Annotated in this window: 52 protein-coding genes, 1 tRNA gene and 1 pseudogene (2 of these 54 running past the window's edge); 28 read left to right on the top strand and 26 right to left on the bottom strand. The window is 40.3% G+C overall.

Annotation, left to right across the window (positions count from 1 at the left end; translation table 11 throughout):
* The 5 genes from FVA72_RS11740 to cmoB all read left to right on the top strand — a co-directional run.
* Positions 1–36, top strand: partial view of a DUF4377 domain-containing protein gene (locus FVA72_RS11740; RefSeq protein WP_110591669.1) — the end only. 288 nt of this gene lie to the left of the window's left edge; the window shows 36 of its 324 coding nt (coding positions 289–324); the start codon falls outside the window, past its left edge; its stop codon occupies positions 34–36.
* Positions 37–143: 107 nt separating this feature from the next.
* On the top strand, positions 144–548 hold the full coding sequence (locus FVA72_RS11745) for an NUDIX hydrolase (protein ID WP_004255045.1): 405 nt from the start codon (positions 144–146) through the stop codon (positions 546–548).
* A 150-nt stretch (positions 549–698) separates the two neighbouring features.
* Entirely contained in the window at positions 699–1,097 is a 399-nt protein-coding gene (locus FVA72_RS11750; RefSeq protein ID WP_004255048.1) for an MAPEG family protein, read from the top strand.
* A gap of 131 nt (positions 1,098–1,228) precedes the next feature.
* Positions 1,229–1,978, top strand: coding sequence for a carboxy-S-adenosyl-L-methionine synthase CmoA (cmoA, locus tag FVA72_RS11755; protein WP_004255051.1), 750 nt, complete (start codon positions 1,229–1,231; stop codon positions 1,976–1,978).
* 2 nt (positions 1,979–1,980) lie between these two features.
* Complete coding sequence (gene cmoB, locus FVA72_RS11760; protein WP_094962962.1) at positions 1,981–2,952, top strand: tRNA 5-methoxyuridine(34)/uridine 5-oxyacetic acid(34) synthase CmoB; 972 nt, start codon at positions 1,981–1,983, stop codon at positions 2,950–2,952.
* Between the two features lie 56 nt (positions 2,953–3,008).
* Here the strand turns inward: cmoB and FVA72_RS11765 are convergent, their stop codons facing one another.
* The 5 genes from FVA72_RS11765 to FVA72_RS11785 all read right to left on the bottom strand — a co-directional run bounded on the left by FVA72_RS11765 (position 3,009) and on the right by FVA72_RS11785 (position 8,648).
* Positions 3,009–3,785, bottom strand: coding sequence for a dimethyl sulfoxide reductase anchor subunit family protein (locus tag FVA72_RS11765; RefSeq protein WP_110591668.1), 777 nt, complete (start codon positions 3,783–3,785; stop codon positions 3,009–3,011).
* Between the two features lies 1 nt (position 3,786).
* Positions 3,787–4,404 carry a DMSO/selenate family reductase complex B subunit gene (locus FVA72_RS11770; RefSeq protein ID WP_110591667.1) on the bottom strand — a complete coding sequence of 206 codons (618 nt, stop codon included), beginning with the start codon at positions 4,402–4,404 and terminating at the stop codon, positions 3,787–3,789.
* Positions 4,405–4,414: 10 nt separating this feature from the next.
* Positions 4,415–6,838 (bottom strand): DMSO/selenate family reductase complex A subunit, encoded by a 2,424-nt coding sequence (locus FVA72_RS11775; protein WP_110591666.1) that lies wholly within the window; start codon positions 6,836–6,838, stop codon positions 4,415–4,417.
* Positions 6,839–7,150: 312 nt separating this feature from the next.
* A complete protein-coding gene (gene cutC, locus FVA72_RS11780) occupies positions 7,151–7,912 on the bottom strand; it encodes a copper homeostasis protein CutC (protein WP_004255070.1) in 762 nt (253 codons plus the stop codon).
* Between the two features lie 181 nt (positions 7,913–8,093).
* A complete protein-coding gene (locus FVA72_RS11785; protein ID WP_110591665.1) occupies positions 8,094–8,648 on the bottom strand; it encodes a VOC family protein in 555 nt (184 codons plus the stop codon).
* Between the two features lie 165 nt (positions 8,649–8,813).
* Here FVA72_RS11785 and argS point away from each other — a divergent pair, with 165 nt between their 5' ends.
* The gene (gene argS / locus FVA72_RS11790) at positions 8,814–10,544 is read left to right on the top strand and encodes an arginine--tRNA ligase (protein ID WP_004255076.1); all 1,731 of its coding nucleotides are present in this window, start codon (positions 8,814–8,816) and stop codon (positions 10,542–10,544) included.
* 21 nt (positions 10,545–10,565) lie between these two features.
* Here argS and FVA72_RS11795 read toward each other — a convergent pair whose 3' ends face one another.
* The 4 genes from FVA72_RS11795 to rimJ form a co-directional block, all read right to left on the bottom strand.
* Positions 10,566–11,138, bottom strand: coding sequence for a helix-turn-helix transcriptional regulator (locus FVA72_RS11795; RefSeq protein WP_094962956.1), 573 nt, complete (start codon positions 11,136–11,138; stop codon positions 10,566–10,568).
* A 43-nt stretch (positions 11,139–11,181) separates the two neighbouring features.
* The gene (locus FVA72_RS11800; protein ID WP_110591664.1) at positions 11,182–11,418 is read right to left on the bottom strand and encodes a hypothetical protein; all 237 of its coding nucleotides are present in this window, start codon (positions 11,416–11,418) and stop codon (positions 11,182–11,184) included.
* Between the two features lie 360 nt (positions 11,419–11,778).
* Positions 11,779–13,317: a murein biosynthesis integral membrane protein MurJ gene (murJ, locus tag FVA72_RS11805; RefSeq protein WP_110591663.1), complete on the bottom strand. Its 1,539-nt coding sequence runs from the start codon at positions 13,315–13,317 to the stop codon at positions 11,779–11,781.
* 83 nt (positions 13,318–13,400) lie between these two features.
* Positions 13,401–13,988 (bottom strand): ribosomal protein S5-alanine N-acetyltransferase, encoded by a 588-nt coding sequence (gene rimJ / locus FVA72_RS11810; protein ID WP_094962953.1) that lies wholly within the window; start codon positions 13,986–13,988, stop codon positions 13,401–13,403.
* 707 nt (positions 13,989–14,695) lie between these two features.
* On the opposite strand from rimJ, the gene mdtH reads away from it, so the two are divergent.
* On the top strand, positions 14,696–15,901 hold the full coding sequence (gene mdtH / locus FVA72_RS11815; protein ID WP_004255096.1) for a multidrug efflux MFS transporter MdtH: 1,206 nt from the start codon (positions 14,696–14,698) through the stop codon (positions 15,899–15,901).
* Positions 15,902–15,939: 38 nt separating this feature from the next.
* Complete coding sequence (locus FVA72_RS11820; RefSeq protein ID WP_110591662.1) at positions 15,940–16,500, top strand: lipoprotein; 561 nt, start codon at positions 15,940–15,942, stop codon at positions 16,498–16,500.
* Positions 16,501–16,654: 154 nt separating this feature from the next.
* Here the strand turns inward: FVA72_RS11820 and FVA72_RS11825 are convergent, their stop codons facing one another.
* Both FVA72_RS11825 and ghrA read right to left on the bottom strand, forming a co-directional pair.
* Positions 16,655–17,206 carry a TorD/DmsD family molecular chaperone gene (locus FVA72_RS11825; protein WP_096864844.1) on the bottom strand — a complete coding sequence of 184 codons (552 nt, stop codon included), beginning with the start codon at positions 17,204–17,206 and terminating at the stop codon, positions 16,655–16,657.
* Between the two features lie 137 nt (positions 17,207–17,343).
* Positions 17,344–18,285 carry a glyoxylate/hydroxypyruvate reductase GhrA gene (gene ghrA / locus FVA72_RS11830; RefSeq protein WP_110591661.1) on the bottom strand — a complete coding sequence of 314 codons (942 nt, stop codon included), beginning with the start codon at positions 18,283–18,285 and terminating at the stop codon, positions 17,344–17,346.
* Positions 18,286–18,622: 337 nt separating this feature from the next.
* Here ghrA and FVA72_RS11835 point away from each other — a divergent pair.
* Positions 18,623–18,710, top strand: a tRNA-Ser gene (locus tag FVA72_RS11835).
* A gap of 8 nt (positions 18,711–18,718) precedes the next feature.
* Here the strand turns inward: FVA72_RS11835 and FVA72_RS11840 are convergent.
* From FVA72_RS11840 to FVA72_RS11860, 5 genes are all read right to left on the bottom strand, one after another.
* Positions 18,719–20,239, bottom strand: a complete 1,521-nt coding sequence (locus FVA72_RS11840) for an alanine/glycine:cation symporter family protein (protein ID WP_110591660.1) — start codon at positions 20,237–20,239, stop codon at positions 18,719–18,721.
* 87 nt (positions 20,240–20,326) lie between these two features.
* Positions 20,327–21,811 carry an aldehyde dehydrogenase gene (locus tag FVA72_RS11845; protein WP_110591659.1) on the bottom strand — a complete coding sequence of 495 codons (1,485 nt, stop codon included), beginning with the start codon at positions 21,809–21,811 and terminating at the stop codon, positions 20,327–20,329.
* A gap of 8 nt (positions 21,812–21,819) precedes the next feature.
* A complete protein-coding gene (gene dapA / locus FVA72_RS11850; RefSeq protein WP_110591658.1) occupies positions 21,820–22,686 on the bottom strand; it encodes a 4-hydroxy-tetrahydrodipicolinate synthase in 867 nt (288 codons plus the stop codon).
* A 17-nt stretch (positions 22,687–22,703) separates the two neighbouring features.
* On the bottom strand, positions 22,704–23,951 hold the full coding sequence (locus FVA72_RS11855) for an NAD(P)/FAD-dependent oxidoreductase (protein ID WP_110591657.1): 1,248 nt from the start codon (positions 23,949–23,951) through the stop codon (positions 22,704–22,706).
* Between the two features lie 9 nt (positions 23,952–23,960).
* Positions 23,961–24,911, bottom strand: coding sequence for a 4-hydroxyproline epimerase (locus FVA72_RS11860; protein ID WP_110591656.1), 951 nt, complete (start codon positions 24,909–24,911; stop codon positions 23,961–23,963).
* A 153-nt stretch (positions 24,912–25,064) separates the two neighbouring features.
* Here FVA72_RS11860 and FVA72_RS11865 point away from each other — a divergent pair, with 153 nt between their 5' ends.
* The 5 genes from FVA72_RS11865 (at position 25,065) to dauA (ending at position 32,452) form a co-directional block, all read left to right on the top strand.
* Positions 25,065–25,868 carry a helix-turn-helix domain-containing protein gene (locus FVA72_RS11865; RefSeq protein ID WP_096864840.1) on the top strand — a complete coding sequence of 268 codons (804 nt, stop codon included), beginning with the start codon at positions 25,065–25,067 and terminating at the stop codon, positions 25,866–25,868.
* Positions 25,869–26,106: 238 nt separating this feature from the next.
* Positions 26,107–26,730 carry a CDP-alcohol phosphatidyltransferase family protein gene (locus tag FVA72_RS11870; protein ID WP_110591655.1) on the top strand — a complete coding sequence of 208 codons (624 nt, stop codon included), beginning with the start codon at positions 26,107–26,109 and terminating at the stop codon, positions 26,728–26,730.
* A gap of 9 nt (positions 26,731–26,739) precedes the next feature.
* Positions 26,740–28,506 (top strand): bifunctional alpha/beta hydrolase/class I SAM-dependent methyltransferase, encoded by a 1,767-nt coding sequence (locus FVA72_RS11875; protein ID WP_110591654.1) that lies wholly within the window; start codon positions 26,740–26,742, stop codon positions 28,504–28,506.
* Between the two features lie 180 nt (positions 28,507–28,686).
* Positions 28,687–30,030 (top strand): phosphatase PAP2/dual specificity phosphatase family protein, encoded by a 1,344-nt coding sequence (locus FVA72_RS11880; RefSeq protein ID WP_110591653.1) that lies wholly within the window; start codon positions 28,687–28,689, stop codon positions 30,028–30,030.
* Positions 30,031–30,718: 688 nt separating this feature from the next.
* Entirely contained in the window at positions 30,719–32,452 is a 1,734-nt protein-coding gene (gene dauA, locus FVA72_RS11885) for a C4-dicarboxylic acid transporter DauA (RefSeq protein WP_110591652.1), read from the top strand.
* Positions 32,453–32,502: 50 nt separating this feature from the next.
* Here dauA and FVA72_RS11890 read toward each other — a convergent pair whose 3' ends face one another.
* Genes FVA72_RS11890 through hemA form a run of 7 tightly spaced genes read right to left on the bottom strand, consistent with a single transcriptional unit; the run spans position 32,503 to position 39,114 of the window.
* The gene (locus FVA72_RS11890; protein WP_110591651.1) at positions 32,503–33,237 is read right to left on the bottom strand and encodes a tetratricopeptide repeat protein; all 735 of its coding nucleotides are present in this window, start codon (positions 33,235–33,237) and stop codon (positions 32,503–32,505) included.
* Between the two features lie 20 nt (positions 33,238–33,257).
* On the bottom strand, positions 33,258–34,160 hold the full coding sequence (locus FVA72_RS11895; protein WP_094962515.1) for a TIGR01212 family radical SAM protein: 903 nt from the start codon (positions 34,158–34,160) through the stop codon (positions 33,258–33,260).
* Between the two features lie 12 nt (positions 34,161–34,172).
* Positions 34,173–35,027 (bottom strand): 3-deoxy-8-phosphooctulonate synthase, encoded by an 855-nt coding sequence (kdsA, locus tag FVA72_RS11900; protein ID WP_004255137.1) that lies wholly within the window; start codon positions 35,025–35,027, stop codon positions 34,173–34,175.
* A gap of 45 nt (positions 35,028–35,072) precedes the next feature.
* Complete coding sequence (gene sirB1 / locus FVA72_RS11905) at positions 35,073–35,882, bottom strand: invasion regulator SirB1 (protein WP_036958727.1); 810 nt, start codon at positions 35,880–35,882, stop codon at positions 35,073–35,075.
* A 22-nt stretch (positions 35,883–35,904) separates the two neighbouring features.
* Positions 35,905–36,738, bottom strand: a complete 834-nt coding sequence (gene prmC, locus FVA72_RS11910; RefSeq protein WP_094962514.1) for a peptide chain release factor N(5)-glutamine methyltransferase — start codon at positions 36,736–36,738, stop codon at positions 35,905–35,907.
* Positions 36,738–37,820 (bottom strand): peptide chain release factor 1, encoded by a 1,083-nt coding sequence (gene prfA, locus FVA72_RS11915; RefSeq protein ID WP_004264135.1) that lies wholly within the window; start codon positions 37,818–37,820, stop codon positions 36,738–36,740. Before prfA ends, prmC begins: the two co-directional genes overlap by 1 nt.
* A gap of 31 nt (positions 37,821–37,851) precedes the next feature.
* A complete protein-coding gene (gene hemA / locus FVA72_RS11920) occupies positions 37,852–39,114 on the bottom strand; it encodes a glutamyl-tRNA reductase (RefSeq protein ID WP_110591650.1) in 1,263 nt (420 codons plus the stop codon).
* 623 nt (positions 39,115–39,737) lie between these two features.
* On the opposite strand from hemA, the gene lolB reads away from it, so the two are divergent.
* From lolB to prs, 3 genes are read left to right on the top strand one after another with little or no spacing between them, the layout of a single operon-like run.
* Entirely contained in the window at positions 39,738–40,394 is a 657-nt protein-coding gene (gene lolB / locus FVA72_RS11925; RefSeq protein ID WP_405029984.1) for a lipoprotein insertase outer membrane protein LolB, read from the top strand.
* The gene (gene ispE / locus FVA72_RS11930; protein ID WP_110591648.1) at positions 40,391–41,266 is read left to right on the top strand and encodes a 4-(cytidine 5'-diphospho)-2-C-methyl-D-erythritol kinase; all 876 of its coding nucleotides are present in this window, start codon (positions 40,391–40,393) and stop codon (positions 41,264–41,266) included. Before lolB ends, ispE begins: the two co-directional genes overlap by 4 nt.
* 56 nt (positions 41,267–41,322) lie before the next feature.
* Positions 41,323–42,270, top strand: a complete 948-nt coding sequence (gene prs, locus FVA72_RS11935; RefSeq protein WP_004910604.1) for a ribose-phosphate diphosphokinase — start codon at positions 41,323–41,325, stop codon at positions 42,268–42,270.
* A 303-nt stretch (positions 42,271–42,573) separates the two neighbouring features.
* On the opposite strand, the gene ychH is transcribed toward prs, so the two are convergent.
* Positions 42,574–42,846: a stress-induced protein YchH gene (gene ychH, locus FVA72_RS11940; protein ID WP_004910602.1), complete on the bottom strand. Its 273-nt coding sequence runs from the start codon at positions 42,844–42,846 to the stop codon at positions 42,574–42,576.
* A gap of 300 nt (positions 42,847–43,146) precedes the next feature.
* On the opposite strand from ychH, the gene pth reads away from it, so the two are divergent.
* The 10 genes from pth (at position 43,147) to FVA72_RS11990 (ending at position 53,000) form a co-directional block, all read left to right on the top strand.
* Positions 43,147–43,737, top strand: a complete 591-nt coding sequence (gene pth, locus FVA72_RS11945) for an aminoacyl-tRNA hydrolase (RefSeq protein WP_110591647.1) — start codon at positions 43,147–43,149, stop codon at positions 43,735–43,737.
* 102 nt (positions 43,738–43,839) lie between these two features.
* Positions 43,840–44,931 carry a redox-regulated ATPase YchF gene (gene ychF / locus FVA72_RS11950; RefSeq protein WP_094962511.1) on the top strand — a complete coding sequence of 364 codons (1,092 nt, stop codon included), beginning with the start codon at positions 43,840–43,842 and terminating at the stop codon, positions 44,929–44,931.
* 947 nt (positions 44,932–45,878) lie between these two features.
* Positions 45,879–46,217 (top strand): helix-turn-helix domain-containing protein, encoded by a 339-nt coding sequence (locus FVA72_RS11955; protein ID WP_094962510.1) that lies wholly within the window; start codon positions 45,879–45,881, stop codon positions 46,215–46,217.
* Between the two features lie 92 nt (positions 46,218–46,309).
* Positions 46,310–46,843: a fimbrial protein gene (locus FVA72_RS11960; RefSeq protein ID WP_094962509.1), complete on the top strand. Its 534-nt coding sequence runs from the start codon at positions 46,310–46,312 to the stop codon at positions 46,841–46,843.
* A 72-nt stretch (positions 46,844–46,915) separates the two neighbouring features.
* Positions 46,916–47,446 (top strand): fimbrial protein, encoded by a 531-nt coding sequence (locus tag FVA72_RS11965; protein WP_232806350.1) that lies wholly within the window; start codon positions 46,916–46,918, stop codon positions 47,444–47,446.
* 38 nt (positions 47,447–47,484) lie between these two features.
* Entirely contained in the window at positions 47,485–50,010 is a 2,526-nt protein-coding gene (locus FVA72_RS11970; protein ID WP_110591646.1) for an outer membrane usher protein, read from the top strand.
* A 28-nt stretch (positions 50,011–50,038) separates the two neighbouring features.
* Complete coding sequence (locus tag FVA72_RS11975) at positions 50,039–50,800, top strand: fimbria/pilus periplasmic chaperone (protein WP_110591645.1); 762 nt, start codon at positions 50,039–50,041, stop codon at positions 50,798–50,800.
* A gap of 33 nt (positions 50,801–50,833) precedes the next feature.
* Positions 50,834–51,457 (top strand): fimbrial protein, encoded by a 624-nt coding sequence (locus FVA72_RS11980; RefSeq protein ID WP_110591644.1) that lies wholly within the window; start codon positions 50,834–50,836, stop codon positions 51,455–51,457.
* 49 nt (positions 51,458–51,506) lie between these two features.
* The gene (locus FVA72_RS11985) at positions 51,507–52,406 is read left to right on the top strand and encodes a hypothetical protein (RefSeq protein WP_004264095.1); all 900 of its coding nucleotides are present in this window, start codon (positions 51,507–51,509) and stop codon (positions 52,404–52,406) included.
* Between the two features lie 63 nt (positions 52,407–52,469).
* Positions 52,470–53,000, top strand: coding sequence for a fimbrial protein (locus FVA72_RS11990; protein ID WP_110591643.1), 531 nt, complete (start codon positions 52,470–52,472; stop codon positions 52,998–53,000).
* A gap of 439 nt (positions 53,001–53,439) precedes the next feature.
* Here FVA72_RS11990 and FVA72_RS11995 read toward each other — a convergent pair whose 3' ends face one another.
* Both FVA72_RS11995 and FVA72_RS12000 read right to left on the bottom strand, forming a co-directional pair.
* The gene (locus FVA72_RS11995) at positions 53,440–55,053 is read right to left on the bottom strand and encodes a GMC family oxidoreductase (protein WP_110591642.1); all 1,614 of its coding nucleotides are present in this window, start codon (positions 55,051–55,053) and stop codon (positions 53,440–53,442) included.
* Positions 55,054–55,319: 266 nt separating this feature from the next.
* A pseudogene (locus FVA72_RS12000) lies at positions 55,320–56,210 on the bottom strand (LysR family transcriptional regulator).
* 124 nt (positions 56,211–56,334) lie between these two features.
* On the opposite strand from FVA72_RS12000, the gene FVA72_RS12005 reads away from it, so the two are divergent.
* Positions 56,335–57,671 carry the 5' portion of an alpha-keto acid decarboxylase family protein gene (locus tag FVA72_RS12005; protein ID WP_110592584.1) on the top strand. The gene runs 313 nt beyond the window's last position, so only the first 1,337 of its 1,650 coding nucleotides appear in the window; the start codon lies at positions 56,335–56,337; the stop codon falls past the right edge of the window.

Consider the following 57,671-nt stretch of genomic DNA (forward strand, 5'->3'; position numbering starts at 1 on the left):
CGTTATGAATTGATAAAAATCGTTGAAAAGAAATAGCATTTAAAAATTTAATTTAAGTCATTAAGTAATTTTATCAGTTTACTTAATGACTCACTTATAACCATAATTATTTTATCATCAGTAAATAATAGAGTGACCCTATTATGAGTGTTAAAATCATCGATAAGCTTGGGTTAATCACCCTATCAGATCACAAAATTGCGATGGTGCGTTCCCATAATAAAAGTTTGTTTTATATACCCGGTGGAAAACGCGAGCAAGGTGAGACGGATGTACAAGCACTCTGCCGTGAGATTGCCGAAGAATTAAAACTCGACTTAGTTATCAGTTCTATCCGGTTTTATGGCGAGTTTATTGGCCCTGCTGATGGAAAATCAGATGGAACGCAAGTCCGTATTCGTTGCTACTTTGCGGACTATAGAGGCGAACCCCATCCTGCTGCTGAGATTGCCGAATTGGATTGGTTTAGCATTAACGATTTACCTCGCTGCTCAAGCACGGCAGTGACCATTCTGTCACAATTAAAAAAAGACGGATTAATTCAATAAAGCATATATGATTACTTAAAAAAGTTGTGATTTCATTTGTCGAACGGCTTTTTAGGATTTACAATTCACCAAATATTGTTAATACCCATTACTATAACTTATATTTTTAGGTGTTTTCATAGTTTGATTCGTTTTATGGTGGAGTAAAAAATGGTCAGCTCTTTGTACGCTGTACTGGGTGCCTTACTGCTGCTTAGATTATCCTTAAATGTTGTGAAGCTGCGTAATCAATACCGTATAGCTTATGGTGATGGCGGTTTTTATGAGTTGCAAACCGCAATCCGCGTTCATGGTAATGCCATCGAATACATTCCCATCTCTTTAATTTTATTGCTTTTAATGGAAATGAATGGCGCACAAGTGTGGATGATTCATATTTGTGGCTTGATCTTAATTGCAGGGCGAATACTGCACTCTTATGGTTTAAAAAATCACGATTACTCATATCGCCGTTCAGGCATGGTAGCAACTTACCTTGCTATGGCGCTGATGGTTATCGCCAATACTTATTACCTACCTTGGCTACAAATCGTTTCATTTAATCTTTAGTTTTTATTCTCTGTAACGGCACGAATTATTAATGTGCCGCTCATTATTTCATTGCTTATGGATTGATTTTCAGTAGACTGCCTTTCTGATACAATCCTTCCCTACTTTTGTTTTTGATTAATACAGAACTTATGTCAAACTCGGATCCAACCTCAAAAGACCGCCTTTTCTCTGCGCCTATCGCTAACCTTGGTGACTGGCAATTCGATGAAAAAGTTGCTGAAGTATTCCCTGATATGATCCAACGCTCCGTGCCAGGGTACTCTAATATTATTACGATGATTGGCATGCTAGCGGGTCGCTTTGTCAAACCCAACAGCCATGTTTACGATTTAGGCTGCTCTTTAGGTGCAGCAACCTTATCGATAAGGCGTAATATTACAGTAGAAAAAAGCAAAATTATTGCTGTTGATAACTCCCCTGCAATGGTTGAACGTTGCCGCCGCCATATTGATGCCTATCGTGCTGACACACCGGTTGAAGTTATAGAAGGTGATATTCGTGATGTAAATATTGAAAACGCCTCTATGGTTGTGCTCAATTTTACTTTGCAGTTTCTCAACCCAGAAGATCGCCAATTATTACTCAGTAAAATTTATCAAGGGCTACAACCCGGCGGTATTTTAGTCCTTTCTGAGAAATTTAACTTCGAAGATAAAGAAATCGGTGAGTTATTATTCAATATGCATCACGACTTCAAACGGGCGAATGGCTATAGCGAATTAGAAATCAGCCAAAAACGTAGCATGTTAGAAAACGTGATGCTCACAGATTCTGTTGAAGCACATAAAGCGCGTTTAAAAAATGCGGGGTTTACTCACTGTGAAGTTTGGTTCCAGTGTTTTAATTTTGGTTCACTGTTAGCGGTTAAAGAGGCCTAAGCATGATTGATTTTGGTCGTTTTTACCAACAAATTGCGGTTAGCCCCCTAAGTCATTGGCTTGAAACGCTTCCGGCACAACTTTCAGCATGGAAAAAACAAGGATTACACGGTGGTTTTTCTTCATGGGAAAAAATGCTAGATAACCTACCTGTAATGGTCCCAACTGATTTAGATTTACGCAACAGCGTGACTGCTACACGTGAACCCGAGCTCACTGCGGGTGAAACTCGGCGCCTGAATAATATTCTTGAACAATTAATGCCATGGCGTAAAGGCCCTTTTTCTCTCTATGGTGTGAATATTGATACCGAATGGCGCTCTGACTGGAAATGGGATCGCGTATTACCCCATATTTCATCACTAAAGGACCGTTATGTCTTAGATGTCGGTTGCGGCAGTGGCTATCACATGTGGCGTATGTTAGGGCAAGATGCCAAATTTGTTGTCGGTATCGACCCAACTGAATTATTTTTATGCCAATTTGAGGCGGTGAGAAAATTATTGGGCGATGACCAACGTGCGCACTTATTGCCTTTAGGTATCGAACAACTGCCAGAGTTAAAGGCATTTGATACTGTGTTTTCAATGGGTGTACTTTATCACCGCCGTTCACCGCTCGACCATTTGTGGCAACTTAAGAACCAATTAGTGAGCGAAGGTGAATTGGTTTTAGAGAGTCTAGTTATTGAGGGGGATGAATTTCAGTGTTTGATCCCCGGTGACCGTTATGCTCAAATGCGTAATGTCTATTTTATTCCCTCCGCTAAAATGCTCAAAGTTTGGTTAGAAAAATGTGGTTTTGTTGATGTCCGGATTGTTGACCAAGAAGTGACCTCTTTGGAAGAGCAACGCCGCACACAATGGATGAAAACAGATTCATTGGCTGAATTTTTAGACCCTAATGATAAAACCAAAACTATCGAGGGCTACCCTGCACCATTACGCGCTATTTTAGTTGCTCGTAAACCATAAAAAAAATGCCTATGGCAATTACGCCGTAGGCATTTTATTTCATTTTTATCAAGATATTACATTGTTATTTGCCATAAATTATAGAAGGCAATTCGGCCAGCTAACTCCGCTAAAATAACGGCTAGCGCACATAAGCCTAATATTACAGATGAGTTTCTTCCGCGATATAACAGAGCCGGATAAACAAACAGCATCACCGCTAATACGACTAACTGGAAGCTCCAAAAACCAGCTTGTTCTGCACTAATCTCTGGTCCTGTTTCGCCTAAAAATGACACATAAGCGGCACGAGTGGCAAAAATAATAATTGAACCAATCAAAAATGCCATCGCCCCTAACCGCTGAGCACCGAATAGAATAGCCAATGCGCCACCAGCAATTAACAGAGTCATCCACATTTGTACTGTTGTGAAAACAGTAAACCAATTGGCTACCGTCGCAATATTATACACTTGAGGAATTGACCAGACGAATGCCAAACCAAAAATAACCGTGGCAACATTACACAGTTCACTTAGCGCTTTATTTTTAATAAACAAGGTGAATAATAAAGTTGCAGCCCCAAAAGCAACAAAAATACCACTAAGCAAAGCTTCATTACTCATTGGTGAACGGCCTACACCTAAAAGCATATTAAAGAAGCGCAGAGGCTGCCCAACGTGTAGCCCACCGATGGCTAGCGCAATGATCATAATGACAAATGCCGCTATATTGGCATGACGCAATTGGGTTTCGCTCAACATACCCAGTTTTCGGCTCGCATATACCAATAAATATAAACCTGCTGCCGACTGCCCCAATACGGTGAAAAAAACGAGTGGAAGTTCGTGCATGTTATACCTCTGCTGGGTTTTGTAATTTACCGCTCTTGTCACCGCAAGGTTTAGCATCCTTGTGCGGCTTAATGACAATATTAGGATTAGTAAGAGCTGGGTTTGGCATGGGGGCAATCCCACTAATATTGCCATGGCGCTCGCGAAGAATGTTGATATCGTCAAAGTCCAATGCGCGTTGTGGACAAGATTCAACACAAACAGGTTTCATCCCTTTTTCGACCCGCTCATAGCACCCATCGCATTTACTCATCAAATTTTTCTTTTCGTCATACTGTGGTGCGCCGTATGGACAACGTAGTTCGCAGTAACGGCACCCGACACAAATGGTTTGGTCTACTACTACTAACCCATCTTGTTCACGTTTATGCATTGCACCGGTTGGGCAACCTGCAACACAGGTAGGGTTAGAACAATGATTACAGGAAATTGATAGATAGTAACTATAAACATTCTGTTGCCATATCCCCTCTTGCTGTTGCCAACTTCCACCACCAAACTCGTATACCCGACGGAATTTAGGCCCTAAATCAAGGTCCTTTTCATCCTTACAACTCACCTGACACGTTTTACAACCTGTGCATTTTGTTGAGTCAAAATAAAAACCATACTGTTTCATTCGTCACTCCTTATGCACGTTTCACGTCAACTAAGTTAGTATGTTGCGGATTTCCTTTAACGAGAGCGGAAGGCTGCTGTGTGGTGAGTGTATTAATACAGCCACCAATATCGACCCCCTCTTCATTGACTTCTCGCCAAGCACCTTGCGGAACTGCAATCACACCGGGTAATACGCGTTCTGTCACTTTTGCTTTAATATGCATACGTCCACGGTCATTGAAAATTTCAGTCATATCACCATCTTGAATACCACGAGCAGACGCATCAATTGGGTTAATCCAATACTGGTGCGGAACGGCTTCGCGTAGCATCGCAATATTAAAATATGAAGAATGCGCATGGCCTTTATCGTGATAGCCAGTCATTTGCAGCGGGTATTTTTGTTTAGCTTGCTTATTTTCAACGCCTTCAGTATTTACACAATATTCAGGCACAGCAGGTATTCGCTGGTCAGCAGGGTAATCCCACTCTTTCGCTATCTTAGCGAGCCTTTCTGAATAAATTTCAATTTTACCCGATGGTGTTGGTAATGGTGAGGTTTCAGGTGAATCTCTGAATGGTTTTAAAGCAATATAATCTGCACTATTCGCCAATTTTCTATCAACAATTCCCATGTCATTCGTTTCTTCGAACGTTGGCAAATGTGGATTTTTTTCTCGCATCAAGTTATAGCAATGTTCTATCCACTGCTCATGTGTGCGGCCTTCGGTAAATTGGTCTTTAATACCCAGTTTTTCAGCGATATCAGTTAAAACATCATAAGATTGGCGACATTCCCATAATGGCGTAATCGCATTCTGTAGGCGGATAGCATAATGGTAAGCACCACTGGCATACGAGTTATTAATTAAATCATTCGATTCAACACTGGTCACATCAGGTAAAATTAAATCCGCATATTTAGTCGATGGCGTCATATGCGTATCCCAAACCAAAATAAATTCACATAGGGACTCATCCGTTAGAATTTTGTGGGTTTTATTTAAGTCAGAATGTTGGTTACCCGTGACATTACTCGCATAGTGCCATAAAAATTTCACATTGGTTTCAAGTCGTTCTTTACCGAGCAGTGTCGAGTTTGTCGCGGTCATTTCGGTACCGCGCGCTATCGCATCTGTCCACATAAAACACGGAATTTTGGTTTTAACTGGGTTTGGAATAGCAAAACCTGGCACAGAATACGCCACGTTTCCTCCCCATCCTCCGGCATTCGTTCCTGGGCGTCCAATATGTCCCGTGACAATGGGTAACATCATCACAGCCCGTGCAGCTTGTTCACCTGATGCCGTTCTTTGTAACCCCCAACCTTGAGAAATCCACGCGGCTTTTGCATTACCCAGCTCACGAGCCAGTTGAATAATACGAGCTGGTGAGACGCCTGTAATTTGGCTAGCCCACTGCGGCGTTTTTTCAATACCATCATCACCGAGCCCTAAAATATAATCCTTATAGGAACCATTTTTTGGTGCGGACTCAGGGAGTGTCTGACTATCCCAACCCACACAGTATTGAGCTAAAAAGGCTTCATCCGTTAATTGTTCTTTAATTAATGTATGGATAATCGCAGCGACAAGCGCACCGTCAGTGCCCGGATAAATCGGGATCCATTCAGCACCTAGTGTTGTCACGCTATCAGTACGACGTGGGTCAATAATAATGACTTTAGCTTGGCTTTTTTCCAACGCTTTTAAGGTTTCGTAGAATTGCCCACCACCGGACATCCGTGTTTCCGCGATATTATGGCCAAACATGACGACTAAATCGCTATTGGCTATTTCAGATAACAGCGAATCATCCAACTTGCCATAAACATACGGAATAACACCGTTTATTTGTGCGGTTGAGTAGGTTCCATGTTGGTCAAGAAACCCACCTAATTGGCTTAATAACCGCTTGCAAGCATTACGTCCTTGTAAATTAGCACCGGTAGATCCTGAACCATACTGATAGTAAATCGCTTCATTGCCATATGTATCAATAGTTGAGCGCAATTTTTGTGCCACTATCGTCGTCGCTTCATCCCAACTGATCCGTTTAAACTTGCCTTCTCCCCGTTTACCTGTACGTAATAATGGGTATTTCAAGCGGTCTGGGTTATAGGTTTTCCAGCGAACAGAGCGCCCTCTCAAACAAGGACGTATTTGATGTAAACCAAACTGAGTGTCGTCATACATGGTTTCATTCGATATACGAGTAATGACGTCATCTTTCACATGTACTTTAAGTGGGCAACGACTGCCACAATTAACTAAGCATGCGCTGTATTTGATTTTTTCACTGACTTCATCTGGTTGAATTGTGATGGTTGGTGTTGCTTGAGCGGAAAAAGGTAGAGAGATAGAGCTGGCGATAGCCGTTGTTGTAGCGATAGAGGCAGAAGTTTGAATAAACTGTCGCCTACTCAGCGCTGTTTCCCTGATTTTATTGATCATTACATTGCTACCTTATTAATTATTATAAATTGAATTACTTAGTATTCTTATAGTAATTAGATAGTAGCCTTATAAAAAAAGTGGTTAATTGACATGCATCAACACAAGCAATAATTAAGCTATTAATGATAAATAAATCATATTATTAGTATTTCTATCGACTATTTTAGCAATAATTAACTGCATGGTAGCTAATAAACACTAAGAAAAACCAACTAATTGATTTTCCTTAGTGAATAACAATCTATTTAAAATTTCCATATCAAAGCCGTGCAGGTAAATAGTAAAGCTGCGTATTATGGCTAGCGGCAATTAAACGGAAACTTTTTCTGTAATAGAAATAAAGTCCTTCATCGCTTCTACTGTAGGGCCGTCCACACAATAGTGAGTAAATTCATCGGTTTCGCTATTAGAAGCCATTGTAACGCCTACTTTGCGGTAACTCATGGTTGATGGTACCGTTTTCCCAGCAGAGCTGTGTACCTCAGATAAACCGATTTCCATGAATTTACTGAGGTTAGCTAAACGTACGCCCGCACCCGCCATAATTTGTGGGCCATTGATTTGCTGGCTTTTTTCATGTAACTCTTTCAAGAGAGGTAAGCCCAACTCCGCGCTTTGTTGCTGCCCAGAAGTTAAAATGCGAGCCACGCCGAGTTCCTTTAATTGTTCTAAAGCTAACGATGGGTTAATACACATATCAAATGCACGATGGAAAGTAATATTCATTCCTTGTGCTATTTCCATCAACGTTTGCATCCTATTGATATCAATACGCCCTTCGCTATCTAATATACCGATAACGGCACCTGAAAAGCCCATTTCCTTAATCATGATTAAATCTTCACGGATCACATCAAACTCACTGATGTTATAGCAAAAATCGCCACCACGAGGACGAATAATAGGATGAACTGGAATATGTAGTTTCTCTTTCGCTAATTTCAGGTAACCATAACTGGGTGTCAGACCACCATCAGCGGCGCCAGAGCACAGTTCGATACGATCTGCACCATATTCTTGAGCCACTTGGGCACATTCAATTCCGAAACAACAGATTTCCAGTTTTGCCATGACAACCTCCGAAATAGAGCAATAAAACACTGGCTTTATGTGCCCAAAAAATAATGAAAGATTTAATGTTAAACGTTAACAATTCGCCTAATAATGCCATTTATCAAAAAATGTTATCGGATGGATATCACACCGCCAAAAGTTAACGGGGACTATTGATCAATAACGTTAATTACATCACTTATTTTTCACTTTCAATTATCTTTTTTAGTGAGAATGGATGGTATTTAACTGTTATCTCACCATTTGACACTGCTAATGTTGGATTTGGCAACCTTTCTTGCTGCCCTTTGGGTTGGCTCATTTTAATGCTATACCCTTGGGGTAAAGGTTCAGGTAATAACTGCAATGCCGCGGTTTCTAGCTGATTCGGCTCAACATCTATTACCATTTCGATGTGTTCCCAACTTTCTTTCGAGTAAATTTTGTCCTTTGGAAAAGGCAACTCAATGATAAATACATCTTGACCCGCGATATTTAATGGCTCACTTAGCTCATATAAACGAATCGGTCGGCCATTAATTATATTATCAGATAAAAGTTGGGCACATTGCATTAACCCTTGGTGCCAACGTTCTGCAGTTTCAATATGATGACAACGCACTGAAATATGGTCAATCGGAAAGGATGACAATAATACGTTTATCTCTTGCGCCATCTGTTGTAATTTACCTATGAATATAGGTAGGTCATCCCATAAATCTTGTAATTGCGAAATTTTGCTAAACTGTGGCACTTAACGCCCCCTTTACAAAAACTTATCTGCTAAACAGTGGCGCAGACTGTAGCATGAGAGCCCCAAAATGTGGTATAAAACCTGCCGATTTTTCTCTTCCACCTTTTAGTTATGCGCATGTGATGGCACAATGCGGTAACTATGTTCGTAATTTAAGGTAATTCGGTGAATATTCAGGCGATTCTTTCAGATAAAATTAGTGCTGCGATGTTAGCAGCGGGTGCTCCAGAAGACAGTGATGCACTTGTGCGTCAATCCGCTAAAGCTCAGTTTGGTGATTACCAAGCCAATGGAGTGATGGGCGCTGCTAAAAAGATGGGGATAGCTCCGCGACAACTGGCTGAACAGCTTGTTAATCACTTAGATTTGGAAGGGATTGCCAGCAAAGTTGAAATTGCAGGCCCCGGCTTTATTAATATTTTCCTTGAGCCAGCTTGGGTTGAAAAGCATGTTGAAGAGGCATTGGCTTCCCAGCGCTTAGGCATCGCGCCCGTCAAGCCTGAAACGATTGTCATTGACTATTCTGCGCCTAATGTCGCGAAACAAATGCACGTAGGCCACTTACGCTCCACCATTATTGGTGATGCTGCGGCACGCACTCAAGAATTTATTGGTCATAAAGTCATCCGTGCCAACCACGTCGGTGATTGGGGTACGCAATTTGGTATGTTAATTGCCTATCTTGAGAAAGTTCAAAATGAAGATGCCACCGATATGGCACTTGCCGACCTCGAAGAATTTTATCGCGAAGCCAAAAAACACTACGACGAAGATGAAGAATTCGCAGTCCGCGCTCGTGGCTACGTTGTGAAACTGCAATCCGGTGATGAATATTGTCGTCAAATGTGGCGCAAATTAGTGGATATCACTATGCAGCAAAACCAAGAAACCTATCGCCGTTTAAATGTCACTTTAACCGAAGATGACGTGATGGGCGAAAGCTTATATAACAGTATGCTACCCGGTATTGTTGCAGACTTAAAAGCCAAAGGTTTAGCTGTCGAGAGTGAAGGCGCGACGGTTGTTTTTCTCGACGAATTTAAAAATAAAGAAGGCGAACCAATGGGCGTGATCGTCCAGAAAAAAGATGGTGGCTTCTTGTACACAACAACTGATATTGCCTGTGCGAAATACCGTTATGAAACCCTTCATGCTGACCGCTCACTTTACTATATTGACTCTCGCCAACATCAACATTTAATGCAAGCATGGACCATCGTCCGTAAAGCAGGTTATATCCCTGAATCAATGGCACTTGAGCACCACATGTTCGGTATGATGCTAGGTAAAGATGGCAAACCATTTAAGACTCGTACAGGTGGTACCGTTCGTTTATCAGACTTACTGGATGAAGCGGTTGAACGTGCTCAAGCGCTGATCCGTGAGAAAAACCCAGATATGCCTGAAGATGAATTGCTCAATGTCGCAAATGTTGTCGGTATTGGCGCCGTTAAATACGCTGACTTGTCCAAAAACAGAACGACAGATTATATTTTCGATTGGGACAACATGTTAGCTTTCGAAGGAAATACCGCTCCGTATATGCAGTATGCGTATACTCGAGTGGCTTCTATTTTCAAGAAAGCCAATTTAACCCATGCAGACTTAACTCTGCCTATTTCATTACAAGACCCACGTGAAATTGCGCTTGCGACACGTTTGTTACAGTTTGAAGAAACCATTCTAACTGTCGCTCGTGATGGTACACCTCATGTGATGTGTGCTTATTTATATGAACTAGCTGGTTTATTCTCAGGCTTTTATGAGCACTGCCCTATCTTGTCAGCCGATGACGAAGCCCAGCGCCAAAGCCGCTTGAAATTGGCTGCATTAACTCAAAAAACTCTAAAAACGGGCTTAGATACTCTGGGCATTGAAACCGTTGAAAGAATGTAATTCAAATCAATAAATAGTCTATTAACGGTTCACTTTGGTGAGCCGTTTTTGTTTGCGCTGTTTCGCTAACTTTGTTGTTCGTTTTTGTAATTCATCGATATATTCATTTGCGCAATTACGGAGTACTAAGTTCCATTTACAAAGTATTTTTGCTTGTTCATAAAGTTCAGGGTTATTCGACAACCGGTTATTCTGTTGTAGCCAATCAGCAACACTCGCCCAGTCCCATAACGGGGATGTCCCTCTCAAACGTTGTACGGGTGTAGGGAAATGGCCTTTACCTCGAGCCCCATCTTTCAGCAAAGCCACTGCTTGACGGGTTAGCCCTGTCAATTCTGCAATATCACTTAACCCAACCAAAGCGGAATCAATAGATTCCACTTTTATATTCAGCGATGTACTTTCAACATCTGTAATCGCAGTTTCAATTGCAAGATCAAAAGATTCCGCTTCCCTATCAAATTCTAAATAAACCGATTTACCATAAAAGCACACCAATGCATCGCAACAGCCTGCGGCGAATAAGGTATCAACTAAGCCTTCCGTATCAGCAGTCACACCCGATAGTGTTAATGTGAAAGTAAATAGCGCCATAATTTCCCCATCTTACATAAATAAGCGGCCTAAGCCGCTTGGATTAACCTAAAAGAGCAATGCAGTAATTCACTTTACGTATTATCTGTTTAGCATGCACTTCCATAACTTTTGGCGTTGACCAGACACTCATCATATGTGTTTTGTGTTCACCCACTGCGTTACCACAGCGTAACTTGCAAAAAGTATGTGATGAGTTTCCTGCTGTAACCCAGACCCAGCCATTTTCTATCGCATATTCAATAGCTGCCTGAACATGCTTATTTGGGTGTTTTTTCATCGACCTCCTTGATACATAACATAGCCATTCCGTTGACATCGGTCAACAAGTAATATTCAATAAATTGAATACTCCCCTGAAATTAATTGCTGTCACAACAACCCAGTAAATATACCCCAGAAATAGAGCTGGATATTATTTTTATCAATGAAAACAATCAATTGAAATTTCATGAAATAATTTTGAAATTAATAATTCAGTTATAAAGAGAATAAATTTGAGTAGATAATTAGAAATTGAAGGGAAAGAATTTATGCCTGTTGGCACCTTAACTACGTAGATTACATAGATAAAAAAGCCCAATTTTATGAGCTCTCCTCATTAAAATTGGGCTTTTAAGGTCATTGACATACTTATTAATTAGGCAATACTGCGTTTCATAAAATCACGAGGGCGGAACCCGAGCACGTATAAAGCAACAAAATAACTTCCCGCACCAACAATCACGACGCCTATCAAACGTAGCATACGCATCAGCATATTACCTTCTTGCCAAGACGGCATAAAATGTAAGACACCAAATAGCACGGCACCCATTACAATTAACGCTATCAATAGTTTAACGATAAACCCTTTCCAGCCCGCTAAAGGCTGAAAAATATCTTGCTTGCGCAATTGCCAATAGAGAACTCCCGCATTAAAACAGGCAGCTAACCCAATGGATAAAGCTAAACCTGCATGTTGTAATGGCCCGATAAAGGCTAAGTTCATCAGTTGCGTTAAGATTAACGTGACAATCGCAATTTTCACTGGGGTACGAATATCTTGGCGTGAATAAAAACCTGGTGCCAAAATTTTCACCAAAATCATCCCAGTTAACCCGACACAATAGGCAATTAAGGCATATTGTGTCATAAGTGAGTCATGCGCCGTAAAATTACCGTATTGGAATAAAGATACGGTTAATGCTTCAGAGAGTATCGCCAACCCTAACGCACAAGGTAGTGCCAGTAGCAGACAAAGGCGTAACCCCCAATCCATCAAGTGACGATATTCGTTTTGGTTGCCACTCGTAAAGCTTTTCGCAAGTGATGGCAATAAAATCGTTCCAAGAGCTACACCAAGTACCCCTGATGGTAACTCCATTAGCCTATCGGCGTAGTACATCCATGATACTGAACCAGATTGTAAAAAAGAGGCAAATATCGTATTGATAATCAAAGAAATTTGCGCAACAGAAACCCCGATAATAGCGGGACCCATCATTTTCATTACACGCCAAACCCCACTATCACGAAATGATAAGCGCGGTAGCACTAACATGCCCACCTTTTTAAGGTGTGGTAGCTGATAGACCAGTTGCAAAACACCGCCAACCAGCACTGCCCATGCTAATGACATTATGGGTGGGTTAAAGTATGGGGCTGCAAAAGCAGCAAAAATGATCATACTGACATTGAGCAATGTTGGCGCGAATGCAGGGACTGAGAAACGGTTCCAAGTATTCAGGATAGCCCCAGCGAGAGAGGCCAGAGAGATCAGAAAAATATAAGGGAATGTGACTCGTAAAAGATCTGTCGTCAGCGCAAATTTGTCAGCATCGTCGGTAAATCCAGGTGCGGTGACATAAATGATCCAAGGGGCGGCAATCATACCAAGGATAGTTACGATCGCTAACACGAGGGTTAGCATCCCAGCAATATAAGCGACGAATGTACGAGTGGCCTCTTCTCCCTGCTGATTTTTGTATTCCGCCAGTATTGGGACAAAAGCTTGTGAAAATGCACCTTCGGCAAAAATTCGACGTAAAAGATTCGGTAGCTTAAATGCGACAAAAAAGGCGTCCGCCGCGGCTCCTGCACCAAAAACTCGAGCGATAATGGCGTCGCGAATAAACCCAAGCACACGAGACATCATGGTCATGGAGCTTACTGCCGCCAACGATTTTAATAAATTCATGATTGATAGACTAAAAGAATACAATCGCATCAGTTTAACAGCGAGCGCTGCAACTGACTACGATTGAAAAGTAAATTAGGAATTTAGGCTTTATTCAGCGCCCAAGTGTTATCTGTCAATGCCGTCAATACATGGTCACGCCACTCACCATTAATTTGTAAGTATTGCTTTGCATAGCCTTCACGTTCAAAGCCAAGCTTAGTCAATAAATGACCACTACGCATATTATGAGGCATATAATTTGCCATAATTCGGTGCATTTTTTGGTGTTGTTGCATATAACGAATCGCTTGGGTTAGCGCTTCATACATTAGACCTTGTCCTTGCCATTTTTCACCTAGTGAATAGCCTAAGTAACAGGCATAAAATGAGCCGCGCAATACATTACTAAAGTTCGCTACCCCCATAACTTCGTTTTCTTCTTTATCTAATAGTAAGAAATGGAAAGCACTTCCTTCTCGATGCATTTCATTCATGACTTGTAACCGATTATGCCAGCCAGCGGGCTGGTAATGAGAGTTGTCCCTGATGGGTTCCCACGGAATTAAAAAGTCTTTATTCAGACTGTAATAATCAGCTAGTCGATAATTATCACGTTCGTAAGTCAAACGAATAACCATTCTATCAGTGACAAGACGCACTTTCGGTACATTTGAACGATAACCAAACATCGTTAACCCTTAATTAATAAAAAGCCAGATATTTTCTTTAGTTCTAAGCCAATAACTTAGAACGTTAAAGTGTAGCTTACAATTCATTCACGAAAAATATGTTACGTAAATTAAAATATGAATACATCACTAGATGCCTTCATTGTGAAGCATACTCAAGTATGTGACCCAAGGAGCCAAACGCAGTCAACACCGTCACAGAGTGAAGTATGGCCCCCTATCAATATTCTAAATAATTCGCTCTGTGACTAGGCGACCAGAGAGGATAGCTTGGGGAGCATACTCAAGTATGTGACCCAAGGAGCCGAACGCAGTCAACACCGTCACAGAGTGAAGTATGGCCCCCTATCAATATTCTAAATAATTCGCTCTGTGACTAGGCGACCAGAGAGGATAGCTTGGGGAGCATACTCAAGTATGTGACCCAAGGAGCCGAACGCAGTCAACACCGTCACAGAGTGAAGTATGGCCCCCTATCAATATTCTAAATAATTCGCTCTGTGACTAGGCGACCAGAGAGGATAGCTTGGGGAGCATACTCAAGTATGTGACCCAAGGAGCCGAACGCAGTCAACACCATCACAGAGTGAAGTATGACGAATATTTATCGATAAAAAAATATCATCTATCAAACCTCAATATACTGATATTATTAATAACTAATTTTAAGCATCATTCCCTCTTTGCTATTTTTCTGATGGTGTCTCATGGCGCAGGTGTCACGGGCAAGAAGCCTTGGTAAGTATTTCCTTTTGCTTGACAACATGTTGGTTGTCCTCGGCTTTTTTGTTGTTTTTCCGCTTATTTCCATTCGTTTTGTTGATCAACTGGGTTGGGCCGCCGTGGTGGTGGGTTTTGCCTTAGGGCTTCGTCAGTTTGTTCAACAGGGTTTAGGTATCTTTGGCGGTGCTATCGCTGACCGGTTTGGTGCGAAACCCATGATTGTTATTGGAATGCTATTACGTGCCAGTGGTTTTGCAGTGATGGCAGTGGCCCATGACCCTTGGGTTTTATGGTTATCTTGCGTCCTTTCTGCACTGGGTGGAACCTTGTTTGATCCCCCACGAACCGCATTAGTTATTAAATTAACTCGCCCTTATGAACGCGGCCGTTTTTATTCTTTACTCTTAATGCAAGACAGTGCTGGAGCCGTTATTGGCGCGTTGATTGGTAGTTGGTTATTACAATATGACTTCCATTATGTCTGCTGGGTTGGCGCTGCTGTTTTTATTATTGCTGCTATCTGTAATGCTTGGTTGTTACCTGCTTATCGAATATCAACCATCAGAACCCCTATTAAAGAAGGTATGGGCCGCGTACTAAAAGACAAACGCTTTGTGACTTATGTAGTCACTTTAGCTGGCTATTTTATGTTGTCAGTACAAGTGATGCTTATGTTTCCTATTGTTGTCAATGAGTTAGCAGGGACGCCAACTGCCGTCAAATGGATGTATGCGATTGAAGCAGCGATATCCTTAACATTGCTTTACCCTATTGCTCGTTGGAGCGAAAAACATTTTCGCCTTGAGCAACGGCTCATGGCCGGGCTATTTTTAATGAGTCTCAGCATGTTTCCAATTGGCATGACAACCTCACTCAACACGCTATTTGCCCTTATTTGCCTATTTTATTTAGGTACTGTGACTGCCGACCCCGCTAGAGAAACACTAAGCGCATCACTTGCTGACCCAAGAGCCAGAGGGAGCTATATGGGCTTTAGCCGCTTAGGCCTTGCTTTAGGCGGAGCTGTCGGTTACACCGGTGGCGGCTGGATGTACGATATTGGCCACCAATGGAATATGCCACAATTACCTTGGTTCTTATTAGGGATCATCGGTTTTATCACTTTATGGGCACTGCATAAGCAATTTAACCGTAAAAAAATTGAAACAGTCATGTTGAGTGGGCAGTAATGCGCTAAACTAGCGGTATTACTGTAAAAGGAGTCTTTATGAAGAAGTTTATAATCGCCGCTATGGTGGGCTTTCTCACTCTCTTATCGGGTTGTAGTCAATTATCTGAGTTTAGTATTAGTGAATCACAAATTAATGATTATCTTGCTAATAAAGTAAAATATGACCACAAGGTCGGCATTACTGGCTTTGCTGATGCGGATATTCAACTCGCTAATTTAAAATCAGAAATCGGCCGCAGTGAGCCTGGAAAAGTCGCATTGACAGGGGATGCAAGCGTTAAATTAGACTCGCTGATTGGTAAAGTAGAAGCACAAATTAACCTGACCCTCACTGCTCGTCCTTATTTTGACGCCAAAACCGGCTCAATTTACTTAAAAGAGTTAAATATTAGCAGTTACAAGGTAACACCCGAAAATATGGATACGGCTATGTCAGCTGTTATTCCTTACTTAAATAGTTCCCTTGAAACTTTCTTTGAAACTCAGCCTGTTTATGTGTTAAATCCAGATAATGGTGCTGCTGAAGCAACCGCAAAGAAATTGGCTAAAGGGCTTGAAATCAAACCGGGCAAACTTGTCATTCCATTAGTTGATTAATTTTAACCATAAATTATTTCGATTGATAAAAGCATGAAAGGCAACAAAAAATCTGTTGCCTTTCTGACTTATTCAATCCTCAAACAAAATTATTAATCAATACCGCTGACTAAAACATAAGTAACATCATCATAAAAAAGTGACGGCGTCACAACTATTCGGTTTCTGAGTCAAGCTCATCACGCAGAGCAATAACTGCATCACGCGTAATTTGAGCTAAAGTACGATAGAACGTGGTTGTAGCATGCGCTTCAACTTTACCTAGAAAGCTGCCATACCAGCTAAGAATATAGCTATCAAATAATTCTTCTTGGGCGGCTGTTTCATCTTCTGCCGCTTGGTCTTCCAACCAAGAAGCCGCGAGTAGTAACGCACCAAAAGCATCCGCAGGTGCATTCGTCAGGGACATTCCTCTCACCGTTAAAAATTCGCGAACTTCTGCTTCTGTAATTTCAGAATCGTAATCATTCGCTAGCATTGAAACTGCTGGGGATTCACCTACAAACAGGGCTTGGTAATCCGCATTAACCGCATTGATATCGAGATCTTTTGCCATGCGCGACCATAATTCATCTTGCTCCAATGGCCATGATCCTTTTAATTTATCTTGAGCAATCATATCAATAAGCGGCTTTACGAGGCTATCAGAGGGACTACGTTGAAATAGTGTCCCCAAAATACGGCAGACGATTGAAAATTCGTTCATATATTATCCTATTTTTCAGATTCAGTAGTCACACCTCGTGACCGAAGCAGTTACTTTCAGTATATCGAAAAAATAGGAAAGATATTAGGGGTGATGATTGCGAGTGTTCACAAAGACCACTCGCAACAAAGAAGTGACTAATAACCGCGTTGCATATCAACCACACCAATAGGAGCTTGGCCAGCTTCGATGCGCTGGATATTACTGACAATCATATCCATAGCTTCTTTCGGTTTTGTAAAGGCGGCAACGTGGGGCGTGATAGCGATGCGTGGATGCGTCCAGAACGGGTGCATTTGCGATAACGGTTCACTCGCAAAAACATCAAGCGCAGCACCTGCAACTTGCCCTGATTCAAGCGCTAAAAGCAAATCTTGCTCAATCAGATGAGCACCACGTGCAAGGTTGATAACATATGCCCCTTGCTCTAATTGGCTAAATAGTTGCTGGTTTAAAATTCCCACCGTTTCTGGCGTGCTTGGCAGAAGATTAATAATCACACGGGTTCCAGAAAGAAAGCTAGCTAATTGGTCATTACCAAAATAGCTTTTTACGTTATCAAGTTGTTTTTCAGAGCGACTCCATGTTCTTACATGAAAACCAAAGCTGACTAAGCGTTTTGCAACCGCTTGCCCTAATGCCCCTGCTCCCATAACACCAATGACAAAATCTTCGTGTTGGTAGGCTGGTAATTGCTTCCATTGTCGCTGTGATTGTAATTGGCGGTACTCATCCATACGACGAAAGTAGCTTAACACTTTTGCACAAGCGTATTCTTCCATTTGAATCGCCATTCCAGTGTCTTCCAAACGCATTACAGGAACGCCTGCCGGTAAGGTCCCAGGTTTGTCTTGTTCTTGCTTTAAAATAGCATCCACACCTGCACCTAACGCGAAAATACCTTTTAAATCACTGCGACCAGCGAGACATTCATAAGGCGGTAACCAAACCATAGCGTAATCTGCACTTTGGTTATCCCCTTTTTCCCATTGGCGGATATTCACTTGGGGTAATCGCGCTTTCATGCCGTCAATCCACTGTTTTGAATCAAAAAATGGATGGTAAAATAAAATATTCATGGCAACTCCTCTTTAGTTTCTAACAGAGTGTGCCGAATGGCATTTCTTTTCAAGCTAATCAAACCTATACACTGTATTCAATCAGAATTTTGTTAACTAGCTAACGCTTTTTATCTTCACGACTTGCCGTTTCAAATTAACATTAAACGTATTATTCACCTTAGCTGATAACATTTAAGATTAGATAATAATCAAATTGTTTTTTATTTAGCTAAACAGCAACAAAAGTCGGAAAAAGGATAAATAGGGAGTTGACGTTAGACGCTATTTTCCCTATAGTAGCGCCCCGTTGCAGAGCAGGTTTTTATTCCCTACTCCACAACAGATTTAGAAAAACGGTGAGGTGTCCGAGAGGCTGAAGGAGCACGCCTGGAAAGTGTGTATACGGCAACGTATCGAGGGTTCGAATCCCTCCCTCACCGCCATTTTTCTTCTAGTTTTTCCTCTCTTCTTCTTGATATGCCATCCCTTGATTTTTTTTCTCTTTCGGTTCTATACCAATTCCTTGTTCGTGATATTCGCGGCTTATATCTTCCCAGAGCTCTGCATTTTCTATCCCAGCGACTTTTGGGTCAAATACCGGATCAACGCCTAGTTTTTCCTGCCGCTCAAAGTCACGCAGTGCTCGTAATGCCGGTTTTGACAGGAAGACTATGGCAATAAGATTAAGGTAACTCATACTACCGAACCCAATATCGCCAAGGCTCCACATTAAGCTCACTGACTGGACGCTTCCCATGAAAACAATAATCAGAAATACAAATTTAAGTATCAATTTCAAAATGGGGTAACCCAATTTTCTATCGAGATAAACAATCGTGGTTTCTGCAATATAGTAATAAGCCATCAAGGTTGTGAAAGCGAATAAAAATACGGCGATTGAGACAAATCCCGACCCTGCAGAAGTAAAGACTGTTGATACCGCCATTTGTGTCCATGCGGTCCCCGCGGCAACCCCGGGAACATATTCGACTAAGGCAGTCGCTGAACCATCTGGAAAAACGTTATACATATTGGTGACAAGGATCATCAAACCTGATGCAGTACACACAACGACAGTATCGATATAAATAGAAAACGCTTGAATTAACCCTTGTTTTACAGGGTGGCTTACCTCGGCTGCCGCAGAACTAAATGTGGCTTCACCCGCACCTGCCACGTTGGAAAAAACGGCACGACGCACACCCCATGAAACAGCCGTACCAACAATACCACCGAATACAGCGTCCATTCCCATCGCACTACGGAAAATTAAACTGAACATACCTGGCACTTGTTCGTAATGGCTGCCCAAGATGATCACCATCATGACGATATACGCCAATGCCATAATTGGCACGATCTTGTCTGCTGCACTCGCAATACGTTTTACACCACCAAAGATTAACCATGCCATCAGCACTGTCACAATGCCGCCTGTCGCAATTGGGGGTAAGTTAAATGCAGTTTGAAAGGAATCAGCAATGGTATTGGCTTGAATCCCCGGAACCAGTACTCCATAAGATAGGCAAATAACCGCAGCCACTATAATGGCAAATGGCTTCAGTTTTAACCCTTTCTCGATATAGTAAGGGGAGCCTCCGCGGTATTGGCCATCAGAGCGTTGCTTGTATACTTGAGCAAGTGTGGATTCGATAAATGCACTTGCTCCTCCCAATAGCCCCATGACAACCATCCAGAAGATTGCACCGGGGCCGCCTGCGGCAATGGCTGTCGCCACCCCCGCGATATTACCTACCCCTACACGCCCTGATAATGCTAAACAGAATGCTTGGAAGGAGGAAATTCCTTCTTTTGACGCTTTATTTTCCTTTAACAAACATACCATTTTAATGAGATAGCGAAACTGTACACCGCGAGTCGCTAATGTAAAATAGAGCCCAACACCTAGCGATAACACCACTAATGCATTACCCCAGATGTAACCAACGATTGTATTAACGATGGCTTCCATTTTGTACTCCTTCGTTATTGTAATTGTTTATTTGTATTTGCAGGGTAAAAAAAACCTGAGTCCAATAAGGTACTCAGGCCAACGTTTTTATTGATGAATAAACCAGATAACCTTGGTTTGAGTGTATTGCTCAAATGCCTCTAACCCGTTGTCTTTACCGCCAAAGCCTGATTGACGAAAGCCACCAAACGGCGTTGTAATATCGCCTTCACTAAAGCCATTGACTGAAACGGTACCTGCGTTAATGCGCTGTGCAATTTGCATGGCTCGGTGAATATTTTGGCTATAAAATGAAGCCGCTAAACCATATTGAGTGTTATTGGCCAAAGCGACCGCTTCATCATCAGTTTTAAAAGATGTAACGGCTAAAATAGGGCCGAAAACTTCATGCTTAAATAGTGACATTTCAGGAGTGACTTCATCAAAAATTGTCGGTTCGATATACCATCCAGCCCCCAATTCATGATGGACCTTCCCTCCAGCAATGAGTTTTCCGCCCTCTTTTAATGTGGTATCTAAAAATGATTTCACTTTTTCAAAGTGAGCTTGTTCGACCATTGGCCCAATTGAAATATCCGCATGCCTTGGGTCGCCGACTTTCCATTCTTTAACGGCGGCGGCAAGCTTCTCTAATAGTGTTTTTTTGATGCTTTCATGCACAATTAAGCGAGAACCGCAGCTGCAATTTTCACTCATATTCCAAAAGGCAGCCGCCATAATATGCGGAATTGCCGCCTCAATATTGGCATCTTCAAACACCACTTGAGGGCTTTTTCCCCCACATTCGAGTACAATTTCTTTTAAGTTACTTTCTGCTGAATATTTTAAGAATAAACGCCCTACCTCTGTTGAACCGGTGAATGACACAACATCCACATCATGATGGCGGCCAAGAGCTTCCCCGACTTTTTCACCTAACCCACAGACTAGACTTAATGCGCCTTTAGGGACTCCTGCCTCATAGGCCAGTTCCACCATACGATAAGCACTTAATGAGGTTAATTCGGCAGGTTTCACAATCACCGAGTTGCCTACCGCGAGAGCGGGTGCCACTTTCCATGCAAACATCTGAGCAGGGAAATTCCACGGCAACACTGCACCAACCACGCCAATAGGCTCATGCACTATCAACCCCAATTCTTGATGGCTTGTTGGTGCAATTTTACCAAACAGTTTGTCAATCGCTTCGGCATACCAATAAAAGGTGTCAATCGTTGCGGGTAAATCCGTATTTAAGCATTCAGTGATAGGCTTACCTGCATCAATACAATCTAGCGCAGCAAGTTCTTCACTGTGTTTTTCAATGAGATGAGCCCATTTAAGCATGATAACTTTACGTTCTTGAGGCGATAATCCGCGCCATTCACCTTGATTAAATGTGTTACGCGCTACCTGTACCGCGGCATTAATATCGTTCGCATCACCGTCAGCAATAAAACCAATAACACTATTATCGATTGGAGTACGGTTTTCTAATTTATTTTGCTGTTCTGGGTGCCCTGCAATTAAATTGCCCGCCCACAGTTTCCCTTGTTTTGCACGTTCAAACACCTGCTGTTGGGTCATGGTCATATTTCCCCCTAGCGTTTAATTAATTTAATGAATTCATCGCGTTCTTGAGACGCTAGATTTGACAGAGGCAAACGAACCGGGCCAACATTGAACGTTCCATTCAAGCAACCCGCCTTAGCTTTTTGGTTATAGTTCCCTGACTCCATTGAGTAAATTGCAGGATAGATTTCAGTCATAATTTGCTTCGCTTGTTGCCAGTCACCTGCCTGTGCTGCATTAAAAATAGCAACTTGCTCTGCTGGGAATACGTTCCCCGCCCCCGCTATCCAACTTTTCGAACCCCAAAAGAAGAAATCCACAGGTTGGTCATCACAGCCACAAATAACCTCGAAATTTTTGAATGGTGTTTGTAATAGATGCAATGCTCGGCTAAAGCTACCGCTGCTTTCTTTGATGGCGACAATATTGTCAATTTCAGCTAACTTAATGACCGTTTCAATGTCGATTTCAATACCAATCCGAGCGGGAAAATTGTACATAATAATGGGTAATGGTGTTGATTTTGCGACTTTTTCATAGTGGGCATACACCCCTTGCTGGTCCGGCAGACTATACGGCGGAGGCGATAACATTAACCCTTCATAACCGAGCTCTTGAGCTTGTTTCACGCGTGCAATTGCCCCCTCGGTTGATAAGTCGTTAATGCCCGCAATTAATGCCACTCGCCCTTTTGCAATCTTGCAAACGGTAGATAACACGGTTTTACGTTCATCTTCATTTAAAGCGTAATATTCCCCTGTTGTTCCACAAACTACTAAACCGGTAACACCTTGCTCAATAAGTTTTTCAGTTAATTCAGCAAGTGCACTGACATTTAGTGTTAAATCATCATGAAACGGGGTCACTAAAGGAACAAGAATGCCATGGAAATTCATTTGAATTCTCCTCAAAATTAAAGAAATCGTTCAATGGAAAAAGGGGTACAGTCGATACTTGTCGGCTGCTGATGTATAAAACTATTTACAATATCTGCGGTGATCGCCGCTTGGGTTAACCCCAAGTGTTGGTGACCAAATGCAAAAATATAGGGGCCTTTGTGGTCTAAAACTGGCAATGAGTCTGATGTGGATGGGCGAAACCCCATCCATGATGTCGATTGTTGGCTATTTAATGCTTCTTTGAGCATTGGTTGTGCTAACGGAAGAAAATGTTGAGCACGCTGCATATTTGCGGGGCGCTTTAGCCCTGCGTATTCCACGGTTCCTGCAAGGCGTAACCCTTGAGACATTGGCGTCATAATAAAACGCCTATCCATACTTGATACTGGTATTGATAAACGGCCTAATTCATTCGGCAACATCAAGTGATAACCACGCTCTGTTTCAAGTGGCACTTTGATGCGGCTGACCATTTTGACTAATGATTTAGAGAATGCGCCACCTGCAATAACAATTTTTTGTCCTGTGAACTGCCCTTGGGTCGTTGTCAATACTGCTTGTTGATTCGATGTTGATATAATTTCTGTTACTTCACAGTGGGTTAATACTTGCCCACCCGCTTGTAAAAACGCCTCGGTCAACTTTTGGTGTAATGCACATAAATCCACAACATGGCCTGTATCTGGATAAAAAATGCCCCCAATTTGGCTTTCAGATAAAGCAGGTTCGCGTGTGAGTAGCGCATCTTGACCAATCAATTGATTTGTCACACCAATACTTTGTAGGTACTCACTGTGCTGACTTAATTTATCGAGAGTTTCTTTTTTCTCAGCCACCAACAGTGACCCCTTCATTTTGACAAGGTCACTTAATTGCCATTTTTGAATAAATGCTTGCCATGAATCAAAAGCGGCACTATTTAATGTCGTTAAGGTGTGATGAATATGAGTAAAAGGCTTATGGCGCATATTACCCAATAATTTTATTAACCAAGGGGTTAAGGGTAATAGATAACGCCAATCCAAGCGCAAAGGCCCTAATGGGTCAAGTAGCATTTTTGGAAGTGATTTTAAGACACTCGGGTCAGCAATCGGAAAAACTTGTTCTGTCGCAATATGCCCTGCGTTGCCAAATGAGGCGCCTTGGCCAATTTCATGTTTATCAAGCAACAATACGTTTGCCCCATTAGCTTGAACTGTCAGCGCAATACTCAGGCCAATAATACCGCCACCCACTACAATCACTGGATATTTGCGTTCCATTTCATTCCCCTATGCCACCGAAATTCCAAACCGAAATGGGTCTTGTTCATCTATCAATAAGGTATTTTTCCCACTGATATAGGCATGTCCGCGAATAGTAGGAATAATGCCGTTTTCATCTGCCTGCTGAAAACTGGCTTGAAATTGGCTACCAATAACACTGGCTTGATGCCAGATTTCACCAGCTGCCAGTTTTTTATCTGCCGCTAAGCAGGCAAGTTTGGCGCTGGTCCCCGTTCCACAAGGCGAGCGGTCATAAGCGCCACCAGGGCACAAAACAAAACTTTGACTATTAGCATTGGGGTATGAACCGAATAATTCGATATGGTCAATTTCTTGGTCATCTTTACCGTAGATACCTTGATCAGCTAAGGCTTGTTTAATCTTTAAGCTGACTTCTGTCAGTAATTTAATATTTTGGTAATCAATGGCGACTGGTGACTGTTCAACAAGAAAAAACCAATTTCCGCCCCAAGCAATATCCCCAGTAATGGGGCCGAGGTCTGGAACATTAACTTGTACCGCTTTGCGATAACGATATGAATAAACATTCTGAATGCTCACGCTACCATCTTGGTGTAGTTGCGCCGTCACATCTCCTACCGGAGTTTCAATAAGATGTTTGCCATAAGTGATATGACCGAGAAAATGCAACGAGGCCACTAAACCGATAGTGCCGTGGCCACACATTCCCAGATAACCTTGATTGTTAAAAAAAATCACACCTGCTGTTGCCGCTGGGTTTTGTGGTTTGCAGAGTAATGCGCCAACAAGAATGTCATTGCCACGTGGCTCTAAAATGGTGGTTTTACGCCATACATCATGTTGCTTGCGTAATTGCTCCAATCTCGATGCCATGCTTTGTTGCCCTAAATCAGGGAATCCATCAATGACTAGCCGAGTTGGCTCGCCTGCGGTATGGGAATCGATAACTTCAATTTTGGTATATTGAGATTGCATCAGCTAGCATCCTATTTATTATCATTGTTAATAGAATGCTTGATTTTTGTTAACAACTCTTGATATCTTTCTAACAAACTTATGCGGTTTTCTGCACAATCTCAAAATATTTAACAGAATTAGTAAGATTAATTTAATATTTCGGAGCGCAGCATGATCAATCTAAATAAATTGCTATTGATTAGTCAGGAAAACATGCTGTTTCCCGTTGATAATATTGACGTTTTATTAAATCATTTAGGTTTAATCATGCCTCTAATTAATACCTTGCCTAATGTGACTTTTTTTATAAAAGACCATAATGCAAAGTATTTATTAGCTAATGATAATCTAGCTACTCGTTGTAAAATCGACAGTGTTAATCATCTCGTTGGTAAAGGCGCTGAGGATATTTTTCATTCGGAACTCGGCCAAAGCTATAGTTCTCAGGACTATTTAGTGATGGAAAAGAAAATTAGCGTCATTAATAAACTAGAGCTTCACCTGTATAAAGCGGGTTTGTTGGGATGGTGCTTAACGACTAAGGTTCCTATTTTTAATACACGTAACCAGGTTATTGGGGTTGCAGGAATTTCAGTGGATTTACAAGATGTAAAATCTGTCAGTCCTAAGCTGAACAACCAGCTTAGCCGTGTTGAACGCCATATTAGTGAACATTTTGATACTGCTATAAAAATGACAACTCTTGCTGAAATATCTGGCCTCTCCCTTTCCCAATTAAACCGCCAGTTTAAAGCTATTTTTTTGATAACCCCCCAGCAATATATTCAAAAAATGCGGCTTGAACATGCTATTGAACTGCTCGAAGATGATTTTTCAATCACTGAGATTTCCAGTAAATGTGCCTACGCTGATCACAGCGCTTTTTGCCGTAAATTCAAAGAAATGACCACAATGACACCCAGCCAATTTAAACGAATGCGTTCAAAAATCGATAAACAAAAGATATTGACGTGATCGGGTATCATATTGTTAATCTGTTTTCCTCAACGTGAATAAATCCATTCCATTTAATTTTATTAAATTTTTTTAGTTAATTATTCAAATAGTTAGAATAATTTTTTACTAAAATAACACAGCTATATTCCTTGGTTATTTTCTAACTTAAGATAGCTCTTATTGCAGACATCAATCAATCGGGTATTGATATATCCCAAAGCTGCATCATTGTGCAGTGACGAGAAAGGAACACTCAATGACCATTTACGATCTGAAACCTAAATTTCAAGATCTGCTTCGTCCAATTGTTCATAAGTTATTTAGTATGGGAGTTACCGCCAACCAAGTCACCTTGGCGGCTTTACTTTTATCCGTGATCAGCGGAATGCTATTACTGTTCATTCCAAATCCGCACCTGTTTATTTTATTACCTTTCGTTCTGTTTATTCGTATGGCACTCAATGCGATTGATGGCATGTTAGCAAGAGAACACAACCAGAAAAGCCATCTGGGTGCAATATTAAATGAGCTTGGTGATGTCATTTCAGATGTCGCACTCTACTCACCATTTGCCGTTATTTTCCCTCAAGCATTTTGGCTTATTTTATTAATTCTATTTCTTGCGCTACTCACTGAGTTTATTGGCGTTATCGCTCAATCAATTGGTGCATCTCGGCGCTATGACGGCCCTATTGGTAAAAGTGATCGAGCCTTTATTTTTGGTACGCTAGGACTGCTCGTTAGCATTTTTCCACAGATTATCTTTTCTAGTTGGGTAAATTATCTGTTTATCCTTTTAACTTTGTTGCTGTTTTATACTTGCTATAACCGTATTCGCCGTGCTCTTTGTGAATTATCTACACCTGCGAATAATAATTAAGGAAGAATTATGAACGTTCAGACAGATTATCTGACGCAACGTCCCGTTATTGAGTCCCAATTTACCACCAGTGACCATACTTCTCTTTTTTATCGACATTGGCCAACAGAAACGCCGACCAACAAAGCGATTATTTTATTTCATCGAGGCCATGAACATTCCGGCCGAGTCGCCCATTTAGTCGATGAACTCAATTTACCTGACTATGCTATGTTTGCATGGGATGCCCGTGGCCATGGTAGAAATGATGGCCCTCGAGGTTATAGCCCTTCACTAAGCACATCCATCAATGATGTCGATGAGTTTGTGCGTTACATTTCCGCTGAATATAATATTCCGTTAGAAAATATCATTGTCATTGGGCAAAGTGTTGGTGCCGTTCTTGTCTCCGCTTGGGTTCATGACTACGCCCCCAAAATTCGAGGGATGGTACTCGCCTCCCCTGCATTTAAAGTTAAATTGTATGTTCCATTTGCCCGAACAGGGCTTGCTTTAATGCAAAAGGCTCGAGGCTTGTTCTATGTAAATTCGTATGTTAAAGCTAAATTTCTCACTCACGATGCACAACGAATTGATTCGTTTAATCGCGACCCATTGATCACTCGCCCTATTGCCGTCAATATTTTACTTGAGCTGTATAAAACGGCTGATCGCATCGTTGCTGATGCGGGTGCAATTACTTTGCCCACTCAACTATTTATTTCGGGTAGCGACCACGTTGTTCACCACCGGCCTCAACATCAGTTTTTTGAAAAATTAAACACCCCAATAAAAGAAAAGCATATATTACCCGGTTTTTATCATGACACTTTAGGTGAAAAAGAACGCCATATCCCACTTGAGAAAATCCGTGAGTTTATTGGCAAATTATTCGCCTTACCGCGCTACCAACATAATTATCAATATGAAGATACGTGGAGTGTCAGCGCTGAAAAATATCGTTCACTCATGACACCATTACCTAAATGGTGTCCCAAAAATCTTGCTTATAAAATTATGAGCAAATCAATGAGCACACTTGGCAAAGCTTCTGAAGGTATTCGTATTGGTTATGATAAAGGGTTTGATTCAGGTTCGACCCTTGATTACGTATATCGCGATAAAGCGCAGGGGAAAGGCTTGTTTGCCCGTGTGATTGATAGGCAATATCTCAACAGTATTGGCTGGCAAGGAATACGCCAACGCAAAGTCAATATTGAAAACATCATTCGGCAGGCTATTCGTGACCTAACAGAGAAAGGGACTCCCGTGCGAATTATGGATATTGCCGCAGGCCAAGGTCGTTATATTTTTGATGCGATTAATGACTATGGAAAAGTCGAGTCCGTCCTGCTAAGAGACTATAGCCCTATCAATGTTGAGCAAGGGCGATTACATATAAAAGAACGTTACCTTGAAGACAAAATCCAATTTACTGAAGGTAATGCTTTTGATGCCGATGATCTAGCTGCGGTTTCACCATCGCCAACAATTGGCATCGTCAGTGGTTTGTATGAGCTGTTCCCCAATAATGAAATGATAAAGGCTTCATTAAATGGGCTTTCTCGGGCAATTCCATCTGGCGGGCTATTAATTTATACCTGTCAACCATGGCACCCTCAAGTTGAAATGATTGCCCGGGTACTCCCAAGCCACCAAGGTGGGCAAGCATGGGTTATGCGTTGCCGTAGCCAAGGCGAAATGGATGCTTTAGTTGAAGAAGCGGGCTTTGAAAAACTAAACCAATCAATTGATAACTGGGGCATATTCAGCGTATCTATAGCTAGACGGCGTTAATCTAGTTATCCTCCAGAGTGATTGGTGACACATTATTGCCATCAATCACTTACTTCAACTTTAGATGATAGCCGTTGTTTATTGTTAGCAAAGCACCTATGCTGCTTAGCGTTATTTGTTTTCCCAATCATTTACTAATATCACCACCAGTTCGTTGACATTTAAGGAATAGGATAAAGGATGATAACTGCAACCCGCGAACCTCAACAGGTTGTACCTCGACGCAAAATAATACTGTCTGGTTTGCTATGGTTAGTTTTTCTAGCACCTTTTTTCTTCTTAACTTATGGCCAAGTCAATACCTATACCGCAACGTTAGACCAGGTTCCCTCTATCGTTTTTTCTTGGGAAACACATATCCCATTTCTTCCTTGGACTATCATTCCCTATTGGAGCATTGACTTATTCTATGGGTTATCATTATTTATTTGCACGACCCGTAAAGAACAAACCATCCACGGCTTACGGCTGATCACGGCTTCTCTTGTTGCTTGTATTGGTTTTTTGCTATTTCCACTAAAGTTTAGTTTCCCTCGACCAAGCACTGATGGCCTATTGGGCTGGATGTTTAACAGCCTAGAGCTATTTGATCTCCCCTTTAACCAAGCCCCTTCATTACATATTATTTTATTGTGGATCCTATGGTTACGTTTTCGAGCACATACACCAACAAAATGGCGCTGGTTGCTTCATAGTTGGTCTGTTTTAATTTTAATTTCAGTTCTAACCACATGGCAACACCACTTTATTGATGTCATCACTGGCTTTGTCGTTGGCCTATTAATTAGCTATTTACTTCCTATACAAACCCATTGGCAATGGCATTACACAGGTTCTCCTCGCAGTTTTAAAATGAGTAAAAACTATGGAGCCGGTTCTCTTGCTTGTTTTATTCTTGCTTTTACCTTCCAAGGGTTCGCTTGGTTACTATTATGGCCTGCTATTGCCCTCTTTTTTATTACCCTTGGCTACTTAGGAGCCGGAGCCAGCGTTTTCCAAAAAAAACCGGAAGGTAATATTTCCCCTTCAGCTGCTATTTTATTACTGCCATACCGGCTGATTGCTTGGGGAACCTATCATTACTTCGCTAAGCACTGCGCACAACCCAGTATTGTCAGTAAACATATTGTTTTGGGAGGGCGCCCGCTTTACGCTTTGCAAACTCAAGCTGTTTTAGATATGACTTGCGAATGGCCTCGCAATTCTTACAGTAAAGGGCTGAAATATTGTAGCCAACCGCAAATTGATTTGTTACCTCTAAGCGCGGAAGATATCGAAAAGTCAGTCCATACTATGGATGAGTTGGTAAAACACGGTGCGGTATATATTCATTGCAAATTAGGTTACTCACGAAGTGCGACTGTGGCTGTTGCATGGCTGGTACATCATGGTGATGCTAAAAATATAGAAGGGGCCGTAGTATTAGTTGAGCAAACTCGCCCACAAGTGATTTTAAATACAGCAACGATAGAGCAGCTGAATTATTGGTATACCCATTACCACCTAAACCGAGTGAAAAAATGAATACATTGATGAATAAACAACAAGGTGAAGTCATCACTATTTTGACTCATAGTTGGCGTTATTTCGCTGTAGGGTCTGTATTAGCATTATTTTGCCAATTAAGTTTATTTTTGGATTCTAATTACCCTAAATATATTTTATTCGTCAATGTAATTATATTTATAATTTGCCAATATTATATATATCGCCTATGGCTAGATAACCATTTCTTTAAAATTATCTACACACATAATGAAACAGAACATTTTGATAACGCTTTAAATTTTTTATTTCCAAGCAAAATTAAACATTGTACGATGCAGCAAAGGTGGTCTGGGACTAAACGTCTTTTCATACGTGCTCTTGGGCTAGTACTACTGCAATGGATAGGATTATTGGTAGCAATCATAACAATCTAGCCATTATACGTGTTGACTAATTATTTATTTATAATGATTTATAATTACTACTTAAAAAATAAAATTACGATTACATCATTCACATATACAGTCTAAAAAAGAAAAATAGCCATATAAAATGTACTCTAACTATTTTTCTTTATAATATAACGGTTTTTTACTTTTGTTACTGAAAACGTTATGATAATTGCAGATTCATTGATACATAACAGATTTTTTTTAGATTGCTAAGCGTATCCTTATAGGTACATCTTTCGTTTATTTTTCACCCTGTTATTTGGTAGGGTATAATGAGTACAAAAAAAATTAATAGGTTGCGCCCTTTTAGTGCGCTAATAGATTCTTGTTGGAAAGAAAAATATACGGCTACCCGCTTTATTAAGGATTTAATCGCGGGTATTACCGTGGGTATTATCGCTATCCCCCTCGCAATGGCTTTGGCTATCGCTAGCGGTGTTCCGCCTCAATACGGGCTTTATACTGCCGCGATTGCTGGGATCGTCATCGCGGTAACTGGTGGGTCACGCTATAGCGTTTCAGGCCCCACAGCGGCTTTTGTGGTGATCCTCTATCCTGTCTCTCAACAATTTGGATTAAGTGGGTTATTAGTCGCCACATTGATGTCGGGTGTCATACTTCTTGCGATGGGGTTTGCTCGCTTTGGTAAGTTTATTGAATACATACCCGTTTCTGTCACCTTAGGCTTTACTTCGGGAATTGCTATCACCATTGCTACCATGCAAATTAAAGATTTCTTTGGCTTGCAAATGGCGCATGTCCCAGAAAACTATGTTGATAAGCTCATTGCTATTGGCAATACCTTCCCCACTTTTCAGTACAGTGACACACTAATTGGTCTTTCAACCCTTTTGGTGCTTATCTTCTGGCCTAAACTAAAATTAAAACTTCCCGGCCATTTGCCAGCCCTTATTGTCGGGACTTTCGTCATGTGGGTACTTTCATTATTTGGTATGGAAGTCGCGACTATCGGTTCTGAATTTAGCTATTTATTGCCTGATGGTACTGAAGGTAATGGTATTCCCCCTATCCTACCGCAGTTTATTTTGCCATGGGAACTCCCCGGAAGTGCGCCAATCAACTGGGCGATGATCACCGCATTAATGCCTGCAGCATTTTCTATGGCGGTACTTGGCGCAATTGAGTCACTGTTATGTGCTGTAGTATTGGACAACATGACAGGAACCAAGCACCATTCCAATAGTGAACTTATTGGCCAAGGTGTGGGGAACATTGCGGCGCCTTTTTTTGGTGGGATCACAGCAACCGCTGCAATAGCACGCTCTGCAGCTAACGTCCGTGCAGGTGCTACATCCCCCATTTCTGCGATTATTCACTCAATACTGGTGATACTTACATTATTAGTTCTTGCACCAATGCTCTCTTATCTGCCATTAGCCGCAATGTCTGCATTACTATTGATAGTGGCTTGGAACATGAGTGCTGCGGGCAAAGTCGTTTACCTGATTAAACGCGCGCCAAAAGATGACATTATTGTATTAGTACTATGTATGTCTCTAACTGTTCTATTTGATATGGTTATTGCTATCACTGTCGGGATTGTTCTCGCGTCATTATTGTTCATGCGGCGTATTGCCAATATGACCCGTTCAACACAACTCGCAGAAACAGACGAAGAGCGAAGCCGTTTAGTCGTAAGAATAAATGGCCCGTTATTTTTCGCTGCTGCTGAGCGTATTTTCGATGAATTGCGTGTCAAAAGCGCAGGTTATGAAACCATTATTATGCAATGGGACGCAGTGCCGGTTTTAGATGCAGGTGGTTTAGAAGCTTTCGAAAAATTCATAGATGCCGTACGCAAAGATACCCATGTCTTAGTTTGTGACATTCCGTTCCAGCCATTAAAAACTTTGGCAAGAGCGAAAGTGACACCTATTGAAGGCGTATTGAGCTTTTATAATTCAATGGATCATGCACTTGAAGCCGTTAAAGCTATCGAACAGGCAGGTTCTATCGACACAGAAAAATCAACAACAACGCCTTAACTTAGGTATCAAAGCAAACCGCCATGCTATTTCACATGGCGGTTTAGCTATCACTCACTAAAACAAAACATCTCATTCCCTGCATTTTTTCCTTTTTCGCAGGCTATTTCCCTTAATTTTTTTGCTTTAACTTGGTCGATGGTCACCGTTCCTGTGTTATCTTCAGAAAATCTAAACGCAGCCATCCACTCTGCATAGCCTGGATAAGTCATCTCATTTGCTTTATCAAACCATTGCTGTGCTTGCTTTTCGTCTTTTGCAACGCCTTTGCCATCTAAATAGATAACACCAAGTAAAATTGGAGCAATAAAATAATCCGGGTTATTTAACGCATTAACTTCATTAAGAAGTTCTATAGATTGTTGATAATCCGTTTTGCCTGCAATTGGATTTATCAATGACTCTGCTAAACTGATTTTTCCGCGCGTACTGCCCATTTCAACCGCTTTTGTCGCGTATTTACGGGCATCAGCCAATTCCTGCGAAAAGTAACTATCACTTAATAGATTGATATCCGCCAATAATGCATAACCATCCGCATTACCGTTTTTTGCCGCTTCATTTGCCCATAAACGCGCATTATTAAAATTTTGTAGGACACCTAAACCGGAAAAATACATTTGAGCAAGTTGGTACTGAGCAAGGGCATCTTTCTTGACTGCTTTTTGGTAAGTTTGTACGAATTTTTGTTTAACTTCAGGAGTAATATCAAGTTGAGCGGCAGCTTGAAAAGAAAACGTAATTAGAGATGAAACGATAATAGCTTTATAAAAATTTGATTTCATAGTTGTTCTCATTAAAGAAGTCAAAGCGCGGAGCCTTGCCCTCCCCATTTTAAGAAATATTGATATAAATTATTCATTCCCACCCAATGATTTTCACACCAGTTCGGGGCGAGCAAAGTTGGCTTTCTTGCACTTGCACTGATACGGTGGTAGACAATGTCAGTCGGAGTATGACGTACCATTTCACCAGCAGTTTGGGTATATTCATCAAGAGAAAGCGTTGCCAAGCGCCCTGCTCGCCAACTTTTGGCCATCACACTGCCTTCAACAATATGTAACGGATGTAATTTGATACCATCCGTTCCGCATTCAAGCACTTTATCAAGTGTTTCCATGTTCATTTGGCCATTTTCCCCGGGTAATCCACAAATCAAATGCGTACACACTTTTAATCCAAGGCTACGGGCTTTTTGCGTTGTTTGTCGGTATGCATCAAAACCATGGCCACGATTAATACGATGTAGTGTTTTATCATGAGCACTTTGTAAACCTAGCTCAAGCCATATTTCATAGCCTTTCTGTTGATACTGGCCTAACAAAGACAAAACGGATTCAGGGACACAGTCAGGGCGAGTTCCTACGCATAAACCAACAATATCGGCTTGCAGTAAGGCTTCTTCATAAAGTTGTTTTAATAGGCTTACTTCGGCATAAGTGCTGGTATAGGCTTGAAAATAAGCTAAATAACGTTTTGCGCGGGAAATTCGGGTGATCTGTTGGTGAATTTGTTCACTAATAGTTTGAGATGACTGACTTTCATCAGCAAAAGAGGCCACATTACAAAAAGTGCAGCCTCCTCGCCCAAGGGTGCCATCACGGTTCGGGCAATTAAAGCCACCATGTAAGGTGATTTTATAGATTTTTTCACCATATCGGCGCTGTAAATCAGCGCCGAACATAGAAACGACTTCAGTGAGTTGCATAAACCGCCTAACTTAGCGACTTGTATCTAACTCTGGGAAGCTTTTTACAACTTCGTCAATTGCTTTCATTTGTTTCAGGAATGGTTCCAGCTTATCTAATGGCAGTGCTGATGGGCCATCGCAACGTGCGTTGTCTGGGTCTGGATGCGCTTCAAGGAATAAACCTGCTATTCCAACCGCCATTCCAGCTCTTGCCAACTCAGCAACTTGGCCACGACGGCCACCAGATGCTGCACCGAACGGGTCGCGGCATTGCAGTGCATGGGTTACGTCGAAAATGACAGGACAGCCTTTTGATGCTTGGACCATGACATTAAAGCCAAGCATATCAACCACTAGATTGTCATAACCAAAGTTCGCACCGCGGTCGCAAAGAATAATTTTATCATTACCGCCTTCGATAAATTTCTCGACGATATTCCCCATTTGCCCTGGGCTGATAAACTGTGGTTTTTTAATATTAATTACTGCATCTGTTTTAGCCATTGCCGCAACTAAATCTGTTTGGCGTGCTAAGAACGCAGGTAATTGGATAACATCAACGACTTCAGCAACAGGGGCGGCCTGTGCTGGCTCATGAACATCCGTAATGATTTTTACGCCAAATGTTTGTTTCAACTCTTGGAATATTTTCATTCCTTCTTCAAGACCAGGGCCACGATAAGAGTGGATTGATGAGCGATTTGCTTTATCAAATGACGCTTTAAAAACATAAGGAATTCCCAGCTTTTGTGTCACCGTGACATAATGCTCACACACTTTCATCGCCATATCGCGGGATTCTAATACATTCATTCCACCAAATAACACAAACGGCAAGTCGTTCGCGACATTGATATCACCAATATTGACTACTTTCTGTTGCATACTCTTACCTTAAATATTAAAACAGGGGATAGGCCTGTATGTTAATTAATGTAATACGACCGGATGGTTATCCAGCGAATAAATTTGTATTTTAATCATTTCAGAAACAGGGTCTTCTGGGCAATGCTCAATAAAATAATTGAGATCGCTCAATGCCACATGATTACAGTCTAAATGTGCCAGAATTAACCCTCGGTCACGAATTTCGTAAGGGTCTTCAGGGTCAAGAGTCAGAAGCGTTTCACAAACCCGCAACGCTAATTCCATCTTTTTCTCTTCCATTAATGACGCTTTTAATGTGTCAAAAATTTTACGAATGACAACGCTGTTTTCTGCTACATCCAGTTGGTCATGGTAAAATTCAGAAAAAGGATCAACTGTTCCTTTGAGCCATAAATTTAATGTGTGTAATGATAAAGACTCGCCATTAACAGGGTTAATTACCCATTGGCTGCCATCATTTCTTTCACTGATAAATAATAATTGCGTAGGAAAAATAGCGGGATAAATCGCAATACCAAGGCGTTCGGCAACATACAAGAAGATAGCACCGAGTGTCACTGGTGTACCTTGCTTAGATGACAATACTTTATCTAACCACAGCATATCCGATAACAAATAAATTCCTTCAGCTGGACCAAACGACCATTCTTGGTAGAAAAGTGAAGTCAATTGCTGAATTTTTGTTTCATTATCAGCAGTTAAATCGATACAAGACTTGGCTGATGATACTAAGCTATCTAACTGAGCTTGCACTTTCATCAGCGGGAAATCATGACGGATACATTGTGACACAGTCATGATCCCTTCACTTAAAGGGAGTTGATTAAACTCTATATTCGCTATGGTTTTCATTACATTCCCACTGCTACGCCACTTAACCATTCCATTGACCGAGTGAAATTCGCTCTCTTCCACCATAATCAAGACAAGTCTCAATTTTGGTGTACCCATGTACTTTAAATAAATCACGCACCGCAAGACCTTGTGTCCAGCCATGCTCAAGAAGCAACCACCCTTGATTTTTAAGATACTTTTTAGATTCTTTAATGATATGCATTAAATCAGCTAAGCCTTCATCCTTCGCCACTAGAGCGGTTAACGGCTCAAATCGCACATCACCTTCACTGAGGTGCATATCATTTTCATCAATATAGGGTGGATTACTGATAATCATATCAAATTGTTGAATTGATAGTGAAGAAAACCAATTACTTTGTATAAATTTGACATTTGAAATATTCAAACGCTGCTGATTTCGTTGTGCTAAAGCAACTGCATCAGGGTTAAAATCAACACCAATAACCTGACTTTGTTGCATCTCTGACGCCAAAGCCAATGCAATAGCCCCTGTCCCAGTGCCTAAATCTAAAATTTGATTTTTTTGCTCTGTTAGCCTAGATAATGCTTGTTCAATAATGCATTCAGTATCTGGCCTAGGTATTAGTGTTGCAGGAGAGACATAAAGAGGAAGAGACCAGAACTCACGTTCACCGATAATATAGGCGATAGGCTCACCTTTCTCACGGCGTTGTAAAAGTAATTCAGCTTGTTGGAATTCTTCGGCTTTGAGTTCCGTTTCACCAAAAGCAAAAAGATAGGTACGACTGCGGCCTGTGACATGTTCCAGTAAAATTTCAGCATCTCGCTTCGCACTGTCACTTGCAGACAGCCGATTCGCTGCCTGCTTGACCCATTCGATATATTGCATTATTCCTGCTCAGACAACGCAGAAAGTTGGTCTGCTTGGTATTCATTGATGATAGGTTGGATAAGTGAATCCAGCTTTCCTTCCATTACTTCATCCAAACGGTATAACGTTAAGTTGATACGGTGGTCAGTCACTCGGCCTTGAGGGAAATTATAGGTACGAATACGGTCAGAACGGTCACCAGAACCCAACAGGTTACGACGTTCAGAGGCTTCCGCGGCTTGGCGTTTATCCATTTCTGCTTGGCGAATACGCGCACCTAACACAGACATCGCTTTCGCTTTGTTTTTATGTTGTGAACGTTCATCTTGGCACTCAACAACGATACCTGTTGGAATATGGGTAATACGAATTGCAGAATCTGTGGTGTTAACGTGCTGACCACCCGCTCCCGATGAACGGAAGGTATCAATACGTAAGTCCGCAGGGCTGATTTCAGGTAACTCAGCTTCTGGCAGTTCAGGTAAAATAGCCACAGTACAAGCAGAAGTGTGGATACGGCCTTGCGATTCAGTTTCAGGGACACGTTGAACACGATGACCGCCTGACTCAAACTTCAAGCGACCATAAACGCTATCACCGGAAATTTTCGCGATAACTTCTTTAAAACCGCCATGTTCACCATCACTCGTGCTCATTAATTCAACGCGCCAGCGGTTGTTTTCTGCATAGCGGCTATACATACGGAATAAATCACCCGCAAAAATTGCCGCTTCGTCTCCCCCTGCTCCCGCACGGATTTCAACGAAGCAGTTATATTCATCATCAGGATCTTTCGGAAGCAATAACAATTGTAATTGCTGTTCGAGCTCTTCATTGCGCGCTTTGGCTTCTTTAAGCTCTTCTTGAGCCATTTCTTTCATTTCAGGATCGTCTAACAACATTTCAGCTGTTTCGATGTCATCCTGTACTGTGCGCCATGCGCTAAAGCATTTAGCGACATCAGACAATTGAGCATATTCTTTTGATAAAGCACGAAAACGGTCTTGATCGGCAATTACACCTGCATCAGCAAGGTGCGCTTCAATTTCTTCGTAGCGTTCTTGTAATGCTTCTAGTTTTGCGACAATAGAAGGCTTCATTCGTTATATAAGACCTATGATTAAAATGTGGTTATTGATGGTCCAGCCCTAAGCTGTCCCTAAGTAGATTTAGACGCTCTACATCCCCATTTCCTGCAGCTTGCTGCAAAGATTTGGTTGGAGCGTGAATAAGGCGGTTGGTTAATTGTTGCGATAATTGCATGATCACTTGCTCAGGGTCTGCACCTTGACGGATAGCCGTCAACGCTTTTTCAGTCATATTTGCCCGAATGGCCTCAGCTTGTTCTCTGTAATCGCGAATTGTAGACACTGCCGCTTGTGAGCGCAACCAATCCATAAAGTGGCTACTTTCTTGCTCAACAATGTATTCAGCTTCAACGGCTGCGGCTTTTCGCTGAGCAAGGTTCTGTGCAATAATAGATTCCAAATCATCCACAGTATAGAGATAAACATCTCTTAATTTTTCAACATCTTGTTCGATATCACGAGGAACGGCAATATCAATTAACAACATCGGCTTACTACGACGTACTTTCATTGCACGCTCGACCATCCCTTTCCCTATAATGGGTAAAGGACTCGCCGTTGAACTAATGACAATATCCGCTTCAGCTAAACGGTTATCAATATCCGATAACGAAATAACTTGTGCATTGACCTCATTGGCCAATAGCTCCGCACGTTCACGTGTTCGGTTAGCTATCATCATTTTTTGTACGCCGTGTTCGCGCAAATGACGAGCCACAAGTTCAATAGTTTCCCCTGCGCCAACTAACAAAATATTTAAATGCTTAAGTGATTCAAATATTTGACGAGCAAGTGTACAAGCAGCAAATGCCACAGAAACTGCATTCGCTCCAATATCGGTTTCTGTACGCACACGTTTTGCAACAGAAAATGATTTTTGGAAAAGACGCTCAAGTTCGCTTGATAACGAATGGTTACCTTGCGAAAGTGCAAACGCCTTTTTTACTTGCCCTAATATTTGTGGCTCTCCCAAAACTAATGAATCCAAGCCACTCGCCACACGCATTAGGTGGCTCACCGCTCGGTCGTCTTGGTGCCAATATAAACTTGGCTGTAAATCTTTTTGGGTTATACCATGAAAATCACACAACCATTTTACTAGCTGTTCTTGAGCTCGTTCTTGTGATTCAAGGCTCAAGTAAAGCTCAGTTCTATTACAGGTAGACAGCACAACGCCACCATTCACTTGAGGCTGTTTGAGAAGTTCCTCAAGTGCATGGTCAATTTTTTCAGGACCAAATGTCACCCGCTCACGCAGGGCTACTGGTGCTGTTTTATGGTTGATGCCTAAGGCTAATAAGGTCATTGTGCTTTACGACTTACTCACATTGCTTACAGTGCTAATTATTTTCAGTAATGCTCGATGGGTATTCCCCATCAATTTAGCAATACTGTTATTTATATTGTTCTATTGTAGATGATCCGCGTCTCTCTTTCTACGGTTTACATAAGCCTATCCTTCAGAAAGATGACCCACGCCAAAAAATAAACCGAAAAAAACAGACGTAATGGTTATTTTACCAATCACAACTGATCGTAATTTTATCGTTTATTTATGCTATATGAAACTGATTATCAGCCATATCATTATTTACAATGATAAATTAACTACAATAAGATGCATAGAGAATGCAATTATTTCGCACAGAAAGCAAATGGTGACTGGTGAGGTTTATCCTGATAACTTAACGCCACATGAACCCAAACTGGATTGGCCTAATAACATTTTTAAGGAACCATTTTCCCTGTCAATACACTATGTTATTTGTATACAAACGGTAAATCACTTACAGGTTTTTATCCGCAAGGTATATCATCTAGTGTAATAGATGACTCTGATGGCCTTAACGCGCTAAACTGAACTTCTTTAAATGCAAGTAACTCAATTAGAGACTGCTATCAGCGCCCAATACAACTTTGAGATTTGATATGCAATTAACTCAAACTTTGCCCTTTATGCACATAAATAAGCATTTTTTTCGCCTATTGCCACTTTCATGCGTCTTGCTAACCGCATGCGTGACAACGTCACAAAAGACCACAAAAGGAACCAGCTCCGCATCCGATGCGAAATGGAAAGCACATCAACAGGAATTAAGTCAGCTACGTGACTACCAAACCCGTGGATCATTTGCCTATAACGGCGGAGAAACAAAAACGTATGCTAAGTTTTTCTGGCAACAATATACACCTGAAAAGTACCGTTTGTTGCTGACCAACCCATTAGGTAGCCGCGAACTTGAGCTTACCGTTGAACCTGATTTAGCTCGGTTAACCACTAAAGGTGGCCAAACCCATATGAGTGACGTTCCAAGCGAGCTTATCTATCAACTTACTGGTATGGAAATTCCAATTGATGACCTAACTGCATGGTTAACAGGCTCACCGGGACGTGCAACAGACTTTACCTTAGATGAAAACCACCTGCTGAAAAGTGTCACGTTTAAAAGCAATGGTGAAACTTGGCAGCTCAACTACATTTCGTATGACAGCAAAACGGTACCTATGCTGCCAAACTACCTAGAGCTACGCCAAGGGAACAGGCTTATCAAATTAAAAATGGATAGTTGGACACTGAAGAAATGACGTTAACATGGCCTTCTCCGGCAAAATTAAATCTTTTTTTGTACATCACAGGCCAACGCTCTGATGGCTACCATGAATTACAAACTCTATTTCAATTTGTTGATTATGGCGATGAAATCACCATTACAGCACGTGATGACGACCAACTGAATTTATTGACTGACATGCAAGGGGTTCCCCCCGAAAAAAACCTAATTTTACGGGCAGCTAAATTATTACAATCCTATTGCCACGATACCTTACAGCACGATGGCCCATTAGGGGCTGATATTTGTATTCATAAAGTATTGCCCATGGGCGGTGGTATTGGTGGGGGCTCATCAAACGCAGCAACAACCTTAATTGCGCTTAACGAACATTGGAAAACACAGGTTTCTGATGAAGTCCTTGCAGAATTAGGTGCATCATTAGGTGCTGATGTTCCAGTGTTTGTTCGTGGACATGCCGCTTTCGCTGAAGGGATTGGTGATATTTTAACCAAAGCTTCCCCTGAAGAGAAATGGTATCTCGTCGCTCATCCCGGAATTGAAATATCAACCCCGATGATCTTCACAGATCCACAATTAAATCGAAATTCTCCAAAACGCTCCCTAGCCGCATTATTACTGGCTCCGTACGCAAATGACTGTGAACCAATCGCAAGAAAACGTTTTCGTGAGGTTGAACAGCTTGTTTCTTGGCTGTTAGAATATGCTCCGTCTCGCCTTACAGGAACAGGCGCATGTGTTTTTTCTGAATTTGAAACACAAGCGGATGCCCTGCAGGTGTTAAATAAAGCCCCATCGTGGGTGCAAGGGTTCGTCGCTCAAGGCGTTAACGTTTCCCCACTGCACAAGTTCCGCGCTGGGATAACCCGTGTATTGCACCAATAAGCCTTGTCGCTATTGGTCAACAATATCTCTCTGGACGCAAGCCTGAGGTTTTTCTCGTGCCCGATATGAAGCTTTTTGCTGGTAACGCTACACCGGAACTAGCACAACGTGTTGCTAACCGCCTTTACACTAATCTTGGAGACGCGGCTGTTGGTCGTTTTAGCGACGGCGAAGTCAGTGTTCAAATTAATGAAAATGTTCGCGGTGGTGATATTTTTATCATCCAGTCAACTTGTGCACCAACCAATGATAACCTGATGGAACTGGTTGTTATGGTCGATGCGCTACGCCGTGCATCTGCTGGTCGTATTACCGCTGTTATCCCTTACTTCGGTTATGCAAGACAGGATCGTCGCGTACGTTCTGCCCGTGTACCAATCACCGCTAAAGTTGTTGCCGATTTTCTGTCAAGTGTAGGTGTAGACCGTGTGCTCACTGTCGATTTACACGCAGAGCAGATCCAGGGCTTCTTTGATGTTCCTGTGGATAATGTATTTGGTAGCCCTATTCTTCTGGAAGATATGTTACAGAAGAATTTGGAAAACCCAATCGTTGTATCTCCAGACATCGGCGGCGTGGTACGTGCTAGAGCTATCGCAAAACTCCTGAATGACACTGATATGGCCATTATTGACAAACGTCGCCCACGTGCGAACGTTTCTCAAGTTATGCATATCATTGGTGATGTTTCAGGTCGTGATTGCATCTTAGTGGACGATATGATTGATACCGGTGGTACTCTGTGTAAAGCAGCTGAAGCACTGAAAGAACGTGGTGCTAAACGTGTATTTGCATACGCAACACACCCGATTTTCTCAGGTAATGCTGTAGACAACATCAAAAATTCAGTCATTGATGAAGTCATTGTTTGTGACACTATACCTCTTTCTCCTGAAATCAAGGCGCTGAGCAATGTTCGCACCTTAACGCTTTCAGGTATGTTAGCTGAAGCTATCCGTCGTATCAGCAACGAAGAGTCAATTTCAGCAATGTTTGAGCACTAATTCTCCAATATTGGGTTTTAGCGTTCAACCATAATGAAAAAGTCACAATAAAAAATATAAGCCCCTGCAATGTAATTTGCAGGGGCTTTATGATTTTGGCAGGAAAGAAACCATCGATGCCTATGTTTATATTCTATCGCCAATCATAGTGGTGATTTCACGTAATAAAACGATAAAAATAGCCATCTAAAATAACTCACAATCTTCACGACAAAAGAGCAAAATTCTTTGGAATTTCACTCTTCTTAATGCCTAATTATCAAACTTGTTCACCATTATCAGCAATTAATTGCTCTAGGCTATTTATGGATAGCGGTGATTATCTCTGCGTGAATGATATTGTTGTTTTAACTGCCAGTAACGGTCTGCAACTTTTTCACGGCCGCCGATCCTTGCACCGACTAACCATACCATCGCACCGATAAAAATGCCGAATAAGGAACCATTGGTAATAAGTTCTGAAAGGCCTAAGTTAACAATATGAGAGAATAAGTTGACACCAATACTCCCGATCATCAACACCATTCCGATTCCCATGAAGACATTACCAAGAAGATGAGCGCTTTTCCGTTTCATATATACCTCCAGTACCAGTAAACTGATAAGCAAGCATGTGTAAATAAATTCGGTCATAATTTATATTTATGTAATGATTATAGTGCATTAAGTAAAATTTTTTGCGATAGACATCACAAGGAAGGAAGTTAGCAAGAATATCTGTACAAAAAGTGCTTTTTATCAAAAACCCAGAAAATCCGAATAGTTTATTCGGCAATTATAATCATAGTGACTTTTATCTATCACAATTTTGTACATCCTGTATTTCACAAGGTAAACTAAGGCATTATTTTCATAACTGATAGTGAAATCATCGCCGTGAGCAAAATTAAGTTAATTGTTGGACTTGCCAATCCAGGTGCTGAATATGCACAAACGCGCCATAATGCAGGTGCATGGTATGTTGATTTACTGGCTGAGCGCCATAATCAGCCATTGAAAGAAGAAGCTAAATTTTTTGGTTATACCGCTCGCATTAATATGAATGGTAACGATATCCGTCTGCTGGTTCCAACCACCTTTATGAATCTAAGTGGTAAATCTGTTGCCGCTATAGCTAATTTTTATCGCATCAATCTCGATGAGATCTTAGTCGCCCATGATGAGCTCGATTTACCACCAGGTGTGGCTAAAATGAAGTTAGGTGGCAGTAATGGCGGGCACAATGGGTTGAAAGATATTCAAAGCAAATTCGCCAATAACCCGAATTTTTATCGTTTACGCATTGGTATTGGTCATCCGGGTGATAAAAATAAAGTTGTTGGTTTTGTTTTGGGCAAACCGCCTTTATCTGAACAAAAGCTCATTGATGATGCGATTGATGAAGCAGCTAGGTGCACAGATATTCTCCTGGCTGATGGGATGGACAAAGCCATCAATCGTTTACATGGTTTTAAAGCAACCGCATAAGAGTTCATTTCATCCGAATCAACTTTTTGTGTATAATCAGCGCCAATTTCTAAACATTGGGTGCAGCGTGAGGCTGCCCCTTGCTATTAAGGTGAGAAACATATGGGTTTTAAATGCGGTATCGTTGGTTTGCCTAACGTGGGTAAATCCACCCTATTTAATGCATTGACCAAAGCCGGCATCGAAGCAGCCAACTTCCCTTTCTGTACAATTGAACCAAACACGGGTGTTGTGCCAATGCCAGACCCACGTCTTGATCAATTAGCTGAAATTGTGAAGCCACAGCGTATATTACCAACGACTATGGAATTCGTTGATATCGCGGGCTTAGTGAAAGGTGCATCCAAAGGTGAAGGCCTAGGCAACCAATTTTTAACGAATATCCGTGAAACCGAAGCCATTGGCCATGTTGTTCGTTGTTTTGAAAACGACAATATCATTCACGTTGCAGGCCAAGTTGACCCTGCCGCAGATATTGAAGTCATTAATACTGAATTAGCACTTGCTGACCTTGATACTTGTGAGCGCGCTATTCACCGTGTCCAAAAACGTGCAAAAGGCGGCGATAAAGACGCAAAAGCAGAATTAGAAGCATTAGAGAAATGTTTGCCGCACTTAGAGCAAGCAGGCATGTTACGCACATTAGATTTATCTAATGAAGATAAAGCGGCTATCCGCTACTTGAGCTTCTTAACATTAAAGCCAACCATGTACATTGCTAACGTTAATGAAGATGGTTTTGAAAATAACCCGTTCTTAGATGTGGTGTATAAAATCGCAGAAGCTGAAGGCTCTGTGGTTGTTCCTGTCTGCGCAGCGATTGAGTCTGATATCGCAGAACTTGAAGACGAAGAGCGCGATGAATTTATGGCGGATTTAGGTATTGAAGAGCCGGGTCTTAACCGTGTTATTCGTGCTGGATATCAGTTATTAAACCTGCAAACCTATTTTACTGCCGGTGTTAAAGAAGTGCGTGCGTGGACTATCCCTGTTGGTGCAACTGCGCCACAAGCTGCGGGTAAAATCCATACTGACTTCGAAAAAGGCTTTATTCGCGCGCAAACTATTGCATTTGATGACTTTATCCAATACCGTGGCGAACAAGGTGCTAAAGAAGCAGGTAAAATGCGCGCAGAAGGAAAAGATTACATCGTGAAAGACGGCGATGTGCTCAACTTCCTGTTTAATGTGTAAGCCTATATTTTAGATTTGCACCCAACTAAAAAGTATCATTAATCAAAAAAACAGCATAATATTTAATTTATAAATATAATACTATGCTGTTTTCCCTCCTGTTATATCATAAAAACTCACTATTGGTTCTCCTTCTCTTTCTAAATAAATAGAATCTAGCTTACTTTCATAACAATTTGAATTTACAGGCTAACAAAGCCAAGTTAAAAAATATCAGATTAATGACCGCCCTAAGTCATATCTTAAAATAAAACATTATGGTAAAAACGACACATATCCCTACTTGTTTACTACTCTGCAGTAACTCTCTTACTAGATATAAAGTAAGCTAGAAGAGCCCGTAACAAAAAATTTAAGCAGATAGAACCCTATAGTGTCTCGGCTATGGAGGTATAAATATTTAGATAAGTAAGGCTATTGATGTAATGATAAGAAGCCACACATCATCTCTGCTAGCTACTATAATGATTTAATTGTATTTTTTTGTAGATTTTTACTCCAAATAAGGGTATTAATTAATCAATTGATTTTATTGCCTTTTTTCTAAAGTCTTTCGTTTTTCAAATTACATAATCACTCCTTATGTGTGTTTTTGATTGAAATCGAGTTATTTTGTTACAATTTAAGAGGATTTATTAAAATTTGTTAATTTCAGATAAAAATACTTTTTTTCACGTCAAACCAAGCCTAATAAACTAACAAGCTAACTTCTAAATTTGATTTTAAAAAAATTGTTAAAAATTTTAAATGTTTATAACTTATTGTTAGATAAGAAAACAACTGAATTGTAAAAAGTGTAAATATAGCCAGTTAAATAGACTCTATTCTTTTTCGTGGTTTGATTTAAAAAATACTACTCATTATAATTGTAAGCACTTAAAGGGAATATATAAGAGCACAATAAATTATAAATTATAAATTATTAAACTGAGACCTTGTTATTAATTATGAGTAAAGTTAATAGAGTCATATCCAAATATGAAACACAAGATAATCTATTTTCTATTTACTGTGGATTAGTTATAAGAAAAATACGTAAAGAGAATGGTATTTCTGCTTGTGAACTAGCAAAACAAGTAAATGTTTCACAGCAACAAATGTCACGTTATGAACGTGGAATAAATAAAATTAGTATTGATATGTTATTTAATTTAAGCGTAGCACTCGATTGTCCATTTGAAAGAGTCATTAAGCTTATTATTGCTGAAGTTCAAAAATCACCTTCGGATGATGTAACTTCTTTAAAAAATAAGATATCAGCCTCTGATACAATTTATTTTTATTAGTCCATTTAAATATATTTTATTTAAATATATTTTATTTAAAAAATGCATATAAATATTTATATGTATATCTATACTTATCGTTTGAGGAAAAAATGAAAAAAATTATTTTAGCAACTATGATTTCTGGTTTAATGAGTACATCTGCTTTAGCTGTTGATGCAGGGAGTGGTACGGTAACATTTTCTGGTTCTATTATTGAAGCGCCATGCTCTATTGCTCCTGGTGAAGAGAATCAAGAAGTTCCATTAGGCCAAGTATCTAATGTGACTTTAGATAACGGTGGTGAATCATCAGCACAACCATTTCAGATTAAATTAGAAGGCTGTAACCTAAAAGGTGATAATCAAGTTGCGGTAACTTTCAAGGGAACTGAAGCGGGGAAAGATACAGGTTATTTACAGATTACAGGTGATGCTACTGGTGCCGCAGTGAAGATCATGAATTCATCGGGTACTCAAATTAAAGTTAACTCTGGCGCAAAACAAAATTATGTTGAAGGGAATAACACATTAAAATTCCAAGCATCATTAATTGGACTTCAGCTAGTTGATGCGCAAAGCAAAGTTATTCCAGTAACACCAGGGAAATTCCAAGCAGTTACTAATTTTACATTAGCATATAATTAAATAAATTTTAATAAGATGCTATCTCACCACGGGGTTGATAGACCTCGTGGTGTATATTTTAATGGTTATAATATGATAACAAAGAAAAAAGAAATTATTTTATCATTGTGTTTTTTTTTACTATTACCCTTTTTTAAGAATGCTTCTGCAAATAACTCAATGGATCTGATAATGCAAGGTAGCATTATGGATACGGCATGTAGTATTGATACTGGTTCTTATGAACAATCCATTGATATGGGAATTTTACCACTATCATTAATACAGCAAAAAGGACAAGGACAAGCACATGATTTTTTTATTACATTAATTGGTTGCAAACTAACATCTTATACAGGTGAACCATGGAAAACATTTGAAGTTTCATTTGATGGGCCTGTTAATGGCGATTTTTTTTCAGTATCGGGGTCAGCACAAGGTATAGCACTATTATTAACTGATTCGAAAGGAGTACATATTTACCCAGGAAAAAAAACACTACCGAACGATATAAAAGCTGGGAAATATATTTTGAATTATCAGTTAAAAGTTATTTCAGATAAAACACCGTTACGTGCTGGGCAGTATCAAACATCACTGCGTTTTAAACTAGATTATTACTAAATAATAAATAAATTATTGTTAGATTTTAGGAATGTTTTATGTCTTCGTTACCTATTTATACACCAAAATTAAAATGGTTAAGTATTCTTATTGGATTAACAATCAGTTGTGTGACTTTAACTATCAATGCAGATAATCATATTGAATTCAATACTGATGTTTTAGATTTAGAAGACAAAAATAACATTGATTTAAACCAATTCTCTCGTGCGGGTTATATTATGCCCGGAGTTTATAACTTTACGCTAAAAATCAATAACGAACAAATATCTGACATTAGCATCCCCTATTATTCTGGTGAGTATGATCCTGATAATAGTCAGCCTTGTTTATCTCCAGAAATAGTTAAGCTACTCGGGCTTACTTCTGAGTCGCAAAAAAAATTAACATGGTGGCATGAAGGGCAATGCCTTAATGAAAACAGCTTGCCAGGATTATTGCTGCGCGGTGATTTAGCTACGTCATCTCTATATGTCAGTATTCCACAAGCGTACCTAGAATACACATCAGAAAACTGGGATCCCCCTTCTCGCTGGGACAATGGAATATCAGCATTACTTATTGATTATAATGTGAATGCTAATGCCACTAATTCCTATAATGGAGGAGCAAATTCATCCTCAGTAAATAGTAATGGTGTTGCAGGTATCAATTTAGGTGTTTGGCGGTTTAGAGCTGATTGGCAAAGCCGCTATAACCATACAACAGGAAGCCAAGGACGTGACCAATCTGATTTCACATGGAACCGTTTTTATGCATACCGAGCTCTATCTGAATTAAAGGCTAAACTCGTACTGGGTGAAGACTATTTGGCTTCAAATATTTTTGATGGCTTTAGATTTATTGGTGCAAGCTTGCAATCTGAATTAAGCATGATGCCACCAAACTTGCGTGGATATGCCCCTGAAATAACAGGGATAGCACAAAGTAATGCTACAGTGACGGTCATGCAACAAGGACGGATACTGTATGAAACACAAGTTGCGCCGGGTCCCTTTCGTATCCAAAATTTAAGTGATGCCATAACAGGAACTTTAAATGTTGCCATTAAAGAGCAAGATGGTTCAATTCAAGAGTTTCAAGTTGATACCGCAAATTTGCCATATTTAACAAGACCTGGGCAAGTTCAATATAAATTTGCGCTAGGCCAGCCAACGAATACCGAGCGCCAAAGTGAAGGGGAAAATTTCATTACAGGTGAATTTTCTTGGGGTATTAGTAATGGTTGGTCTTTAATTGGCGGTAGTTTGAATAGCCAAAATTATAATGCGCTATCAATGGGATTTGGGCGGGATTTACTCGTATTCGGTGCACTTTCATTTGATGTTACTCAGTCTATCGCCCGTTTATCCGGTGAAGGGACATTAAGTGGGAGCTCATACCGAGTTAACTATTCTAAACGATTTGAAGAGTTCGATAGCCAGATACAATTTGCAGGTTATCGTTTTTCAGAACGAAGTTATATGAGCATGAGTGATTTCTTAAATACCCAACGAACAGGGCTACGCAATTATGGAAGCAAAGAGCTATACACTATATCTGTAAATAAAAATTTCCAGGATATAGGGTTATCATTATATTTAAATTATAACCATCAGACGTATTGGGATAAAAAAGATAATGATTATTACAGTTTAATGCTATCGAAATATATGGATATCGGTCCAATAAAAAATATGAGTATTAGCTTATCTGCAAATCGTAGTTTTTATAATGGTGTGACCGATGATAGCGCTTATGTATCATTATCTTTCCCACTAAGTAATGGGGCAAATGTTGGTTATTCGATGAATACAAGCCGCTATGATACGACTAATCGTGTTTCTTATTATGACCGATTGGATGATAGAACAAATTATCAGGTAAGTGCAGGTGCAAATCGAAAAGGTGGAACCGCAAGTGCTTTTATTTCACATCAAGGGGATAATGCTCGTTGGTCAGCCAATGCGAATCATATAAATAACCAATATAGTGCTTTTGGCCTTTCCACTTCAGGTGGCTTGACCTTAACAGGGAAAGGTACGGTTGCACATAGAATAAATAATCTCGGGGGAGCACGCATATTAGTTGATACTGATGATGTTCCAAATATTACGATTCGTGGTATTGGTGTTCCTGTTGAATCAAACCGATTTGGGAAAGCAGTTATTTCAGATGTCAGTAGCTACTATCGAAATAAAGCGCAAATTGATTTAAATAAGCTACCTGATGATATAGATGCCCAACAATCTGTTATTCAAGCAACATTAACTGAAGGTGCTGTTGGATATCGTTCATTTTCGGTTATTTCAGGTCAGAAAATTATGGCTGTTATCGTACTTACTGATGGTACTCATCCACCATTAGGAGCTCAAGTAACAAATCATAAAAAGCAAAACGTAGGGATTGTAGGTGATTTAGGTAATACTTATATAAGCGGTGTTCATCCTTCAGAAATAATGAATGTCACATGGGGTAAAAATATGTCATGTGAAATAATTTTCCCCTCTGAATTAATGAATCGAGAAATTCAAGATAATTTATTACTTCCATGCAACGAGGTAGTAAAAGCAATAGTCAAATGATTATTTAGTTTAAATAGATAAAAGTAATATGAAAGGTAATAACCAAATGAATATCAAAAAGACATTAATGAGTATTTTTTTAGGGCCTTTAACCCTAAGTGCTTTTTCAGAGGCTGCGGTATCATTAGATAGAACAAGAGTCATCTTTGATGGAGAGAACAAGTCAATCTCTTTAAATATTAATAATAATAATAAGCAACTTCCTTATCTTGCTCAAGGTTGGATTGAAAATGAAGAAAGTAAAAAAATAACATCACCATTAATTGTATTACCACCAGTTCAACGATTAGAACCAGGAAAATCTAGTCAAATGAAAATTGAAGCTCTACCCGATGTAAAAAACTTACCTCAGGATAGAGAGTCTTTATTCTATTTTAATATGCGAGAGATTCCACCTAAGAGTGATAAACCAAATACTTTACAGATTGCATTACAAACAAAAATAAAATTATTTTATCGTCCAGAAGCAATTGCACCACAGCAAAACAGTGCGCCATGGCAAGAAAAAATGCAGCTTGAAAAGAAAGAAAATCTTGTTTTTGCCAAAAACCCAACGCCTTATTACATCACAATAATTAATGCAGGGGCCCATGCAAATACGGATGCGAAAGAATTTAATCCAATTATGATTGCGCCCTTTAGTGAGATCAATATTGGAATGACAAATGAGCAATTAGGTAATACCCCCGTGATTACTTATATTAATGATTATGGTGGTCGCCCAAAATTAACCTTTGATTGTAAAAATACAATCTGCTCTGTTATTACAAAAAATTTATTAAATAAATAGTAAAGGAATATAAAGCTAAATGGGGACATATTTATGAGCTCAAAAATATATCGTTGGTTACGTTCAAAATATATAGTCATTTCACTTTGCTTAGCCACAGTATTGCCGGCAGTTGCTGACAATAACAATCTATTCAGGCCTACAGATGGTTGGGAGGTTGATGGCCAGCATGGGGTTATCCATGTTTCAGGCTCTTTAACTGAAAACCCATGCGAATTAGCTATGAAATCTAGTAACCAATCCGTTTCGCTAGGAAATTTATCATTTAGTGATCTAAATTCTTCTGAGCAAGTGATGCAACCCATTCCATTCCAAATTGAGTTGTTAAATTGCTTGCAAGTTCAAACTGAACTTCAAAATTTCCAAACTGGAAAAACAGTATGGAGTAGCACACAGCCTGCGGTCAAAATCAAATTTTTAGCGGCAAGTGAACCTGAACATTCAAATATTATTCGAGTCAACGGGGCATACGGCTTTGGGTTGCAAGTAGCAAATTCAGCAGGAGAAATATTACCAATAGGTAAAGAAAGTAACCCAACGTTAATTGCATCGGGCCAAAATAGCCTAATTTATTATGTCTCAGCTATAAGAACGTCCGGTCCACTCATACCTGGTGCTTTTTCTGCTTTAATTGCTTTTGAAATGCTATATGATTAACGTCATAGCATCACGATAATAATTTATAAAATTGATAGGTAATAGCGTAATGCTAAAAAGTAAAAATATTTATTTTTTTAAAATAATGATGCTAGCTTTACTATTTATAATTAATAATAAAACTAGTGCAAGTCCATTAAATCCTAACAGTATATACACCACAAGTAAGTTACATAATCTTATTAATGATGCATACTATACTATACCAAAAACGTTAGGCCCTTATTTTTTATATATTCCAGATGAGATAAAAAACAGCACGAATACTGAGTGTAATATTACAGTTATTGCGACTGGACGCTCATCGACAGGCTCTATAACCTCTATGGCAACACCAAGTATTTCTCTACTAGTTGGATTTAGTAGTATATATAATGTAGGTGTTGTTAAATACTATTCAGTTACACGAAACACACCTAAGCACTGTAGTGAAGTATTACCCGACTTCGGCGTTAAGTTTGGTCAGTTTGATGTTAGATATATAAATTTCTTCGATTACCATGCATCAGCAACAGGTTATGCTGATACATGCTTACAAATAATTGTGAATGGAAAAGATGTAGGAACAACCTGTTCAGTTAATGTCCCTGAGATCCCAGTATTGCCTTCTTGCAATGTATCTATGCCATTGACGATATCTCATGGCAATGTCAACTCAAATAATATAAATGGAAATATAGCAAAAATTAATGGGGATATATCGTGTACTGGCGATATGAGTGCCACATTTCAATTTTTACCTGAAAATGAAGTTGATTTATTACATGGTGTAAAAAGTCAATTAGATGTATGTGTCTCAGGAAAATGTATGTTGAATAATTTAGTTCAAGCGGATATTAAAAAAAATACAAACTTAACCTTTTCCGTTAGTTCAACTCTATCTTCATTAGGAAATCCCGAGCCAGGTTCGAGGGTAGGAAATGCTATTTTATCTATTGTAATTAATTAAAAAATTAAATCTAAATTACTTGAAATTAATTTATTTGATTTATCGATTGGAGTATAAATCATTATGATATTTTTAACTCAAATAATAAAAAAAAGAACACTTTTACTATTTGTAATTCTCACTAACATACTGATTATTTTTTTTAGTAGCTTTTGTCTTGCCGAAACCTATACATTAACAATTAAAGTGGATGTTATTGAAAGCACTTGTGATGTGTATGGTGAAAATGGCCCTGGACAACCTATTGAAGTCTCATTTGGTGAAATAAATCTACACGGATTTACCAGTGAACGTTATACAAAAAACATTGACTATCATTTGGATTGCGGAAGTAAATCATCCAGTAATCCAAATCTTAAATTAAAGCTTGAAAGCTCTAGTGCAAGCTTTAATACGGATTTGCTTGAAACATCTAACCCTAATTTAGGACTAAAAATTCAAGCAGATAATACGCCTTTATTACCTAATGAATATCGTAATTTTACTTACTATGCACAGCCAGTATTAACGGTGTCCCCAGTTTTTCATGAAGGGAAAGAAATTGAACTAGGTTTATTTACCGCTTCTGGAATATTGAAAGTGGAATATCAGTAATAGTTTGTTTAGCTTTCAAATGATTATGCACGGTCGAAATTTTTATCGTGAAGGTAAGGTTTATCTACATCATCCCAAGCCAATCAAGTCAGCTTCACCTATAACGCTCTTTGGCATATTATCCAAAAAAGGGAAATACGACTTTATGTCACTTTATAGTAGTCATTGAGAAGTAAATTTATTGTATGAAATTATTTAACTTTAATAAAAGTACGCTATTTTATTTGATGGATTTAATTAAATGAATATACCGCGAGTACAAAATAAACCATTAAATATAAAAATACTATAAATCAATAAAGCAAAATAACGGTTTAATATATAACACCACAACTTAATGTTAGATCGTTCTAAGTACCGTAAGATTATTGAAACAGCATAAAGTTTGGGTGGTTGCCTTGATTTTATGCTGTTTTTCTATTATTACCTTATCGCAAGGCTAATTTGCGTTCCTATCTTCTATAATCATCGCTGCTGCGCGTTCTGCAATCATGATCGTTGGGGCATTTGTGTTTCCACTTGGAATTTCAGGCATCACAGAACAGTCCACGACACGTAAGTTTTCAATACCATGTACACGTAACCGCAAGTCAGTCACTGATGTTGTAGTATCCGTTCCCATACGGCAAGTTCCCACAGGATGGTAAACCGTTTTACAAAAATTTCGGACAAACTCTTCAAGTTGAGCTTCATCATTGCGCACCGACGCTGGCGGCATTAGAACTTCTTTGCTTAATACTTGTAATGAAGGGCAATCCAATACTTCCAGTCCAAATTTAACTGCCCGTTTGCAACCTTCCATATCTTCAGGTGACGCAAGATAATTAGCATGTATCTTTAGTGGTGCTTGTGGGTCTGCGCTGCGCAATAAAACTTCACCACGGGACTTAGGTTGCAGGTACCCGACCTTTAAAGAAAAGCCGTGGGCGGCGGGTAGAGGTTCTCCAGGAACATCATCCCAACTATCTAAAATAGGTAAAAAATGAATTTGTACATCAGGACGACCTTGGCTGCAACTGTCTTTAAATGCAGCGCCTTCTAAAACGTTAGAGGTGAGCAGTCCACTGCGAAATGCTATCCACTCTACCCCGTGTTTAATCGCATTTAGACCTTGGTCTGCGCCGAATAAGCTAATTGGTTGCTTAGTCGTGACGTTAATTGACATATGTAGGTGGTCATGAAAATTTTGGCCAACAGGCAGATTCACATGAGTATCAATCCCCAACGAAGATAGGTGCTCCTCTGGCCCGATCCCTGACAGCATCAATAATTTTGCAGAGCCCATCGCACCAGAACAAACCAATACTTCGCAACTAGCGAATGCCTCAACTTCATGGCCATTTTTCCCTTGATAAGCAACACCAATCGCGCGGCCATCGCGAATTATAATACGGTTCACTTGAGTGCCAAGCTTTAATGTCAACTTATCATTCTTTTCCACTGATTTTAAATAGGTTCTTGATGTGCTGGCTCTTTCTCCATTATGCGTTGTCGTCTGGTAAAAGCTTGTTCCTTGCTGGCTTTCTCCATTAAGATCATTGAGATAAGGAAGACCATGCTCTTGTGCTGCACGAATAAATGCCATTGATAATGGGTGCCGATATCTATTTTCACTGACAGGAAGTGGGCCTTCTGTTCCATGATATTCCCCTGTCAGGCTTTCATTGTTCTCTGCTTTTTTAAACCATGGCAATACATCCGCATATCCCCAACCTTCACAACCATAGTTTAGAGCCCAATTATCATAATCTTGTTTCTGTCCTCGGATATAAATCATTCCATTGACAGAACTACTTCCCCCCAATACTTTCCCTTGGGCAATTTGCATTTTACGGTTATTAGCATGAGGCTCTGGCTCAGTTTCATAAGGCCAGCTTTTTTGGGCGATAATTTTCGCTACACCTGCAGGCATACGAATAAACAAATGGTTATCGCTATCGCCCGCTTCGATAAGTAATACTCTAGATTGCGTTTCTTGGATCAACCGAGCAGCAAGAACACAACCGGCAGAACCCGCACCTACAATAATATAATCATATTTTACTGCGCTCATTTGTCACCCCGCCAAATAAAATAAACAATTTATTTTCATTTGCTTAACAATAGCGCCTTTAATTCATTAATGTATGAACAATATTCCGCATATGTGATTTAAATCAAAAATAATTTCTTATGTAATTATTTTATAATCTCAATAGATTCTGTTTATTAAAGAAAATTTTTAATTAAGATAAATATTTAAACCTTAGCAATATTCATTAATAAATGAATATTTTTGGGCGGTTTAATGCAAGACTTAGCAATACAGGACTAACTGCCTCATCTTGCCCTATTGGCCTTTAATATAGTTAACGCCAAATCATGCCATGCTTTGGCACGACGGCTTTGGTGGTGGTTTTTTACTGTCGCTAAAGCAATATCGTAAGCCAATATTGGCTCAATAACTGGAATAACGGATAATCCCACTGAACTGGTATTCTGCCACATACTATCTGGCAGTAGCGTTACCCCGGCTCTTACCATGGCAGTTACCAAATCTAAATGGCTACTGCGTCCGGAAATAGTGGGCTTTTTGCCATAAACACCGCAAGCACTGACAACCAGTTCATTAATTAGAAAATCATCAGAAAAGAAAATAAAAGGCTCATCGACTATTTCACTAAATTTAACAAATTCACGGATCGCGAGTGGATGTTGTTTGCTGACTAATAGCATTAATCGGTCCGTTGAAAAGGGGTGTACTTCAAAGCGGTCATCAGCAAAAGGTAACATCACCGCGGCAGTTTCAACTTCACCATTTAACATTGCCTCACGCATTTTTCGGGTACCTAACTCAAGAATTTTCAGTTCCACCTGTGGGTAACGTTGGCTAAAAGCCATAATAATATCAGCAAAATAAGTCGATGCTATCACCGGTGGTAGCCCCACAGGTAGTACCCCGGATATAGGGCCCGACCTTTCCTGTAACGCTTTTTTCATACTGCTAAACTGTGAAAGAATTTGCTTTGCATGAGCCAATAAAATGTCCCCTTCCTCCGTTAATTTAACGCCATCGACTTCCCTAATCAGCAAGGTATAACCAAGCTCATCTTCTAATTTTTTAATACTGCGGCTAATCGCCGGTTACGTTACAAATAAACTTTCTGCCGCACGACTAAAACCATTGAGCTGTACGACTTCAACAAAATAACGTAATGAACGAATGTCCATTCCACCCCCTATGATTTTTAGTTATAGATAGAATGAGTTTAAGTGATTTCCTTTAAAGCACAATAAACGATAAAAATAATTCAATTTAGAATTATTAGCTAAGCAATTAATGGAGATCAGCATGATGAATAAGACGGTTATCGAATACGTATTGGACAGACTTTACCAAATCGGTATTCACGATATTTTTGGTGTTGCTGGTGACTACGCATTCCCTATTGAAGATGCAGTATGTGAAAGTGAAAATATGCGCTGGATTGGCAACTGCAATGAACTTAATGCTTCATATGCTGCAGATGGCTACGCCCGCGTGAAAGGTGCAGCAGCATTATCGACGACTTTTGGTGTCGGCGAACTTAGTGCTTTAAATGGTATTGCAGGCGCTTATGCCGAACATCTTCCCATTTTTCACCTTGTTGGTATGCCAGCAAGTGGGGTTCAAAAAAACCACCGTTTAGTTCACCACACTCTAGGAAATGGTGATTTCGATGTATTTTATCAAATGAGCCAACACTTAAGCTGTGCTCACGCTATTTTAACGCCTGAAAACTGTATTGCCGAGACAGAGCGCTTAATTACAAGCGCTTTACAAAAATCTCGACCCGTTTATTTAGGTTTCCCTTCTGACTACGCTGTTATGCCAATTAAAGCAGATAAAACATCTGAAACTATCACTATAAATAAAAGTCATAGCGAGTCATTATCAGCTGCCGTTACAGCTATTGTCGAAAAGCTCACATCGAGTACAAAAGCCTGCATTATTCCTGGAATTTTAACAGCACGTTTCGGCTTAACGACTGATGTTGAGGCTATTATTCAGAAAACTGGCCTACCCTATGCCACTATGTTTATGGATAAAGGGGTCTTAAGCGAATCTAACTCTCGATATATGGGGATTTATAACGGAAAACTAATGAATCCTGAAGTGAGAGAATTTGTCGAGAGTTGTGACTGTGTTATGGGGATCGGTGCAGTATTAACGGACTTCAACTCCGGCAGCTTCACGGCAGCTATTGCCCCTGAAAGCTGTATTAACATTCTTTCTGACCACGTGAAAGTGGGCTCTGCTATCTATCCAAATGTATTGATGAAAGATGTGTTACATAAATTAAAAGAACTTGTGCCCTCACTGAACCATGTTGGGATCAAAGCCCAAGGTTTAGGATCTCCACAACAAGGTGAAAATGGCCAAATTACTGCCTCATATTTGTACCCTCGCCTAGAAAAAATGTTCCGTAAGGACGATATTATTATTGCAGAAACGGGAACTGCATCCATGGGGTTAGGTTTTGCTTTATTACCTGAAAATGCACAGTTTCATAACCAAACCTTGTGGGGCTCTATCGGTTGGGCCACTCCTGCTGCATTTGGTGCAGCAATAGCTGAGCCACACAAACGGGTGATTTTAGTAACTGGAGAAGGTTCTCACCAACTCACTGCCCAAGAGATTAGCCAGTTTGC

The organism is Providencia sp. PROV061 (genome assembly GCF_011045655.1).
Classification (GTDB): domain Bacteria; phylum Pseudomonadota; class Gammaproteobacteria; order Enterobacterales; family Enterobacteriaceae; genus Providencia; species Providencia hangzhouensis.

Coding starts and splice junctions, on each gene's coding strand:
- FVA72_RS11745 (WP_004255045.1), top strand. CDS start 144: ATGAGTGTTAAAATCATCGATAAGCTTGGGTTAATCACCCTATCAGAT.
- FVA72_RS11750 (WP_004255048.1), top strand. CDS start 699: ATGGTCAGCTCTTTGTACGCTGTACTGGGTGCCTTACTGCTGCTTAGA.
- cmoA (WP_004255051.1), top strand. CDS start 1,229: ATGTCAAACTCGGATCCAACCTCAAAAGACCGCCTTTTCTCTGCGCCT.
- cmoB (WP_094962962.1), top strand. CDS start 1,981: ATGATTGATTTTGGTCGTTTTTACCAACAAATTGCGGTTAGCCCCCTA.
- FVA72_RS11765 (WP_110591668.1), bottom strand. CDS start 3,785: ATGCACGAACTTCCACTCGTTTTTTTCACCGTATTGGGGCAGTCGGCA.
- FVA72_RS11770 (WP_110591667.1), bottom strand. CDS start 4,404: ATGAAACAGTATGGTTTTTATTTTGACTCAACAAAATGCACAGGTTGT.
- FVA72_RS11775 (WP_110591666.1), bottom strand. CDS start 6,838: ATGATCAATAAAATCAGGGAAACAGCGCTGAGTAGGCGACAGTTTATT.
- cutC (WP_004255070.1), bottom strand. CDS start 7,912: ATGGCAAAACTGGAAATCTGTTGTTTCGGAATTGAATGTGCCCAAGTG.
- FVA72_RS11795 (WP_094962956.1), bottom strand. CDS start 11,138: ATGGCGCTATTTACTTTCACATTAACACTATCGGGTGTGACTGCTGAT.
- FVA72_RS11800 (WP_110591664.1), bottom strand. CDS start 11,418: ATGAAAAAACACCCAAATAAGCATGTTCAGGCAGCTATTGAATATGCG.
- murJ (WP_110591663.1), bottom strand. CDS start 13,317: ATGAATTTATTAAAATCGTTGGCGGCAGTAAGCTCCATGACCATGATG.
- rimJ (WP_094962953.1), bottom strand. CDS start 13,988: ATGTTTGGTTATCGTTCAAATGTACCGAAAGTGCGTCTTGTCACTGAT.
- mdtH (WP_004255096.1), top strand. CDS start 14,696: ATGGCGCAGGTGTCACGGGCAAGAAGCCTTGGTAAGTATTTCCTTTTG.
- FVA72_RS11820 (WP_110591662.1), top strand. CDS start 15,940: ATGAAGAAGTTTATAATCGCCGCTATGGTGGGCTTTCTCACTCTCTTA.
- FVA72_RS11825 (WP_096864844.1), bottom strand. CDS start 17,206: ATGAACGAATTTTCAATCGTCTGCCGTATTTTGGGGACACTATTTCAA.
- ghrA (WP_110591661.1), bottom strand. CDS start 18,285: ATGAATATTTTATTTTACCATCCATTTTTTGATTCAAAACAGTGGATT.
- FVA72_RS11840 (WP_110591660.1), bottom strand. CDS start 20,239: ATGGAAGCCATCGTTAATACAATCGTTGGTTACATCTGGGGTAATGCA.
- FVA72_RS11845 (WP_110591659.1), bottom strand. CDS start 21,811: ATGACCATGACCCAACAGCAGGTGTTTGAACGTGCAAAACAAGGGAAA.
- dapA (WP_110591658.1), bottom strand. CDS start 22,686: ATGAATTTCCATGGCATTCTTGTTCCTTTAGTGACCCCGTTTCATGAT.
- FVA72_RS11855 (WP_110591657.1), bottom strand. CDS start 23,951: ATGGAACGCAAATATCCAGTGATTGTAGTGGGTGGCGGTATTATTGGC.
- FVA72_RS11860 (WP_110591656.1), bottom strand. CDS start 24,911: ATGCAATCTCAATATACCAAAATTGAAGTTATCGATTCCCATACCGCA.
- FVA72_RS11865 (WP_096864840.1), top strand. CDS start 25,065: ATGATCAATCTAAATAAATTGCTATTGATTAGTCAGGAAAACATGCTG.
- FVA72_RS11870 (WP_110591655.1), top strand. CDS start 26,107: ATGACCATTTACGATCTGAAACCTAAATTTCAAGATCTGCTTCGTCCA.
- FVA72_RS11875 (WP_110591654.1), top strand. CDS start 26,740: ATGAACGTTCAGACAGATTATCTGACGCAACGTCCCGTTATTGAGTCC.
- FVA72_RS11880 (WP_110591653.1), top strand. CDS start 28,687: ATGATAACTGCAACCCGCGAACCTCAACAGGTTGTACCTCGACGCAAA.
- dauA (WP_110591652.1), top strand. CDS start 30,719: ATGAGTACAAAAAAAATTAATAGGTTGCGCCCTTTTAGTGCGCTAATA.
- FVA72_RS11890 (WP_110591651.1), bottom strand. CDS start 33,237: ATGAAATCAAATTTTTATAAAGCTATTATCGTTTCATCTCTAATTACG.
- FVA72_RS11895 (WP_094962515.1), bottom strand. CDS start 34,160: ATGCAACTCACTGAAGTCGTTTCTATGTTCGGCGCTGATTTACAGCGC.
- kdsA (WP_004255137.1), bottom strand. CDS start 35,027: ATGCAACAGAAAGTAGTCAATATTGGTGATATCAATGTCGCGAACGAC.
- sirB1 (WP_036958727.1), bottom strand. CDS start 35,882: ATGAAAACCATAGCGAATATAGAGTTTAATCAACTCCCTTTAAGTGAA.
- prmC (WP_094962514.1), bottom strand. CDS start 36,738: ATGCAATATATCGAATGGGTCAAGCAGGCAGCGAATCGGCTGTCTGCA.
- prfA (WP_004264135.1), bottom strand. CDS start 37,820: ATGAAGCCTTCTATTGTCGCAAAACTAGAAGCATTACAAGAACGCTAC.
- hemA (WP_110591650.1), bottom strand. CDS start 39,114: ATGACCTTATTAGCCTTAGGCATCAACCATAAAACAGCACCAGTAGCC.
- lolB (WP_405029984.1), top strand. CDS start 39,738: ATGCAATTAACTCAAACTTTGCCCTTTATGCACATAAATAAGCATTTT.
- ispE (WP_110591648.1), top strand. CDS start 40,391: ATGACGTTAACATGGCCTTCTCCGGCAAAATTAAATCTTTTTTTGTAC.
- ychH (WP_004910602.1), bottom strand. CDS start 42,846: ATGAAACGGAAAAGCGCTCATCTTCTTGGTAATGTCTTCATGGGAATC.
- ychF (WP_094962511.1), top strand. CDS start 43,840: ATGGGTTTTAAATGCGGTATCGTTGGTTTGCCTAACGTGGGTAAATCC.
- FVA72_RS11955 (WP_094962510.1), top strand. CDS start 45,879: ATGAGTAAAGTTAATAGAGTCATATCCAAATATGAAACACAAGATAAT.
- FVA72_RS11960 (WP_094962509.1), top strand. CDS start 46,310: ATGAAAAAAATTATTTTAGCAACTATGATTTCTGGTTTAATGAGTACA.
- FVA72_RS11965 (WP_232806350.1), top strand. CDS start 46,916: ATGATAACAAAGAAAAAAGAAATTATTTTATCATTGTGTTTTTTTTTA.
- FVA72_RS11970 (WP_110591646.1), top strand. CDS start 47,485: ATGTCTTCGTTACCTATTTATACACCAAAATTAAAATGGTTAAGTATT.
- FVA72_RS11975 (WP_110591645.1), top strand. CDS start 50,039: ATGAAAGGTAATAACCAAATGAATATCAAAAAGACATTAATGAGTATT.
- FVA72_RS11980 (WP_110591644.1), top strand. CDS start 50,834: ATGAGCTCAAAAATATATCGTTGGTTACGTTCAAAATATATAGTCATT.
- FVA72_RS11985 (WP_004264095.1), top strand. CDS start 51,507: ATGCTAAAAAGTAAAAATATTTATTTTTTTAAAATAATGATGCTAGCT.
- FVA72_RS11990 (WP_110591643.1), top strand. CDS start 52,470: ATGATATTTTTAACTCAAATAATAAAAAAAAGAACACTTTTACTATTT.
- FVA72_RS11995 (WP_110591642.1), bottom strand. CDS start 55,053: ATGAGCGCAGTAAAATATGATTATATTATTGTAGGTGCGGGTTCTGCC.